Raw genomic sequence first — 57671 nt, 5'->3', positions numbered from 1 at the left:
TCTCATCAGGAATGCCTTCCAGGGCTCCCACTTTTTTATTAAATATGCAGGTTCCCCATTTTCCAGATATCCTAATTTACAGCCACTTTCATCCACTTCAGCATCAGTGCCTGACACCATTTCTAAAATCGTTTCACGCAGGATTTCATATTCCTCCATCTCCAGCTGGGGATGAATCAAAAAAGTAGTTTCCGCTTCACCATTCTTAATGGTTGCCAATGTTTTTCCATTGGCAATAACCGAGCTCCCTTTGAGGTTCTTCGAAGCTAATCTTTCCCTTTCTAAATTCCGTACGATTACTGTCAGCATCCTTACGCTCCTTTTTTCTTTGCCAGAAATTTTTTGCTAATTTGATTTTCTATATACAATAATATGGTCTGGATGTGAAAAGGACAAACATTAAGAGAACGGCCGACACCCGGAAAATGATGGCCGGGTTCGAATAGTATGTAAGTAAAAAGACATGAAGATAAGTAGGCCATTTTATCTATATTACAAATGAATCGGTCTTTGTAGCATAACTGATAGCAAACTGACATTCCTCACAGAAAAAAAGTTTGATAGAATAGAAGGATGAGGTTTATTTTGACGGGAAATGTGGAAATAATTCGATTTAACAAGAATAGCAGTTTGCAGGAAAAGAGATAAATACGATTTGTCGGAGGATGCCATCATGACATTAGAAGAACAATTGATAAAAAAGGCGTACTTTGAGAATTATATGGACGGCGATAAAGATCATCCGGTCCGCGTTCTCGGGGAGCTGTACCTCGAGGAGAATAAAAAGGATATAGCCGATCTGGCAAATATCCGCTTTGCTCAAGGGGAAGTGTATTTCCATCATAAGGATTTTGAAGCCGCTATTTTTAAATGGGAAAATATTAAGGGCGAAATGGAGCCATGGGCAAAAAAGAATATGGCCGATGCATATCTGGAGCTGGAGTTTCTTGATACAGCGGAAGGAATTTACCTTGGAATAGAAAGTGAAAGTGTTACATTGAAAATAGAAACAGGCCTGCAGCTTTTATCGATTTATATCGAACAAGGCAAGCTGGACAGAGCAACGGAAGTGATCAAGGCTGCTGTTGTTCTTGACCCGGATTATCCTGGGGTGACCGAAATTGCGCGTGCTTTCTTTGAAGAGCATCAGGACTGGGATAATAGTGTTAAGCTTGCTTCCGATGAAGGTGTACGGACTGGAGCTGTACAATGGTTTGATATCCTGAAAACCTATATTGATGCCGGATATACAAAAGGGAAACGGCCTGAATACTTCAATCCGGCATTGACGGCTTTGTTCACCATTGACCGCACCCGTTTTGAATCGTTGGCGGTTTCCTTGTGGAAAAGCTATCGGGAAGATCCGGATTACCTTGATTGGATCAAGAACTTCAACAGGATCTTCCTTGATATGGATGCGAGCCGCAGAGAACCATGGCGTCAACTGCCAGGCATCTATCAGGAAACCTATTTTGAACTAATAAATGGAACATTGCTGATCAAAGAGCTTTCGCCTTTGATTCCAGCCCATCTTACAAACTGGCTGAAGATTACCGATGCCTCCACTTCCCTGTTTGCTTCAGCTTCGGTTATGGCATGGAGCGAAATGTTCCCATCCAGCCTGTCTTCCGAAGTGGTCCGCGATGCAGAGGACTTGATCCTGAATGCGAGGAGATATCCTTCGGCGAAAGAAGACAGTATCCGGCTATTTCAATCCGTCATTCACTGGGCAGAAGAAAATGGCATTAACCCTGGCCATCGGATTCATTGGATCATTGACGAACTCGCCGATTTTAGCAAGCAGCACCTTTTATTGGCCGGTGTTTCCGGAAGCGGAAAATCAGAGGTGATTAATGATATTTTAGGAGAAACCCTGATGACAGGGCCGACTTCCTCCATTGTGGCATTTAAATATGGAGATGATCCGGAAATCCTTGAAATTACCGATACAGAGATTGCTGAAATTGCAAACTTCGAGCAGTTTCAGGAGGCAGCCGGTATCCGCCGTCAAAACCATAAACAAGAAACTGTCATTGACTTCAAGATTCCTAATGAATTATTAAGAACAGGGAGTTTGGCATTAATTGATACGCCAAGCATCAATCGGAACAATATTGATCATAATCCGGTTTTCAGTTATGCAAACTTTGCGGACAGCCTGCTGTTTGTTTTAAATGCCGAGGATCCGCTCACCGAACGTGAACAGGAAATCCTGATGCAAATCCACAATCAGGCTCCCGACCTCCCGGTTCATTTTCTGCTGAATAAAGTTCAGTCCCTCTACAGTGAGCAAGAGGCAGCGCAGCTGGTCAATGAAACCCTTGCAAGGATCCATGTTTTCTATCCGAATGCAAAGCTGCTCACTTATGCTCCTAGACAGAATGGGATCCAGCTGAAAGAACTGTCTGATTTTATCGGCGGAATGATGAGCAGTATCCAGCTGGGGCAGGAGCGGATTACTAAGCTTCAGCATTTTGTGCGAAGGTCCATCAACTATCTGCTTGATAAACGAATTCAGATGGAAAACGACCTGGTCGAATCGGTGCGCTGGAATGAAGAAATGGTTGGCAAATTAAGGGGAGCCATTAATCAGGTTCACGACCTTGAGGAAGAAAAAGCAGGCAGCATCAAAAAGTCTTACTTAAAGATTAAAGATGATACCCGGGCCGAGATCCTGGCAAAAGTGCCGGAAATTTTGCGCGGAACATCTGATTTAATCAAAGAGGACAGCGATTTTACAAAGCTTCATCTCGAATTGAACGATGAAATGAATGATCGCGTGCAGGATTACCTGGAAAATACGTTACTTAAGGATTATTACAGCAATCTTCAAGAATGGATCACCTTTTCCAAGGAAGAATTCGAGCAGTCGCAGGCTTATCTTGATGAAATGAGCGAAGGGTTCAACGCAATATACGGGGAAGAGCGGATTCGGCAGGCATGCGATTTCAAGGTACTTGATGACTGGAATCGCGATGCTGACCGGATGACCAATGGCATCAACATTGACCACATTAACTTCCTGAATCGGGCAACACCTTCCCAGTTTTTGCTTAAAAGTGCCGGAAAGCTTTTAGGTGTCCTGCCGCAGAATCATTCCATGCTGTACAACAAATATAAATCCTATCTTGAGAATCAGGATTACCAGGATACAGCTGCAACGATTTCCAAGAGATTCTTCAAGCATTTTGAGATGTTTGAGAAATCAATTGAGCGGGATGTTAAACTCTTCTTCAAAGAGCCTCTGATCGTTTTAAATGACGCAGTGGAGGAAGCAAAAGGAGAGATTGAAACCAGTAAAAACGCCCTCGAAAAAATGAGGGTCAACCCGGAAGTCTATCGGGATCCTCTTAATCTGTTTGAGGTAAAATTGAGGCAGTACGAGTGGATGACGGCAGCCGGGAAGCAGGATGCTTAAAAACAAAATGGACCAGCCCAAATGATGGGCTGGTCTTTTATGTTGCCTTCCGGCAGAGATGGTTTCATAAAGCCATTCGGCATGAACAGGTGTTATTCCGCGCGCAAAGGGTTTTTCAGGAACTAAGGTCGAAACAAGTAATCCATCACCCTAGTGATGGATTATTTGTTTTCTTCCTCTGCAAAGAAAGGCTTATTCGCATAGTAATACATCCATCCCATCATAAGGTTGCCGCCGATCAAGTTCCCGATTGTTACGGGGACAAGATTGTGGAGGACGCCAGATGCCGAGATGGTTTCAGGATGGTTAAGCACCAGGGCAATGGCGAAAGTGCACATATTCGCTATGCTGTGTTCATATCCGGAAATGAAAAAGCAGAACACAAACAGAATCATGGCAAACATTTTTGGTCCATCGCCTTTTAATGCCATCGGGATGAAAAAGGCCATGCATACAAGCCAATTACAGAGTATGCCGCGGAAAAAAAGCTCGCTTGTGGAGGCATGGATCTTTTTCTCTGCAACACTCAGCAGAAAACTATTCACAGAGGCATCGTCAAACAATCCGGTTGTAAAAATTAAAAACGCAAAGACCAGCGCCCCCAGAATATTCCCGATATAACTGAACAGCCACATTTTTAGTACCTCGGACCAAACCATCTTTTTCCTGAGGGCCGCAAACGTATAATAAAAGGTATTTCCGGTAAACAGGTCACCGCCGCCGTAGGCGATCAGGATGATGGCTGCTCCAAAGGTAATGGCAGCCATTGGATAAGTAAAAGGGGAATGCTCCAGATAAAAGAAATTTCCGGTCTTGAAGGCTACGATGACTCCAAAGCCAATAAACATGGATGCTAAAGCGGCCCTGGCCAAATACCTCGTCTTGCTTTGGCGAAATATCTTATGTTTCTTCAGAGCCAGCTGTTCCACTTCGAGCAGTGGTTTTACTTCCATTGTCTCACCAACGTTTCACTGTAATTTTATAAAAGATAGTCTTGGCCAGTTGAGCACGATGTATGTAGGATCAGGAAATGGGAGAACTTTTTAGAGGGTTTTCCCTAAATGTTCCAATGAGAAACCTTTGAATATAAAAAGAGCCGTTCCTAATTCTGGACGGTCCTTCCTAAAGGAAACAGCGCCGCAGCGAGTTCGTCAAAATTTTTCGCATTTGCACCACTGCTGTTTTTAGACAGATAAAAGTTTAAATCGCTATAGGGATGAAGCAGAGCATACATCATCAGCTTCTGCTGAAAATCATTGGTCAACCGGTTCTCCGGCTTGCCATAGGATATTAAAAATGGCCGAACAAGCCTGCCGTCCCCGCAAAACATGAACAGAACAGGACCGAGCAGGTCGTAATCCCCATCTCCAAGGAAGCAGTCAGCAAAATCAATGACTCCAGTCAGCTTCCATTTTCCATCAATTTTATTCATTAAAAGGTTATACGGAGTATATTCCCCCGTTAACAGGACCGGGACCGGAGTAAACTCTATCATATCAGGATCCATATAAGCTAGCACTTTTTCTAAAAGTTCAGATTTCCGACCGGACCGCTGATGATGATCGTAGGCAACTTTAATCCGGCTTAGCATAAAGTCCTTCCAGCCTATATCAATTTCGTAGAGCCCGGCTGTCGGAACAGAATGGATATGAGCAATCACCTTGCCCAGGTCCATGCTTAGTGTAAGCTTTTCTTTGTCATTCAAACCTTCCCAAATATCTGCTAATAGCTCCCCATTGAGCTGGGTCATTATGACATATTTCCAGCCTTCATATTCTCCAAAAGAATGAATCTGCGGGACCTCTATACACTCAATGAAGGAAGACAATACCTCGAGGACGGCCCTTTCCCTTAGAGCCTGTTCCTTGCAGAATGAGGGGTAAAGCTTAATGGCATACTCCTTATTGTAGCTGTACACAATGGTCGAACCGTGGCTGAACCTGGTTAAAGGGGCAGGAGGAAGGTGTTCCTTGCTGAGGATTCCTTTGAGCTTGGCCTGCCAAAACTGGTCCTGGTTTCTATACAAGTCAAATAACTGAACATCTATTTTAGATAAATGCATCTTCAGATCCTCGCTTTATTAATTTTCGGCAAACTCTGGATGGCGGTATAGTGACCCCAAAAGAATAAGTCCGCTGACAAGCAAGAGGAAACTTGTTATGAAGAACACGGAGGAAAAACCGAACCAGCCGGATACAAAACCTCCAAGCACAGGGCCGATGATATTGCCAAGAAAGCGGAGGCTTGTATTGTAGCCCAGCACTTCCCCCTGCATGGCAACCGGAGCTTTATGGCGGATATAGGCTATTCTTACAGGGATGATTCCGCCCAGGGTAATCCCCAGAGCAAAACGAATGACAATGAGCTGCCAGATATTTGAGACAAAGGCTCCTGGTAGATAGAAGATTGCGGATAGAATTAACAGGGCCACAAGAATCCTGACATAGCCGATTTTATCAGCAAACTCTCCCCACTTTCGTGCCATCATCAGGTTGCCAAGGCCGGCGGCTGAAAAAGCGATTCCCGAATAGAAGGCTATATTCTGCATTCCGTTCAGCTCTCCCACATAAAGCGACAAAATTGGCTGGATGCTAAAATTGGCAATCTGTACGAGAACTGAGATCAGAAGGATATTCAGCAGGATTGGATTTTTAACAATATGCCTCCAGACTTCCTTTGAACTGTAGGTCGTTTTTGAATGTTTACTAATATCAACTCGGTATTCTTTCACGGTAAATACAAGAATGGCAGACAGAAAGATAAAAGCGGCAGTGGATTGGAAGGTGGCTGCATATCCATAGGAGTCAGCAAGAATTCCTCCAATCATCGGGCCGATTAAGGAACCGGTAATGCTCCCGGTCTGGAGAGTCCCAAGGACCCGCCCGGCCACTTCCTTGGAGGTCTGGGTGGAGATAAAAGCCTGGGAGACAGGGATGAAGCCGGAAAAGAAGCCCATCATCAGTCTTAGAATGAATAATTCCCCTACTGACTCGGCAGAACCTAGCATGAGCATGGCCAGTCCCATTCCAATAGCCATAAAAATAAGGATTTTTTTACGGCCATGCCGATCACCCATTCTCCCAATGACAGGGGAGAACAGAAAGGCTGTCACAAATGTAATTCCAAAGGTCATTCCTGACCAGTGCTTGACATACTCATCCGAGAATTGGCCAAACGTTTCTATATACAAGGAAAGAAAAGGCATGATCATGGTCATGCTGCCTGCGACAAAGAAATTGGCAAACCACATGATTGCCAAATTGCGCTTTCCAGCCTGCTGTTGGTTCATCGGTGACACTTCTTTCAACTAATTAATCGGGATATCAAAATATTATAACAAATATAAAAGGGAAACAGTATAAAAGCACCTCAGACAAATGAAAAAGGCCCAGAACTCAGGCCTCATCTTCTCTTATATCCATTCTAAAATTTCGATTCGATTCCCAAACGGATCATTGATATAGATCCGGTCTGCTCCCGGAAGGCTGCTGTCCTCAAGGAATGCAGTATTATTCTCCCGTAAATGCTTTCTTAATGACTTGAGGTTTTCAGAGTTGCAAAGGCAGGGTGAGCTTTCCGTGCTGGTACAAAGGGTTCTTCAATTCCAATATGGAGCTGACTGCTGCCAAATTGAAACCAGACTCCCCCGCGTTTCCTCAATTTTTCCGGTTTTTCGATTTCGGTCATTCCAAGAATCCCTGCAAAAAAACTTCTCGCTGCTTCTTCTGATCCTTTTGGAGCTGCCAGCTGAACATGGTCAATTCCTTTTAATGCAAAACCCATAAAAACTCTGCCCCCTTCCTTTGTCAGTATTTATTTTACGCTTATTACTAAGCAGATAAAATTTCATAATCATGATGATAAATGATAAGGTTTGCTTATGGATGAACAGAATAAAGTTCATACTTTTAATACAACAGCTATATATAATTAAGGTATTATTAGTTCTAGAATCATATTTGAATAGGGGTATAGACATGAAAAAGATTTCTTTATTGTTTGCATTTTTAATTGTGGGTGTTTTGGCGGCTTGCAGTAATGATGGCGGACAGTCAGAACAGGATCAAGAAGTTCCTGAATTAATTGAAGTGGATTTGCGATTGCCGGAGGGCCAGCTCGAAGCAGGCGCAGCGGTTGTGCTCGAAGCTGCAGTCACACAAGGCAACGAAGTGGTTGAAGACGCGAATGAAGTTAAATTTGAGATCAGGGAGGAGGGAGGAACCGAATCCGAGATGCTTGAAGCCGAGCACAAAGGGAAGGGTGTATACTCTGCTGAAAAACAATTTGACTCGGAGGGGACATACAAAATAACCGCTCATGTTACTGCCAGGGATATGCATAATATGCCAAGCAAGGAGCTGATTGTCGGTAATCCCGCTGAACAAGAGCATCACGAGCATCATGATGATTCAACATCAGGTTCAGGGGAAGAATCCCATGAACACGGCCACGGTCATGAAAGTACCGTCACTGTGGATTTTCAGTCAGGAACGGAGCTGAAGGTCAATGAGAAAACAAATTTATCAGTCTCCATTCAGGAAGCAGGGAAGCCATTGACACAGGCTGAAATCCGTTTCGAAATTTGGAAAGAAGGCCAGGAAAAGCATGAATTCATTGAGGCTGCTGAGGCTGGTGAAGGGGTTTATGAAGCTGAAAGGACCTTTTCCGAGAGCGGTACATACCAAATCAATGTACATGTGACAAAAGGAAGCCTTCACGAGCATCAAATGTTCACCATTACAGTCAAATAAGCTAAATATTGAAACGATGTCAGAAATGCCTTGAGGTCTCACCTCAGGCATTTTTTTTATCTCGGGAAGGAGCTCAGGATAACGGAGAAATAATCCCCCCTCTTCCTGCATATTTTTATACAGATGCGATTCTGAGAACTAGGAGGAGCAGTCATGGATGTTTTTGTAAGACGTGGAGATTCCCTCTGGCAATACAGCCAGGTTTTTAACATTGGACTGCAGCTCATCATTGATTCCAATCGGGATATAGAGCCAGGGAGTTTAGTCATTGGGCAAAGGGTGCGCATACCAGGATATGTGAGCACTGATTATGTAATCAGGCGCGGTGACACACTGTGGGGCATTGCTCAAAGGAGAAATCTTGCCGTGGATGCTCTATCCCTTGTTAATCAAAATATCAATCCAAACCGTCTGAGGGAAGGCCAGGTGATAAAAGTTCCGCAGAAGATCACCTGGAGGCTTGTGCAAGGGAGGAAGGAATATGATTACAGCACGATGATGAATGATTTGAGCAGGCTTGAACGGGTCTATCCCTTTATCAGGCTTCCTTCTGCCGGAAATTCAGTGCTGGGGAGACGGATTCCGGAGGTTCTGGTCGGGAATGGAGCAAAGCGGGTCCACTATAACGGGTCTTTCCATGCAAACGAATGGATTACGACACCCGTTATCATGACCTTTTTAAACGATTATCTTCTCGCTTTGACGAACCGCAATCCGATTCGCGGGCTGTCGATGCAGCGGTTTTATGGAGAGAATTTGCTGTCAGTAGTGCCAATGGTGAATCCTGATGGCGTAAATCTAGTTCTGAATGGGCCGCCCCCTGATGAACCATATCGGAGCTCTGTCGTGGAACTGAATGGGGGAAGCACCGATTTTACCGGATGGAAAGCGAATATCAGGGGCGTGGACTTAAACGACCAATTTCCAGCAAGGTGGGAGCTGGAAAAAGAGCGGAATCAGGTTGGGCCAGGACCAAGAGATTATGTAGGGGAAAGGCCTTTGAGTGAACCGGAAGCCATTGCCATGGCCGAACTTACGAGGCGCCGGGACTTTGCCAGGGTGCTTGCCTTTCATACCCAGGGCGAGGTCATATACTGGGGATTCGAAAACCAGGAACCACCCGAGTCAGAAAGGATTGTTCAGGAATTCGGTCGGGTGAGCGGCTATCAGCCTGTTAAAACCATTGAAAGCTATGCAGGCTACAAAGACTGGTTCATCCAGGACTGGCGCCGGCCGGGCTTTACCGTGGAACTTGGATTCGGCATCAACCCGCTGCCACTTTCCCAGTTTGACGAGATTTATGAGGAGGCGCTGGGAATCTTTCTGGCAGGGCTTTATATGTAAGGGGTAAGGGGGGATTGTGAGTTTGGCCGGCTGGTTTTTTGGGGTTTTATGGATAATGTAGTGTAAAACGGGATTTTCGTAGAGTAAGGGTGTATTTTCGTAGAGAATAGCATGATTATCGTAGAATAAATGGCGGATTCCGGAGTGTAATCGTGAAAAACGTAGAGTAAAACCTGTCTATGATTGCAGCAGTTAATTTGGCTTAATCCGTTTCAACTTAAATAAATAGTCAAAAGCCCGGCATTCATCATGCCGGGCTTCATACATTCTATTACTTTGTAAAAATAGCATTTGATAATAGTCTGAACAGGTAGTCGGTGTGGTCACGGAAGCCTGCCTCGAGACCGATTAGGGTGACGTCTTTATCCTGTTCTTTTACAATGACGGCCTGGCCGCTAGCTTCCTGTGGGTCAAGGACAGTCGATCTGCCACTATCTGCCCAGTGGCCTGCAAGGAAGAAGTCACCATCCCCGAATGAAGCCAATACTTTATCGTTTTCAGTACCTGTATACGAAACTGGACGATAAACAAAACCTAGGTCATTCTTCCCGTATCCAGCAGTTACTCCGGTACCTTCATAGTTCACCTGAACAATACCATTACTGTTTGAACCACCAGAGTTGATCGTATCATCAGTCAAACCAAGGGTTTTGGTCGCTCTTGACGCCCCGGCACCTACAGCGATGTATTTGCCGCCGCCATTAACGAACGAGCTGACATTTGCTTTGAAAGTATCGTATTGTCCTGCATTCTGGAAGCCGAATTCTTTGTTAGCAGCACTTAGATTAGTAGAAATCAAGCTTTCCGTGCCGCTGTAAACAAATACATCGTATCCGTTCAGCCCATTGTCAGCAACCTCGACAGGAGTTACTTCGGTTACATCAAATCCTAGACGCTTAAGTGCAAGTTTTGTGCCGGAATGAGATTGGACTTTCCCCATGCCGCCGTCTTTCAGAATGGCAACCTTCAGGCTGTCAATGGCCTGTGCGCTTTTAGGCACGGCAGCTGTTCCGATTTGCAGTCCGGATTCTTTCACTGCTGCTGATACCTGGTTGGCTGCTGCAACCGCATAGAAGTTGCCGCTCTCTTCATCACGCTTAACCGTAACTCCTTGCTGAAGAAGGGTGTTTACAAGATTAACGGCTTTGACAGAGCTGTTTGGAATCAGGAAAGGCCCTTTGCCAGCAATAGAACCCTGGCCTGCAACCTGATTGACCTTGGAAGCTGTAATATTCACTGCCTCATGGACAGGATTGGCTTCAAAGCCCCAAAGCTCAGGCAGGCTCCATGCGGAAATGTCATACATGGCAGGAGTGTCGTTGGAGATGTCTTCTCCATCCCAAAGCATGGTGTTCGCAAGACCCGCTTTCGCCTGGTCCATTTTTACAATATAGGTTCCTTTACCATAGGATTTGCCGCCTGCTGTAAAGGCCTTTGAAGCTTGTACCACTTCAATGTCATTGTTGATCAGATGGTTAACAGCTTTTTGGGTTACCGTAGGATCCTTTTCGTCCACTGGCAGGATGTAGGCGTTCGGGAAATGGCCGTCTTGATGGGTTGGGTGATCAAAGTTGATGCCCCGCTTAAAAATTTCAATCTGGTCAGTGATCATTGCTTCTTTATTTTCAGTAGCATATTTCAATGAACCCATGATGGCATTGTACATCCAGCGCACGCCGTCTTCATCATTTGTAGGCGCTTCAAGTGTATGCCCGTATGCACCGTGGTACATCGCGTACATTGGAGTGAAGATTGGCGGGTAATCATCCCAGCCAGCCGCATCGTCGCGCTGAGGGATATAAGAGCCATTCATGGTTTGGTACAGGTTTCCTTCAAAGCTAGCCTTATCTTCCATGATTTCAGCTTCCATAGCCTCAGCCTGCGCGTAAGCCCACTTATTATAAAGATCATATTCATAGTTAGGGTTATGAGGAGGCGTACATGGCTCAATCAATCCTTGCAGATTCGGTCCGTAATTTTTCACGTACCCGTGCGTATCCAGGAAGACCATCGGGTTCCATTCTTTAAGCAACTCAACTGTTTCCCTTGTTTCAGGCTGTGACTGCGTGATGAAGTCACGATTCAGGTCGATTCCCTCTCCATTGAAGCGGGTGGCGTCCACACGGCCGTCAGGGTTTTGGACGACGTTAAAAATAAGGATATTATTTGCAAGGATCTTCTTTGTTTCTGCATCATTCTGTGTAGCAAAGCGTTCAATCAGCTGCATGACCGCATCGGTTCCGACAAACTCTGTCCCATGAATGGAACCATTGATCATGATCGGCACTTTGAAGTCAGGGTTTGCCTTTATCCAATCCTGGGCCTTCCCAGGGTTCTTGAACATTCGCTTCCTTAAAGCCTGGATTTTGCCGAACTTTCCTTGTGTGGTCGGATCAGCGATGGTAACCACATAGAGGGGATGTCCATCTGATGAGGTTCCCTTTACCTCAACCTTTACACGGTTGGATTGCTGGTCGATTTCCGCCAGCTTTCCCCCGATCTTTGAAAACTTCATAAAGTCATAGTTTTCCGAGTTAAACAGGCTTCCGTCCTTTTCTTCATTGACGTTTACGTTTTGCCACTTTGGACTTTCCGCAAGCACTGCCCACGGTGTGGATGTCAGCAGGCTGACAGCAAGAAGTCCGGAAATAACCTTTCCCTTTTTCAACGAAATCCCTCCATGTATTGTTAAGATGCTTTATGTATAATTATACGGTAATTGTATTTTAATTAGAGAGGCGAATTAATACAATGGTACCTTTATACTGATTTTAAAATGTTCAGAAACTAATATATATGCAAAAAGAACTAGTTGATTTACGCTGATAGGGTCCGTATCGTATTGCTCCTTAATGCGTACCGATTAAATAGTCCAATTATTCAAAAAGAGTTACAATAAAAACGAGGGGAGACGTGAATATAAATGAATCCAATTATTCTGGATATTCCTGAGGAGTTTACAACAAAAAGACTGCTCATACGAATGGCGCGGTCTGGTGATGGTGAAGCTGTGTTTAACGCGTTGGAGGCTTCAAAGAACGAATTAAAACCATGGATGCCATTTGCCCAGAAAGATCAGTCCAGGGAAGACGTTGAAGGAAATATCCGCCAGGCAATTGCCAATTATATAAAAAGAGAAGACTTGCGGCTGCTGGTGTTCCTTCGTGAAACGGGTGAGTTCATAGCTTCATCAGGATTGCATCGCATCAACTGGTCAGTGCCCAAATTTGAAATAGGATACTGGATCGATTCAAGGTTCAGCGGCTGCGGATATATGACAGAAGCAGTCGAAGGAATTGCCGATTTTGCAAGGGAGGAATTGAAGGCCCGCAGAATTGAAATCCGCTGTGATTCCAAGAATATCAAAAGCCGGGCTATTCCCGAGCGACTGGGTTTTAAGCTGGAAGGCATTTTGAAGAATGATGATGTATCCGCTGATGGAACAGAGCTGAGGGATACCTGCGTATATGCGAAATATTTTTAATGAAAAAAACCGAAAGCGTCATGCTCCCGGCTATCTTTTCATTTGAAATTAGGCACGGTTTTGGTGGGCCATTTTCCATAGTCGTCCTTTTCTCCTGCGTTCTAAAGCAGCAACCGGCTTGGTTTTGGCAAGCTGCTTGAACATTACCGGAGTTTGTTTGACAGCGAAAACAGCCGAATTGACCGCTTTCTTTTTATCTTCAATATCAGCCATGATTTCCTGCTGGTTATCTTTAAGCTTATCGGTTTCTGTCTTGATCGTATCCGCTTTTACCTGCATCCGCTGGGCAGTTTCGTTCAGGCTATCCATTGCAGGTTTCGATGCTTTGATTGTCTTGAAGACAGCAAAACCCAGATAAGCAAGCGAGCCGATAACAACCGCAAGACTTAAGTAGACAATGATCATTTGAGTTGGACCTCCTTTTTCGTAGTATAAAAATATTTACCCCAAATGATTCAAAACGTAACGGGGAATTGCTGGCAGTACATATATTTTAGGATTAATCTTTAAAATCGAGGGAGTGGGCCATTTGAAAAAATGGAGCAGCGAGACTGAAATTGAGGCGCCGATTGAACAAGTATGGAAGCTGTTCAATTCATCGCTTGAAGAAATGCAAAAGATCATGCCGCAGGTGATTGGACATGAGCCTGTAAAAGTAACCCCTGAAGGAACAGGGAGTATCTTCCGGCAAAAATACAAGGAAGGAAAAAGAGTGGTGGAGTATGATGTAGAAACACTGGAATATCTTAATACTCCTGATGCAAAGAAGCTGAAGGTCGGGTTTGTGTTGGCGAATATGTTCGAAATTACCGCGCTTTATGAGTTGGCCAAAGTAAATGAAAATAAAATTTCTTTTAGTTATACGGCAACAAATATGGCCTTAAAATGGTATGCGAAGATTTTTCTTCTATTTGCAAATAAAAAGACAGTGGTATCCTTCGTTGAAAAGGTAAAACAAACTGCCGAGGCAGCAGAACATAAGAGATAGGGGGAGTTCATTCTGGAGTGGCTGTCTGATCAACTAAGTATAAGTACCCTGATTTGGCTGTTCCCGATAACCTTTCTGCTGCATGATTTTGAAGAGATCATCTTCGTGGAACAGTGGTTTAAAAAAAATTATAACGCAGTAATAAATAAGATTCCTGGCAGAATGAAGCCCACTGTGCAAAGCCTCTCCCAGACCACTGCAGCAAGATTCTCCATCCCAGTCTTTATTCAATTCGTGGTATATGTAATCGCCGCCTATCTTGCCGCCGAGAAACAATACTACGGAATGCTCCTTGGATTTAATTTACTATTGTTTCTGCATGTATTCACTCACCTGGGACAAACAATATTGTTTAAAATTTACGCTTTAGGAACAGGAACTGCTCTTGTCATTACATTGCCGTATTCTCTCTATTTATTTTATCGGCTGTTACAAGAGAGAGTAATTGATTACCCGGATCTCCTTTTGAACCTGCCATTCGGCATTATAACGATTCTCATTGTATGGGGAGGACACAGGATTGCACCAAAAATTCTGCCCACATAATATCCCGTGACAGGAGACCCGGCCTGCCGGATAAAAGATTTAAATCGGAACAGAACTGAAAAATCCCATGATAGGAATCCAGACATTTTAAAGTATCCAGAAAAGGGATGCTTTTTTTATTGGCTTGTTTTCTAAGCAGCAGCTTAACCGAAGGAAGGTCACGTAGAAGGACGCTACGATCCCAAAACCCCAATGGAAATTCCCGAGACCCAGCATTATGCTTTGGGTCTTTAAATTTGACATATTTGTGAAATGGGGCGTAAGTTACCAGTTTTGTTACAAATGCCACAAATATAATCACATTTTAGGCTTTACAATGTAAACATGAACACCACATAAATACCTTAACCAAGCTGTAAATAGGAGCGGTATAGGAGGTAATGTTAACAATGGAAAAGAAAAATTTAGTGATGATAGGTAACGGCATGGCCGGTGTAAGGACTATAGAAGAAATATTGAAATTCAGCCCGGAGGCTTTCAAGATTACCATTTTTGGGGATGAGCCTCATCCAAACTATAATCGGATTCAGCTGTCAACAGTTCTGCAAGGGGATACTGTTGTGGAAGATATCATTTTAAACAGCTGGGAATGGTACAAAGAAAATCAAATCGAACTATTTACAGGTGAAGCGGTCACCCAAATCGATCCTGACAAAAAACAGGTAATTTCTGAAAAGGGACGCACGGTCCCTTATGATGAACTGATTATCGCTACGGGGTCCAGTTCGTTTATTCTGCCAGTGCCTGGTGCTGATAAGTCGGGAGTTACGGGATTCCGTGACATAAAAGATTGCGAAATTATGATTAAGACGGCGAAGGATTATAAAAAAGCTGCGGTCATTGGTGGCGGCTTGCTCGGGCTTGAAGCAGCGCGGGGCTTGCTGAACCTTGGCATGGAGGTGGATGTTATCCATTTAATGCCTCATCTGATGGAGAGGCAGCTGGATGCAGCAGCTTCAAAAATGCTGAAGCAGGAGCTTGAAAGCCAGGGAATGAACTTCCTGATGGAAAAGCAGACAGCCGAAATTCTTGGTGAAGACCGGGTAACGGGACTTCGATTTACAGATGGCTCGGAAATTGAGGCCGACCTGATTGTTATGGCCGTTGGAATCAAACCTAACGTCCAGCTGGCCAAAGACAGCGGAATTTATGTGAACCGCGGAATCGTCGTGGATGATTACATGCGCACGAATATTCAGAATGTGTACGCAGTCGGTGAATGTGCCGAGCACAGAGAGATTGTTTATGGATTGGTTGCCCCTTTATATGAACAGGGAAAGGTGCTTGCATCCAGCGTATGCGGAATGGAAACAAAGCCATATGAAGGTTCCCTTGTAGGGACTGGACTGAAGGTTTCTGGTGTGGACCTGTTTTCCGCCGGTGAAATTGAAGACGATCCAAAGACAAAAGCGATCAAGGTTCACAACGAATTCGACGGCGTTTATAAAAAAATTCTCATCCGTGACAATACGATTGCCGGAATCGTCCTTTACGGAGAGACAAAGGACAGCTCGAGGCTTTTCCGCATGATGGTCAAAAAGGAAGATGTGAGCGGCATGACGAGCGTCTCCATCCTTGAATCCGGCTGCTGCGGCGGAGGCGGAGATTCCAGCGACGTAGCGACCATGGCGAATGAAGAGATTGTCTGCGGCTGCAACGGGGTTTCAAAAGGAACGATTGTGGATGCGATTAAGACGAAGGAGCTTACAACCGTAGATGAAGTTGGAAGCTGTACGAACGCAGGCCGTTCTTGCGGCCGCTGTAAATCACTGATTTCCGATATCCTGGCTCATACACTTGGGGACAAGTACGATACCGCTGCCAAGAAAACGGCACTTTGCGGCTGCACGGACCTTAGCCGAGATGAAGTGGTAGCCGAAATTAAGGAAAAAGGCCTTACGAGTATTAAGGAAGTCATGAATGTACTGGGCTGGAAGCAGGAGGAAGGCTGCTCTAAATGCCGTCCTGCACTGAACTATTACCTTGGGATGATTCTTCAGGAACAATATTTGGATGAGAGGGATTCTCGCCTGGTCAATGAAAAGATGCATGCCAACATCCAGAAGGATGGCACTTACTCTGTGGTTCCAAGGATGTATGGCGGGGTTACTACCGCAGCCGATCTCAAGAAGATTGCAGAAGTGGCCGAGAAATACGATGTGCCGCTGGTAAAACTGACGGGGGGACAGCGAATCGGACTGTTCGGGGTCAATAAAGAAGATCTTCCTGCCATGTGGGAAGACCTGGGGATGCCATCAGGCTACGCCTACGGAAAAACACTGAGGACAGTGAAAACCTGTGTCGGTGCGAAATTCTGCCGCTTTGGAACCCAGGACAGCATGGGGCTTGGAATTGAGCTTGAGAAGAAATTTGAACGCCTGGATACTCCGCATAAAGTCAAAATGGGCGTATCAGCCTGCCCGCGAAACTGTGCAGAAGCAGGCATCAAAGATTTTGGTGTTGTCGGCATTGACGGCGGCTGGGAAATCTATGTTGCCGGAAATGGCGGTACCGATCTTCGTGCAGGTGATTTGCTGGAAACCGTAAAAACGAAGGAAGAAGTGATGGAGCTCATCGGGGCCTTCATGCAGTATTACCGCGAGACAGCCAATTATCTGGAACGTACATCAAAATGGGTTGAGCGCGTCGGCCTGGATCATGTCAAGGGGATCCTTGCAGATGAAAACACAAGGAAAGAATTGAATGAGCGGCTCGACAAAACGCTGGAAAAATACAATGAGCCTTGGAACGAAGCTATTGAAAATAAAGAAATTCAGGAAAAGTACTATCAAAAACGTGAAATTCCTGGGAAGCCAATTCTTGTTTAAACTTTTAGCAGAGGTGAAAGTAATGCAAAAAATACATGTTGCTGATTATGCCGCTCTTCCGGAAAGAGCGGGGCAGGTGGTTGACCTGGGCGGGGAACAAATCGTGCTTTTCCGGCTGTCAAACGGAGAGGTCAAGGCGGTAGAAAACCGGAGCCCCCATCCAAAAGGCGGGACACTTGGAGAAGGTCTTGTGAGCGGTGAATACTTGTATTGTCCCGTTTATGACTGGAAAATCTCATTAAATGACGGAAAAGTCCAGGCCCCGGATCAGGGACAGGTGAAAATCTACCAAGTAGATAGAGACGGGGAGCAGGTTTTTGTCGTAAAATAAGATAAATGTATTTAGGAGAGAACAGTTAACATGTTCTCTCTTATTTTTAAATTGCAGCAGAGGGGTGAAGGCACATGGGGATAGGGAAAGTGTTTTTAGTTGGAGCTGGGCCCGGAGAAGTCGGGCTGATTACGGTAAAAGGATTGGAAGCCATAAAGCAGGCAGATGTCATTTTATATGACCGTCTTGCCAATCCGAAGCTGCTACAGTTTGCCCCGCCAGGCTGTGAGCTGATTTATGGTGGAAAGCTGCCTGACCGCCATATCCTGAGGCAGGATGCCATCAATCGCTTACTGGTTGAAAAAGCGCTTGAAGGAAAAGTGGTTGTTCGTTTAAAAGGAGGAGACCCCGGGGTTTTCGGAAGAGTAGGTGAGGAGGCAGAAGCACTGGCTGACCAGGGAATTTCCTATGATATTGTCCCTGGGGTTACGTCGGGGATGGCGGCACCGCTTTATGCAGGAATTCCTGTCACACACCGTGAATTTGGGGAAAGCTTTGCTGTCGTCACTGCCCACGACAAATCCAAGAATGGGCAGCCTAATTTAGATTGGAAGAGCTTTGCTTCCGGGATTGATACGATTGCATTTTATATGGGAATTTCCAATCTCCCGTATATTTGCGATAACCTGATTGCCCATGGCAAACGGCCAGACACGCCGGTCATTTTAATTCAGTGGGGAACTTTTGGACGACAGAAAACGCTTGAAGGGACTCTTGAGACAATCGCAGAGAAGGTCGCCGCCGAGAAGTTTTCCAATCCTGCCATTACTTTGGTCGGTGATATTGTATCGGTCCGCAATAAATTAAGCTGGTTCGAAAAGAAGCCATTGTTCGGCCGCCAGATCCTTCTTGCCCGTACGGGAACGAATGAGAGCAGCCTTGCGAGAGAGCTTGATTATCATGGGGCGGATGTAATTGAATTTCCAAGGTGGAAAAAAGTTAAGGCACCAGCGGACAAGGGATTGTTGGCTAGAATTGGTTCCTACGGCCGAATTCTTTTTACCTCTCCTGAAAGTGTCACTGATTTCTTTGAGGTTCTTTTTAAACAGGGGATTGATATCCGGAAAATAACAGCGGACCTTTATGGTGGTTCAACGAAATCAGTGAGGGCTTTGAACGAAAAGGGACTAAAAGCGAACCTGGTGGGCGAAATGCAGGAAACAGGTGAACTGCTCATCGTGGGGGACTCCTCCCTCCAAAATCAGTTCAAAGAAAATGACTTTTATATTACGAGTACAAAGGAAATTGATGCAGAATTCCTCCCGATCTTTAACCGAATGTTTGAGGAAGCCACTGTCAATACAGTCATTTTTCCATCAGGAGCTTCAGTAAAGCAGTTTATGAAGGAAGGAATTGAAAGTGGCCTGATTCCGGAGGAGACTTTAAGGAACTCCGATCTTGTCTGCCTTGGACAAAACTCTGAAGAAGCACTGAAGGAGTTTCACTACCAGGCAGATTTGATACCGGATAAACCAGATAAAGCCAGCCTGATTGAATGTTTGGCACAAGCGAAGAACAGCGGCATTCTCGGGTAATGAAGGTGATAGGATGACATATCCCGTATTTCTCGAATTAAAAGGCAGGCAGGCAGCGGTAGTGGGCGGAGGAAAGGTAGCCCAGCGCAAGGTTGAGGGATTGCTGGAAGCTGGGGCCCAAGTAATTGTGATCAGCCCCGATTTGACTGAAAGGCTGCAGGATTTTGCAGCGGAAAATAAGGTGGGCTGGAAGAATAAGTTCTTTTCACCGGATGATATAAAAGACGCATTCATCATTATTGCTGCAACCGATGACAAAGAAGTCAACCTGCTGGTAAAAAGGTCGGCTGGGAAACATCAGATTGTGAATCTGGCTGATAACCAGGAGGAGTCAGACTTTCAGGTTCCTTCCGTAGTTAATCGGGGAAAATTAAAGCTTGCTGTTTCCACATCGGGAGCAAGTCCGATTCTCGCCAGGAAAATTCGGGAGCAGCTTGAAAAGCTTTATGGCGGGGAGTACGAGGGCTACCTCGAGTTTCTTCACGAAAGCCGGAAAAAAATTTTGGACCAGGTAAAAGACCCGGCTGTAAAGAGGCAGCTTTTGACTGCAATAACAGACAAAGAATTCTATGGGGATTGTGATCGGGAAGCACGGCTGCAGGAGCTTTTAAGAACTGTCAGGGAACAAGAGTAATCATGGGGAGAAACAGTTCTGGTTTCTCCTCTTTTTTTATATCTTTCGATTAGCGAACGATGTTATGATATAGAGTAAAACGCTGATCTGAAAGAAGGGCAAGTCTTGAACAATATCAAAATTTACTTAATCCTGACAGGCATTATGTTTAGCTGGGGGATGAATGTGACAGCAATCAAAACGCTGGTCCGGTACTTTCCTGTCATCACGATACAATCACTGCGAGTTTTCTTTGCAGGAGTCGTGGTGTTTCTGATCCTGGCGCTGCTGAAGAAGATCAGGAAACCCTCAGGGTCTGAGTATGTATATATCGTTGCAGGCGGCCTGCTGAATGTAACCAGCCATCATTTATTTCTTGGAATGGGCCTCTCGGAAACCTCAGCTGTAAACGGGGGACTGATCCTTGGCCTCGGGCCGCTTCTGACCGCGTTAATGGCCATTCTCTTTCTCGGGAACAGACTCACCTACATTCGGTCAATGGGATTCCTGTTCGGTACTGTCGGGATCTTGCTTACGGTGCTGGGAGGGGGGAAAGGCCTGAGCGGTATCTCGATTGGGGATTTTTATATTTTTATCTCCATCTTCACGCAGGCTGCAAGCTTTATCCTGATTTCTAAAGCGGCACGCACAATGGATCCGCGGCTTTTAACAGGCTATATGCTCGTTTTCGGTTCCATTGTCTTATTTTTTATCGGCCTGTGGCTGGAGCCAGAAGGACTCCACAGCATCCGAATTGGATCGATCCTTTTATGGAGCCTCTTTCTCGGTTCGGCAATCGTTGCAACCGCCATTGGCCACATGCTGTACAATTATGCTGTAGGAAAGGTGGGGCCTGCGGAAACATCCATCTTCCTGAATTTAAATACTTTCTTCTCTTTGGTCGGTGCGGTCGTTTTTCTCGGTGAAGAGATGACAGTGTACCATTTGTTCGGGCTGGTGTTTATCGTGGCAGGTGTCTTATTCGGATCCGGGGCGCTCGAGGAATTGACGCTGAAAAGGAAATCAGTGAGGAGAGCCGCCTAGTTTTTAATTGGTGTAAAAATGAAGTAGCGGAGAGGGCTGGCTCTCTTCGCTCTTTTCATGTGGATGTATTGTAAAGTAACTTATTCTCGGAATTTATGAAAATTAATTTCTAGAATCCATTATAATAAAGTAAAGTTTTTTGGCTTAATATGTAAACGTTTACAAACAATGATGGCGCAGCGTCAATCATGCTAGCAAAAGGATGAGTAAGGAGATTTTAGAAATCATACGGAAATTTCCTGGAAAGGAGGCATATCCATAGTATGAAAACGGCGAAGAAGAGGGGAGGGTTCCTGGAGCATTCCAGGAGAAATTGGGTCAGCAGGGCTATTTGCCCCTATCTACAGGCTGACTGGGGATTTTCAGGTGTGTGCCCGAGCAAAGCAGTCTTATGGAAGAATACCAGATTCCGAGAATACTGGAATATCTGGTTGGCAGCATCTATACAGTATGATTCCTTGAAAATGTTGAAATGAATGGATTATAAAATCAGTCAGCCCAAGCGGGTGAAAGGAAGATGAACATGCGTGAAGCCGTCATAGTAGAGGGAGTAAGGACTCCGGTCGGCCGGAGAAATGGAGTTCTAAAGGGCATTCGGCCGGACATCCTTGCGGCAGAGGTTTTAAAGGAGCTTGTAAATCGGGCGGGAATCAATGCATCGCTTGTCGAAGATGTCATTTTGGGATGTGTCACTCAGGCTGGAGAGCAGGCTGGAGATATAGCAAGGGTAGCGGCACTGACTGCAGGCTTTCCTATTGAAGTGCCGGGAACTACGATTGACCGGCAATGTGGGTCAAGTCAGCAGGCTGTACATTTTGCAGCTCAAGCTATTATATCGGGGGACATGGATGTTGTCATTGCTGGCGGGGTTGAGAGTATGTCGCGAGTCCCGATGGGATCCAATTATGGAGAGGCGAAACCATTCAGTACCCAGCTGGAGGGGAAATATGAAATGATCCATCAGGGGTTGTCAGCAGAAAGAATTGCTGAAGTGTATGGATTTACCCGGCAGCAGCTGGATGAATTTTCTGTCGAGAGCCATAGACGGGCCCTGAAGGCGCAGGAAGAAGGATATTTTGACAGGGAAATCATGCCGATCAAGGTCATTCAGGAAAACGGCGAAACGGTGATGGTCAACGAGGATTCGGGTCCCCGGAAAGGGACGACTGCCGAGATCCTGTCAGGGTTAAAAACAGTCTTTAAGCAGGATGGAGTCATACATGCAGGCAATTCGAGCCAAATCAGTGATGGTGCAGCAGCATTGCTCCTGATGTCTCGTGATAAAGCGGAGGAGCTGGGACTGAAGCCACGATTCCTTGTGCATACCAGAGCAGTAGTTGGTTCGGATCCGACGATGATGCTGACAGGGCCAATCCCTGCAACGGAGAAGGTGCTGGAAAAAGCCGGGCTTACCATCGAGGATATTGATGTTTTTGAGGTGAATGAAGCCTTTGCTCCTGTACCAATGGCCTGGTTGAAAGCGACGGGTGCTCCCAAGAAAAAGCTGAACCCAAACGGAGGAGCCATAGCTCTTGGGCATCCGCTCGGCGCAAGCGGTGCCCGGCTGATGGTATCCATGATGCATGAACTGGAACGGACTGGGGGCAGGTATGGGCTGCAGACCATGTGCGAAGGCCATGGAATGGCTAATGCCACCATTATTCAGCGCCTGGAAAATTAACACCAATGTAATTTAATTAAGTAATAATGTGGTGAGGTGAATGCAGATCATGCTTGAGCAGCTTCAGGAAACGAGAAAGAAGTTAATGGAAAGCTTTGCAGGTTTATCTGACCTGCAGTTGAACCAGGCACCTGGCTCAGGAAGCTGGAGCATTGCCCAGGTGCTGCACCATGTACAGCAGAATCGAGTCTTATTTTATTTCCCTTGTAAACAAGGCATTGAGTGAACCGGGACAAAGGGCCGAGGAAAGGGATCTGTCCCAGGTGACGGACCGGACGAAAAAAAGAAAGTCCCCGATTGAGCCATCTTCCGAGTTTAAAAGCAGGGAAGAGCTCGTTTCGAGACTGAATGACTCAAGAGGAAAGGTCATAGCTGTGCTCAATAAAACAGACCCCGGGACACTTCTTGACAAATCGATTTTCCATCCTGCTTTTGGAATGCTCAGCTTAAAGCAGACACTGGAATTCATCGGCAGCCTTGAACTGCGTCATATTGGACAAATCGAAGAGATTAAACAATACTTAAGAGGATAAAGTAAAGAGGGCGCCTTCAAGGTGCCTTTTGGATTGATTTTTAAGGGAAAGGAATGAATAGCATGAAGACACTGAACGACTGGTATAAACAAGGTCTGACAAGCAGTGAGTATATACAGGGGATGAGCGTCAATAAGGAAAAAATGCTCAGCATTTATAATCGCTCCAGTCTGAAAGAGGAGCAGAAGGAATATCTGCATTCGCTTCAGGAACAAGGATTGCGGGCGCTGGTTCTCACGGCGGACTGGTGCGGAGATGCCATGGTAAATATTCCTCTCTTCATGAGGATTGCCAATGAAGCACTCATCGATATCAGGTACTTTATCCGTGATGAAAATCTCGAATTAATGGATCAGTATCTTACGAACGGCAAGTCACGCTCTATTCCAATCATTGTGATAATCGACAAAAATGGCAGCGAAGTGGCAAGATGGGGTCCAAGGGCACCAGAAGGACAAGAGCTGGCTGATGAATTATTTGGCTCCCTGCCTGCTAAAGGGACACCGGAATTTGACGAAGCGTTTAAAAAGGCCATTCCAGAATTCCAAAGAAAACTGACTGAGGACAAGCAGCTCTGGGAAGCCATTACAGATCATATCATCTTTACATTAAAAAGCAATGTGCCTGTCTAAGGCGGATTGCTTTTTTTCAATGGAGAAGCATCGATAATAAAGAGTGGATAGAAAGCTGGAGGGTGGGGCAGAGGTTCATAGGAAAGCTGCAACGTATTCTATTAATGTTCATACGACCCAAGAAAGGGAAACCCGGGAAGAAGGGGATCATGAAATGTTTCATAACGCCCGTAAACCAGCAGTGGTCTTAAAAAAGGAAATCATGGGGCGTTTGCAATGCCCAAATCGATGCCCAATGGTTCCTTTCGGATGCAAAATCTCTAAAAGGGAACCGCTCACAGCAACAGCCAAGTGTCCTTGATTGACGTAAGGAGAACAATCGGCAAATATAATAAAAGGAAGGTTCAGAATGATGTAGTATAATTAAACCCCCTTGAGATTTTCCTTTTTTATGAAAATTGTAAAAAATCAAATGGATTAATAGTATAATACGAGTATTAAATTCATTTCGCCAGACGAAATACTGGGAATACATATCTGGAGGCTGTCCTAAATGAAGGTCTTTTCTTTCTTGAAATCTTACCGAATGGCGATGGGGGTTGCGCTTGCCCTTATGCTGGTGGAGCTTGCAGTTGAACTCGGCCAGCCGCTCCTGATGGCCAAAATCATTGATGAAGGCATCGCGCAAAATGATTTTCAAACAGTGGTCCATTTGGGCGTCATCATGCTGGGGATATCGCTGCTTGCTTTTATCTCGGGAATAACGAATTCTTTTTTTGCTGCGTATGCGAGCCAGAACTTTGGCTTCGATATCCGAAAGAGCTTATTTACGAAAGTTCAGGCTTTTTCTTTTGCAAACTTCAATAAATTCCCCGCTTCCTCGCTTATTACCAGAATGACAAATGATGTGAATCAGCTGCAAATGACCCTTTTCATGAGTCTGAGGATCGCCTTGAGGGCACCTCTCCTTGTCATTGGCGGAATAACTTTAGCCATTATGGTTAATGTCAAGCTGGCCCTGGCCTTTTTAATCGTCATACCCTTTTTGATCTTCTTTTTAATTTGGATCATGAAACGGTCATCAAAGCTGTTCTTCATGGTTCAGCAGAGGCTTGACAGAGTAAATGGTGTCATGCGTGAGAACCTTGCAGGGATTCGGCTGATTCGGGCCTTTTCCAGAGGCACGTACGAAGCAGGAAGGTTTAAAGATGCCAATCAGGAGCTGATGGACCGGACCGCCCACGCACTAAGGGTAACGGAGACAGCGATTCCTGTCCTGTTGTTTTTTATGAATCTTGCTGTACTGGCTGTTCTCTGGTTTGGAAACATGGATATTCACTCGGGGAAGGTAACGGTGGGTGAAGTGGTGGCCATTGTTAATTACTCAGCGAGGATTACAGCCGCTTTTTCGATGTTTTCCTGGATTATCATGGTACTTTCCCGTGCGATTGCTTCCTCTAAGCGGATTGAGGAAATACTTGATGCAGATGCCGATATTGCAGAAGGTAGACATAAATTGGCAGAAAGCAAAAAGGCAGGAGCAAAAGTTGAATTCAAGAACGTGTCTTTTCATTATCCAGATACAAATACAGAGGTGCTGAAAGGAATCAATTTCAATGCTGCGCCCGGGGAAACGGTCGCACTGCTTGGAGCGACCGGCTCGGGGAAATCTTCATTGTTTCAGCTGATTCCCAGGCTTTACGACCCTTCTGAGGGAACAGTTGAAATTGATGGCGTGGACATACGGTCGCTCGAGTTTGATCATCTGCGGAGGCAAATTGGGTACGTGCCGCAGGAAGCTCTGCTTTTTACAGGGAGCATTATGGAAAATCTCGCCTGGGGCAAAGAGGATGCTACTCTGGATGAAATGAAATCGGCAGCTCACGATGCCCAAATTCATGACACAATTGAAAGACTGCCGGCAAGATATGAAGCGATGCTTGGCCAAAAAGGCATAAATTTGTCCGGGGGCCAAAAACAGAGGCTGTCGATTGCGAGGGCTCTTGTAAAAAAACCAAGGATTTTACTGCTGGATGACAGTACTAGTGCACTCGATCTAAAAACAGAAGCCAGGCTTCTTGAAGCGTTGAAAACCTACAACTGTACAACGCTGATTATTACACAAAAAATCAGTACCGCCAAAGAAGCGGATAAAATCCTGCTGCTGGAGGACGGAAGCATCATTGCTTCAGGAGACCATGAACACCTCATGGCAACTTCAGGGCTTTACCGGGACATCCTTCAATCGCAGCTTGGAATAGAGCAATCAGGTTAGTTTCACCAGCTTTAGCTTTGGAAAACAGTAAGATCGCTAAGTCCACAATGGGCTGGAATGGGAAACAGAGAGGTGAATATAAGTTGAAACATGAGAACAAGGTTGATCGAGGCAGTTTTACCCGAACGGTTAAAAGAATCTGGAAGTACCTCTCCGTTCACAAAGGCCTTTTAAGCGGAGTTTTGCTGATGGTTGTTATGAGCTCGGCGCTCGGATTGCTTGGGCCCTACATTATCGGCCATACAATTGATACCCATTTAGCGGTTAAAAGCACCGATGGACTGGGATGGATCCTGACAGGGCTCGGGGCGGTTTACCTTCTTCACTCCGTTTCCCTTTGGCTCCAGAATTATTGGATGATTGGAATTGCACAGGAGACCGTCTATACAATGAGGACACAGCTGTTTGCCAAGCTTCACTGGCTGCCCATTCGTTTCTTCGACAAACGGCAGTACGGGGAATTAATGAGCCGTGTCACCAATGATATAGAAAACGTCTCTTCCACATTGAACAGTTCGGTGATCCAGATCTTTTCCAGTATCCTTACCCTGATTGGAACCCTCTCTGTCATGCTGTGGCTAAGCCCGCTGCTTACGGTCATCACCATGATAATCGTTCCCCTGATGTTTGTAGGGATGAAGTGGATTACCAGCCGCACTGGCAGACTCTATAAAGAGCAGCAAAAGAATCTTGGAGATCTGAACGGGTTTATTGAAGAAACGATTTCCGGACAAAAAATCATTAAAACCTTTTCCCAGGAACAAAAGGTTATTTCTGAATTTCTTGTGAAAAGTGAAAATCTAAAACAAGCTGGCTATTGGGCACAGGTGTATACAGGCTTCATTCCCAAGCTGATGAATATGCTAAATAATTTAAGCTTTACAATTGTAGCTGCTGCCGGCGGGATATTTGCATTAAATGGAATGGTCTCGATCGGGACGATTGTCATTTTTACTGAATATGCCCGGCAGTTTACAAGACCGCTGAATGATTTGTCCAATCAATTCAATACATTGCTTTCCGCTGTTGCCGGAGCAGACCGTGTATTTGATATCCTTGATGAGCAGGAAGAAGCATCTGATGAAAAACAGGCAATAGAGCTGAGCATGGTAAAGGGCGAGGTGGAATTTGATGAAGTATCCTTCTCCTATGATGGAGATGAGGATACTGTTCAGCATATAAGCTTCCGTGCCTCGCCGGGAGAAAGTGTTGCACTGGTAGGGCCTACAGGTGCAGGCAAATCAACCATTATCAACTTGATTACTAGGTTTTATGAGCCTGACAAAGGCAGAATCCTGATTGATGGGCATGAAAGCCGGAGCATAAAGCGCGAAAGCCTGAGAAGCCACATGGCTTTTGTCCTGCAGGATTCCTTCCTTTTTGAGGGAACGGTCAGGGAAAATATCCGCTATGGGCGGCTGGATGCCAGTGACGAGGAAGTCGAACAGGCGGCCATCGCGGCTAATGCCTACAATTTTATCAAGCGGATGCCGGATGGATTCGATACATTGTTAAGACAGGATGGTTCGGGGATTTCCCAGGGGCAGAGACAGCTGTTATCCATCTCGCGGGCCATTCTGGCTGACCCGTCCATCCTGATTCTGGATGAAGCCACAAGCTCCATTGATACCATCACGGAATTGAAAATTCAGGAAGGGCTGAAAAGGCTAATGAAAGGAAGAACTTCTTTCATCATAGCCCACAGGCTTAACACCATCCAGCAGTCGGATCAAATCCTGGTAATTGAGAGCGGGCGGATCATTGAGAAAGGCTCCCATGATGAATTGCTTCGAAAGAAAGGCTTCTATCACGGTTTGTATCAGAATCAATTTAAGCGTCATGCTGCAAGAGCGCTATAAGTCCTGAGTTATGAAACTCTTCGTAAAAAGTAAAGTATTTAAAATTGTTTGACACAAAGCGTAAATTATATTAAAATCAGTTTTAACTTACTGAACATACGGAATAAAAACATGTATATATAACTCTTATCGAGAGCGGCGGAGGGACATGGCCCGATGAAGCCCGGCAACCTTCAAGGAAAAATCCTTGAAAAGGTGCTAATTCCTGCAGGCAGAGTGCCTGAAAGATAAGGGGAGGAGCGAGGCCCTCTTCTTATGGAGAGGGCCTCGCTCTTTTTTATTCAAAGGAGCTCCCCTCTCGAGATGAATCAGAAAGGATCGTGGACCAGGATGTCTTCTATAAAAATAGCTATATTGGGGTTTGGAACAGTGGGTCAGGGAGTTTATAAAACGATTGAAACTCATCAGAAAGAATTGGAATCAGTGCTCGGGAAAAAGGTTGAAGTAGCTGCAGTCCTGATTAAAAATAAAGAAAAAGACAGGGGAATCCATCCAGGGGTCCTTGTAACGGATAAGTTCGAAGAGATTATTGACTTAAACCAGCTTGATGTTGTGGTGGAAGCCATTGTCGGGAACGAGCCGGCTTATACATATTTACAGCGGGCCATCCAAAGGGGATGTCATGTGATCACTGCAAATAAAGAAATGTTTGCCAGTTATGGAACGGATCTAAAAGAGCTTGCTGCCCAGCATGATGTTTCCATTGGCTTTGAAGCCACTGTAGCAGGTGGTGTGCCCGTCATCCAGACGATTCAGCAATTATTGAACATTAATCGCATTAAAAAAATTGAAGGGATTCTAAACGGAACCTCCAATTATATTCTCAGTGAGATGCGTGCAAAAGGGGAGTCCTTTTCAGCAGCACTGACAGCTGCACAGGAAAAGGGATATGCGGAAGCGGATCCCACCAATGATGTCGAAGGCTTCGATGCCTTCTACAAACTCATGATTTTAAGTGAGATTGCTTTTGGCGGGAAGCCTGACTGGGAAAGAGTTCCGCGTGAGGGGATTACGGCGATTACCAGGGAACAGATTGAAAAAGCGGAAAAGCTGGGCCTTCGTTTTAAGCTGATTGCATCCATTCAATTGATAAATGGAGAAATTGTCGGTTCAGTCCGGCCGACTCTGGTTTCAAAGTCGCACCCGCTCTATCATATTGAGGGAGTTGAAAATTCCGTTTCCATTGAAGCGGACATTGTAGGGAGAATTACGCTGCAGGGACCTGGGGCAGGGATGCTGCCTACAGCGAGTGCGGTCATTGAGGATTTGATTCATGCCGTCCTTAAAACTGGTGTTCCCGGGAACAGCTTTAGAATGCAGCAACAAACACCTGAGGATTCACAGGTAAAAGAAAAGCAGAATTGGCTCATCTTGAATCCAGATGATTTGGACCATTTCCCGCTTTCTTTATCATCAAGTGCAGAACTGGAAGGTTCCTGCCTTATCCAGGCTGATGAAAACACGGTTCACAGCCTCAGACAGGAAAACAGGAATGCCAGCTTTTTTGAAGTGCTTGGAGAGTTTATGCTAGAAGAACGACAATTGGTTAAATTATAAAAAGGAACAGCTGCCATAAATCAACATGGCAGTTTTTTTTATTGTAGAGAAGGATATTGAAGAAATATACTTACCTAAGTAATGATTATGTGTTATATTAAGAACTATTGAAAATAATAATTACCTGGGTAATTATTTTGGGGTGAGAACATGAGGGAAAACAGTCATATTCTTTTTCATTCAATTCATCAGCTTTCGAGACAGCTGACAAGATATTTAAATGAGGCGTTGGAGCCGTTTGGGCTCTATAACGCCCAGTGGTCGGTTCTTTTTGTTTTAAAAGAAAAAGGTACGCTCACACAGAAAGAGCTCTGTGAATACCTGGCTGTAGAAGCACCCCCAATGACCCGGACCATTCAAAGGCTTGTGAAGCAAGGGTATGTGGAGCAGCAAGCAGGCGTGGACAAGCGAAAAAAACATATCCAGCTCACTGCCAAGGCTGTGGGAGAGTTTCCAGCATGGGAAGCTGCGGTCCTGGAAGCGAATGAGAAGGTGTTAAAATTGCTGCCGGAAAATTCTCAGGAAGCATTGCAGCAGATTATTTCTGAATGGACACTAGGTCTTAAGGGAGGAGCGGTGGATAAACGAGATTAATCAATAGGGGGAAAGATCAACACATGAATGACAATCAACAACCACGATTATGGACAAAGAACTTTATTAGCATTTCAATCAGTAATTTCTTTTTGTTTATGACTTTTTATTTCCTGCTCGTAACATTGCCGATTTACGTCATTCAGGAATTGAACGGAAAAGAATCGGCAGCGGGCCTGGTCACGACTGTTTTCCTGCTATCAGCCATTATTATCAGACCGTTTGCAGGACGGTGGATTGAGAAAATCGGAAGCAGGAAGATTCTGTTAACCTCTTTATTCGTCTTTGCAGGAGCGTCCTTTTTTTACTTTGCAGCAAATACGATCTGGAGCTTGATGGCCATACGTTTCCTGCATGGCATTGGTTTTGGGATGGCAACGACAGCAACAGGCGGAATTGTTGCGAGCATCATTCCTGATTCACGGAGAGGTGAAGGGATGGGCTATTTTGTGCTTTCTTCCAACCTTGCGATGGTAATGGGGCCTTTCCTGGGATTGACAGCGATGCAAGAATGGGGAGTAACCGTAATGTTTTGGATGAGTATCGTTTCAGCCTTGATTGGCCTCGGAGCGGGACTATTTACATCCTTGCCGAAGGTGGATAGAGAAAACAACCTTAAAGGATCCTTCCAGTTCAGGGAGTTATTTGAAGGGTCGGCGATACCAATTGCTGTTGTTGGTGCTTTCTTTGCCATTGTATATTCTTCCATCCTGTCCTTCGTCTCCATTTATGCAGATGAAATTGGCTTAGGTAGTGTTTCCAGCTATTTCTTTGTTGTCTATGCCGTTGTCCTATTGCTTTCAAGGCCATATACAGGTAAATGGTTTGATTTATATGGCGCGAACTGGATTGTATATCCGGCTATTATCTTGTTTGGGATTGGCATGGTTATTCTTGGTACAGCAAGTTCAGCCATCATGTTCCTCGCTGCAGCGGCCTTTGCAGGATTGGGCTGGGGAACGCTGTTTCCAAGCTATCAGACCATTGCCGTGACAGCAGCGCCTCCTAAGCGGCGTGCAATGGCTACAGCCACCTTTTTGTCCATTTATGATACGGGAATTGGGCTTGGTTCATTTATCGTAGGATTGGCTGCAGCTAAAGTGAGCCTGGGCACCCTTTATTTATCAAGCTCTGTCTATATTATCCTGGGACTTGGAATTTATTATCTCCTGCAAGGCCGCAAACTTCAGCGTAGAGAGAAGAGCAAGCGGGAACAAACCATATAATAGAAAAAGCGAACCGGAAATCCGGTTCGCTTTTGTTTTGTATAGTAACTTGCGTCTTCACAAGATGTATATATAAATAATTCTGTTAAACTGCCGCGGTAGTTATTCCACTTGATGATTTTTAAACCTAAACGACGTAAGCCCTACCTCTCTTACATCCTTACGGCTCCGAAGCCGATCCAGTGTGAATAAGTTGAATCTAAAAAATTTTAAGTGAACGCCATAAGTTTATTAACGTCATTCAAGTTACTATATTTATTGGTCTAGCTAATTTATTATAAAGGAATGTAAAACAATTGTCAAATGCCCGCTGAAAGAAAAATTCCAAAAAGTAAAGCACAATTACTTTTATTCAGGTAGTTATCAACAAGACAACTCCCAAAATTGGAGTATTCCACAGGTATATCCACATTATCCACAAAAATGAGAGCGTTTTATTCATATCTTTTTATCCACAAGCACAATCTGTAAAAAGACTTTAGAATTAAAGTAAATGGGTGTGTTTATCCACATTATCCACATCTCTGTGGATAATGTGTAGACAAAAGCATGATCACTGCATGATCTGCTTTTGTCTAAGATAGATTACTTATTTGCAGTTAACGTTTTCGGCTTTTTGCACGTGCATCTGCAGCTTTTGAACGGGCCATTGCCTCAAGGTCCTCATGGTCGGCAAGGTCACGATCAAACTCAACATCCAGGCCATCGGATTTCATGTTTTTTGGAACCTGTGGCAGCTTGGCTGTGTTTTTATCCCTGTTGTTATGTCCGCGTGAACGTCCCATTGTCAAACCCCCCTATAATTGAAACAAAGCATAAAAGTACGGATACCAGCGGCTCCGTACTCTTATGCTTTGCGAATTCAGCTGAGTTATAAGTGGTAATTTTGAGGCATTGGCCACGTGGAAGTTCCAGGATATACTATCTGTTGGTGCTTTTCCTTGTGGCGAAGCCTCCAGCCCTGTCGGCCATTTTAAATTCATGGTTATAGGCTACTTCCTGCATGCTTGTTAACGTATGTTTCATCTTTTCTTTCCTTTTTTTCTCCATTGCCATTGGTATCACCCTTCCTGTGTTGTCATCTTCATTATTTCCATCGCTGGCAATATTAAACAGGCGCTAATCCTGAAAAAGATCAGTCATGGCATCCTTGAGATTGGGATAGGAAAAGATAAATCCATGATCAAGCAATTTTTCAGGCAATACCCGCTGTCCTTTTAGGACAAGCATGCTCATTTCCCCTAAAAGGAGCTGGAGACCGAAGGATGGGACTCTAAGCCAATGAGGGCGGTTTAAGGAATGGGCAAGCTGCCTGCCAAACTGTTCCATCCTCACCGGCTCGGGAGCTGTAAAATTGACCGGCCCGGATAATGAGTCCTCTTCGATTGCAAACAGAATCCCTCTTGCAACATCATCAATATGGACCCAGGAGAGCCACTGCTTCCCGGATCCAATGGTTCCACCGGCATAGAGCCTGTACGGCAGCAGCATTTTTGATAAGGCACCCTGGTTTTTATCTAAAATGACTCCAAATCGGCAGAGGACGGTCCGCACTCCTGCTTGTTCGATTTGCAGTACTTCCTCCTCCCATTTTTTTACGGTCTCAGCTAAAAAATCGTTTCCCACTGAATGAGAAGTCTCGGTAAAAGTTTTAGTCTCTGAAGTGCCGTAAAAGCCGACTGCACTGGCATTGACAACAACACGTGGTTTTTTGGGAAGGTTCTGGATAATTCTTCTTATTTCATTTACGGCTGAAATCCTGCTGGAGACAATTTCAGCTTTGCTTTTTGGGTTCCATCGGCTGTTAATGGTTGTCCCTGCAAGATTGACGAATGCCTGTACTCCCTCTAAATGAAGTTCTGGCTGATCTCCATCATTAAGCCAACGGACAGTACGCGGATTTGCTGAAGGTTTAATGCTTTCATCCCTTCGGCTTAAAATGATTACCTCGTATCCATTATCAATCAGAAGACTTGTTAGGGCTTTGCCTATAAATCCCGTTCCGCCTGCAATCGCAATTTTCATTGGCCGCACCCCTTATAATTCTTTTCTTTCCTTTTTAATTAAACGCTTCTTGCTCTTATTCCTTTCTGAGGTATGGTAAATTATTATTGAGGTGATGACAATGCCGGTCATTTCAAGAATTTCAGTACAAAAACACAATAAAGAGCGATACAGTGTGTTTATTGATTCTGCGAAAGGCGAGGAATACGCATTTAGTGTCGACGAGGATGTACTGATTAAATATCAGTTAAAAAAAGGGATGGAACTGGACGATCTGTCGGTAACAGAAATGCTTTACCAGGACGATATCCGGAAAGCTTATAATCTCGCAATTAACTATCTTGCCCGCCGCATGCGGTCTGAGGAAGAAATAAGGGAGCACCTCCGCCAAAAAGAGGTGGATGAAACAGTTATACAGGAGGCCGTCCACAGGTTATATGAGTACAAATTCTTAAACGACCATGAGTTTGCCAGTGCCTTTGTCCGGACACAAATGAACAGTGCGGACAAAGGTCCTGAGCTTATTAAAGCGGAGCTTAAGAAAAAGGGCATCAAACAACAAATCATAATCGAAGCAATCGCTGAATACCCTCTTGAAGCCCAAATAGAAAAGGCTGTCTATCTGGGGAGCAAATTTGCTGCAAAGAATAGCAGGGACTCTTCCAAAATTTTGAAACAAAAGCTGGAACAGCACCTTCTGCGTAAAGGATATCCTTTTCAGGTCATCAACATAGCAATGGAAGAAATCATTGTCGAAAAACAGGAAGACCTGGAAATGGATGCTTTAAAGTATCAGGGTGATAAGCTTTTGAAAAAGCATGCAAATTTAACAGGATCGGAATTTCGCCGCAAGATAAAGCAGGGTTTATTTAATAAAGGTTTTTCATTTGATTTAATTGACAAGTATTTAAACAGTCTGGAACTCGAATAATAGTATTCAAGTTTTTGGGGACTCTATTATGATTGTATCTTTGTGAAGCTCTGACATGACGATTCCCGCAACCTCCCTAGCTGACCGGAATTTTGATGGGTCAGCTATATGTGAACTTCCGTTCCAAAATGGGGTATCCATCCCTCCCATATAGGCTGCAATGATTTTAACTCCCGTTTGATCGTATTCTGCTTGAAGGGATTCCGTAAAACCTCTGACCGCAAACTTGCTGGCGCAATAAATTGCTTCATTCTTTTTTCCACGGAGCCCGGCTGTAGAGATAATATTCATCACTAACCCTTCATTCGTTTTTAGCAGATAGGGAAGGATGGCCTTAGTCATGTGGAGTGTCCCCAGCACATTCGTGGAGAATGTATCCTCCAATTCCTGGTCGGAGCTTTCCAGGAATGGTCCGAAAAACCCAACTCCTGCATTGTTAATCAAACCGTATAAATCAAAATCTTTATTTAAAATGAGCAGCTTTTCTTTTACATCTTCAGGATTCCGGATATCCAATTCTAGAGAAGAAGCCTTGCCATCATTTTGTTCAATTTCCGTTTTTGTTTTGGTAAGGGACTTTTCTGTCCTGCCTGCAAGGATTAAATGATAGCCTTTCTGGGCAAAGGATATAGACAGTTCTTTCCCAAGCCCAGAACCGGCGCCTGTGACAATAATTGATTTCATGCTGGCGTGCCCCCTTATGGATGGTTTTCTTTATTAATTACTCCAAATCAGCTAAGATTAAACTGACAAGAAACTGGGAGTGAAAAAAATGCAGCGGGAAAAACGATATAGTGAATTGAATGAATATGAATTAAAGCAGGAAATCGCTGCTCTTACTGAAAAGGCCAGAAAAGCCGAACAGCACGGAATGGTGAATGAGCTTGCCGTTCTTGAACGGAAGGCTGCGATGGCAAAAGCGTATCTTCTGAATCCGGAGGACTTTAAATCCGGTGAGATTTATGAAGTGGATGGAGATCCAGGGAGCTATTTTAAAATAAATTATCTAAATGGTGTTTTTGCCTGGGGATACCGCTTAAGCGGAAATGGGAAGGAAGAAGCTTTGCCGATAAGTTTATTGAAAAGACTCGAGCAAAACTAGGTTCAGCCAGTTTTGCCCGAGGAATCATCTAAAAATCAGCTGTATTGCTTTTCCTGTTGCCGGAAGCGCGCATTCTTTCCTGAGGATGGGTATTGATGGACCCATCGGCTCTTCTGGAATTGTATGCTACTTTCGCGCGGGGTTCACCTTCAAAGCGGCTTGTGTTCATATTTGGAAAATGATTAGCTTTATTTCGCATAATGTCCTCCTTGAAAAGGTGATTGTATGCGTCAGCCAAAACTCACGCTCTTATAGTATGACTTTGGAGCACTGACATTAGTACGGCATATTTTGTAATGAGGTGAGAAATGATGAACGACTACCATGAAAGACTTGCCAGCCTGCTTCTTGAGAAGAACAATCAGATCTCTTACCAACAAGCTTTAACATGGGTTGAGTTATTGTGGGATGACTTTGAAACAACTTCAGCCAAGGCGGGGAGAGAGTACAAAGGCAGTGAAATGACGGAAAAGGTTGTCCGCCAGTGGATTGAGCAGCACGGGAAGACTCTTCATGAATTTGTTGCAAAGAACCCCAATTATAAACATTACCTTGAGCAGGATGGAAAAAAGCTGCATTAAAAAAGCGATGCCGGTATGGGCATCGCTTCAGACTGTGGACAAACTCTCGATGAAAATCGAGGTTGTCACAGTCTTTTTTTATTTTGTCTGGTTGTATAAATGGGCTGTTGACTTCCGTTCCAGGCGTTTTGCTTTCCGCGGAGCGGGCGGTAAGCCTCCTCGTCGCTGCTGCTCCTGCGGGGTTTCACCTGTCCCGCTGATCCCGAAGGAGTCTTCACGCCTTCCACTCCAATCAACAGGGTTCTATTAGTCAATGTGGCAGTAACACCAAGCTTATTTTAAAATGGAAATATAAAACGTTTAGGTGATGAAGATGCTTTCAAAAAAAGAAGGCGCCCACCTGATGCATAAACAAGAAGTAAAAAACATTTTTCGAAACGGAAGGAAACCACCGAGCGGATATTCGCAGATGCAAAAGAAAAGCATGGCATACATTGGACAACTCTAAGGTGATTTAAAAAATATTGTCGATGCAGGCGATGCTTACTTTCGCTGCCTTGAACCTGAAAAAGATGGCCAATTGGACATGGAGAGGTCGAATTATGGCCTAGGAGCCTGAAATGAGGGTCATTATACAAGAGGTAAAAACACAATAAAATCAAAAAAGGGGTTCGGAATGAGACTATTCCAAACCTCTTTTGTCGACAAACTGAAGCGATGCCGGTACAGGCATCGCTTTTTTTATGGCTGATGGAGTTACCCTGGAATGAACTCCAGCTTTTTGCGAAGCTTCTCTTCACTGTAAATCCACCCGGTATAAGAGCTGAGAATATTCAGATCCAAGTCCAGTTTCACCACTGCCACAAATGGATAATGTCCATTGCTCCTGTATCGCAGGTCAATGAATCTTACTTCATAGTGGTCATCGAATTCATCCATTTCCCAGCGATAGACTGGAGAAAAGGAGAGGAAGGCGGAAAGATTTGAATCTTTTTTGGCAGCCTTTAAAACCGGGGTATCAGGGACTGGAACCCTGCTATACTGATCAAGGATTCTGACATGAACCCTGTGTGCCCTTCCAACAAAGAACTGCTTTTCCGTCATGACAGCAATTCGCCATTCATGGTTTTTCATTGTCGGTGCAATAATGATGTCCGTTGCATCTGGAATCATTTCCTTCACAATTTTTGTAAGCTTGCCCTTATAATAAAAGCGGTGAAGGTAATAGATGATGATCAGCGCATAAACGGCAAGGAACGTATAGCCTGGATGTGATCCGAATACCCAAAGGAAAAGGCCCGCCACGTGGATGGCGAAAATAAATGGGTCAAATGTATTGATGACGCCAAGGGCTACCCATTTGCAGGTGAATGGCCGCAATGCCTGTGTTCCATAAGAATTAAAGATATCGACAAACACATGGAGAAAGACTGCCAGAAACGTCCATAGCCATAGATGGAGCAAATCGGCTTCAGGGTTGAACGGATAAATAACTCCCGTAATCAGCACTGGCCAAAGAAGCACGGCTGGTATCGAGTGGGTAATCCCTCTGTGATTCCTTATATATACAGCATTATTCCTTAGTTTTAATACTGTATCAATATCCGGTATTTGCGACCCGATGATGGTAGCGGCTAAAACACTGCTCGCTGTCGCCGTACTTCCAGCCACAACGGGATCGAGTGTTGCCAGCCCTCCCAAAGCGAGCCCCATTACAATGTGTGTTCCTGTATCCAAGGAAAATACCTCCTAAATCAGGAAAATGGTTACCTAATATACTATTCCCTTGTACCAAAAGAAATAATGGTTTACCTTAGTAAGGTTGAAAAAGAAATTTTAAACGGGAACGTTTTTATTATATTCCCAAAAATACTGTTTGTTTAACACGTGGAGGATGAGCGTCACCATGAAAAATCTAGAAGAAATGGATATACCATCCTTTCGCGAAGATCTTATAGGATGGTTCGAGAAAGAGCAGAGAGATTTACCTTGGAGAAAAGATCGGGATCCTTATAAAATCTGGGTATCCGAAGTTATGCTTCAACAAACGAGAGTGGATACTGTCATTCCCTATTTTAATCGGTTTTTAGAGCAATTTCCATCCTTAGATGCACTCGCAGAGGCGGATGAAGAAAAAGTGCTGAAAGCCTGGGAAGGGCTGGGCTATTATTCACGAGTGAGGAACCTCCAAAGTGCTGTAAAAGAGGTTCAGGAAAAATATAATGGAATCGTCCCAGACTCACCGAAAGAGATTTCGGCCTTAAAAGGGGTAGGGCCATATACAGCAGGTGCCATCTTAAGCATCGCTTATGCAAAGCCAGAACCTGCTGTTGATGGCAATGTCATGCGTGTATTATCCAGAATCCTCTTGATTTGGGATGACATTGCGAAACCCGCATCACGCAGGATATTTGAAGAAGCGGTACGGGAGCTGATTTCCCATGAAAATCCATCTTATTTTAACCAGGCTATGATGGAGCTCGGTGCCCTGATTTGTACGCCAACCTCACCCTCCTGCCTGCTTTGCCCGGTCAGGGACCATTGTCAGGCGTTTAATGAAGGAGTACAAGACGAATTGCCTGTGAAAACCAAAAAGAAAAAACAGCGGCCTGTTGAACTGACGGCTGCAGTCCTGAGAAATCATGAAGGGAAGCTGCTTATTCGAAAGCGGCCTGATACCGGGCTGCTGGCCAATCTCTGGGAGTTTCCAACTACAGAAGTAAATCTTGAGTTTAGGAGCGAAAAAGAACAATTTGCTGATTATTTTAAAGACCAGTATGAAACTGGGATAACTTTAGGCGAAATGCTGGGCAGAATTGAACATGTTTTTTCACACCTCATTTGGAATCTTCATGTATTTACCGGAACCATTCAGGGACAAATAAAGGAAGCATCAGACTTAAGATTAGTATCTTTGGATGAAATAGATGAGTTCGCTTTTCCGGTTTCCCACCAGAGAATTTTGAGGCTATATCGGGAAACAGGTGAAATAAAGTGAGGCTGTGAATAACAGCCTCATTTTTTTGACCTTTTTAATCGTAGCTGACTTTAGTTCCGTGGGTATAATCAGCCTCATTGCGGTTCAGGCCGCCCCGCCTTTCAATTTCCTCAATGATTTTCCGATGAAGAGACTGACCCTCCGAGTTCAAATAAGGCACAACCTGCTGCATGGAGTGGTGGAAAAAGGCAAGTTCGCTGTCCTTCCATTCTGTTTTGGGCATCATCGTCAACTCGGTCATATCCCTGCCAACATACATTTCGATCCCATCCTTCCTTATCATCTGTGTAGTTTAGTGTTCGTTCCTACATTGTCATATATACCTGCAAGCGATAAAATGAAACAAAATGGATAGAAAGGAACAGAAAAATGACAAATAAAGTTGCACTAGTTACAGGAAGCAGCCGGGGGATTGGCAAAGCAATTGCTCTCCGTCTGGCCAAAGAAGGATATGACCTTGTCATCAATTATGCCCGCAGCAAAAAGGCTGCACTTGAAACAGCCGAAGAAATAGAGGCACTTGGAAGAAAAGCCCTCGTGGTTAAAGCAAATGTAGGAGATGTCGGTAAAATCAAAGCCATGTTTGAACAGATTGAGGCTGAATTTGGCCGTCTCGATATTTTTGTGAATAATGCAGCCTCCGGTGTGCAAAGGCCGGCAATGGAGCTGGAAGAAAACCACTGGGACTGGACGATGAACATCAACAGTAAGGCACTGTTATTTTGTGCCCAGGAAGCTGCGAAACTTATGGAGAAATCAGGCAAAGGCAAAATTGTCAGCATCAGTTCGCTTGGCTCCATCCGGTATCTGGAAAATTACACGGCCGTCGGTGTTTCAAAAGCGGCGCTAGAAGCTCTGACCCGCTATCTGGCTGTTGAACTTGCCGCTAAAAATATTGTTGTCAATGCAGTTTCAGGCGGCGCGGTGGACACGGAAGCTCTCGCCCATTTTCCAAACAGAGAAGAAATGCTTGCCGAGGCTAGGGAAAAAACACCCGCAGGTAAAATGGTCGAGATTGAAGACATCGTCCATGCAGTCATGTTCCTATTAAATGACGGTTCGGATATGATTCGAGGGCAGACCATTATTGTGGATGGAGGAATCTCCCTACTCGTTTAAATTTATTTCCAGTTTTCTCACTAAATCGATACCAAATTAACCCAATCATCGGGAATTTATACTGGTTTTATTTGGTCAAAAAAATTAGGATATCACTTCCCGGGTCTGGTTATATTAAGATTCGTGGAGGTGATAACAATGGCAAACAGACAAAACCCAACACAGTCTGGTACCAACATTCAGCAAGTAAGGCAGCAAAACGCTCAATCTGCACAAGGTGGAGCTGGTCAATTCGGCACTGAATTCGCTAGTGAAACAAACGCGGCTGAAGTAAGACGCCAAAATGCTCAATCTGCACAAGGTGGTTCTTTTGGTGGTTCTTCTTCTCAAGCTGGTTTATCAGCGCAATCTGGACAAGGCCAATTCGCTACAGAATTTGGACTTGAAAGCCAGACAAACGCTCAGCAGGTAAGACGCCAAAATGCTCAATCTGCACAAGGTGGAGCTGGTTTATCAGCGCAATCTGGACAAGGCCAATTCGGCACTGAATTCGGACTTGAAAGCCAAACAAGCGCTCAACAAGTAAGACAGCAAAACCAGCAAGCTGAAGCTAGAAAGAATCAAAACTCCGGACAATTCGGCCAGAGCTAATTTTAGTAACATAACATAGAAGGGCACTCTTCCTTGTGAAGAGTGTTCTTCTTTTTGTTGTTCGACAAAGGTTTTCATGGCTCAACAGAACTTGTCAAAGGAGGAAATCCAATCTTCCGCGAATACATAATTTAGTAAAATCTATTTCAGGCGGTGGCAGATGATGGATCAGTTTAATGAATTGGTATCGACCCAAATGAAGACAATGGATAAGCTTTTATATTTGCAATCCGAACTGGAACGCTGCCAGCAAATTGAAAAGCAGCTGATTACGCTTAGGCAAAATGCTGAGCTTGATGAAGTCCGTGAAGAAATTGACCGGATGAAGGATGAACTTAAGGACATCCACCGGGTTTTTGAGGAACAGACAGAAGAAGTGATCCGAACGTATCAGGAAATGAATATTTTAATAAAATAAATCCCCTAAATGTATAAAAAGGATACTTATTTAAGCCGCCTGAATGAAAAAGGGTGGCTCTTTTGTTTTAAATTCTTTCATGAACCGTTATAATAATAAAAAAAAGGAATCGTTTTGTTACCTTTTGTCGGTTATTTTTTTAGATTCATATACAAGGATAGGTTGCAAAGCTCCAGGAAAGGAAAGTAGGGGAGAAACAATGGGCGTACCCAACGAGGGAGAGTCGGTCCAAATACATAGCTATAAACATAATGGGCACATCCATAGAGTCTGGGAGGAAACGACCATCTTAAAGGGTACCCAGAATCTTGTGATTGGCGGGAATGACCGGACTGTCGTTACAGAGTCCGACGGAAGAACCTGGATAACAAGGGAACCCGCAATCTGTTATTTCCATTCCCAGCATTGGTTCAATGTCATCGGGATGATCCGGGAAGATGGGGTATATTATTACTGCAATCTCAGTTCGCCATTTATTTTTGATGGAGAAGCATTGAAGTATATTGACTATGACCTCGATATTAAGGTGTTTCCAGACATGACATTCAACCTCCTGGACGAGGATGAATACGAGCGGCACCGTAAAGAAATGCAATATCCTGAAGTAATTGACCAGATCTTGAAATTCAATGTCGAGAAGCTGATTAAATGGATCAGGCAAAGGAAAGGTCCCTTCTCGCCTGATTTCATTGACATTTGGTACGAGCGTTATTTGACATACAGACGTTGAGTCTTATATAGATTCACCCTTGTGAGAGGCCAGGGACTGCAGTCCATTGGCCTTTAAGCGCCAGCCAGATCGAGAATGTTGCCTGTCGATTATACAAGCTCCTGCGGCTGGCCCCTCCAATTTAACGCACTCCCCTTTGGAAGACAATCGTTCCGCTGGGCTTACCAGGCGCTTCTGCTTTAAAATCACCTGTTGAGTGTTTCAACAGGTTTTTATTTGGTTATCGTAAAGAAAACAAGTATTTGATAGGGGGAAGAAATGAGTAGTATAAACAGATATTTACAATTCGTCAAACCTTATCGATGGCAAATTATTGGGACCGTTATCATTGGGATCCTGAAATTTGCCATCCCCCTGTTAATTCCATTGCTGATTAAATTTGTCGTAGATGATGTCGTCCAAAATGATTCATTGTCGAATGCAGATAAATCAAGCAAGCTTTTGACAGTAATGGGCATCATGATCGTCATTTTTGTCGTCCTGCGTCCGCCGATTGAATATTACCGCCAGTATTTTGCCCAGTGGACAGCCAGCAGGATCCTGTATGATATCAGGGACAGGTTATTTACGCATCTTCAGAAATTAAGCTTTAAATATTACGCTAATACACGGGCAGGAGAAGTTATTTCCAGGGTCATCAATGATGTGGAACAGACCAAAACTTTTGTCATTACGGGTCTGATGAATTTATGGCTTGATGTTGCCACTATCGTCATTGCTGTTTGCATTATGTTTACTATGGATGTATCGCTAACCCTTGTTTCGCTGATCCTGTTTCCGCTATACGCGTTCTCTGTGCGGTATTTCTTTGGCAACCTGAGAAATTTAACCAGGGTCCGGTCACAGGCACTCGCGGAAGTGCAAAGCTATCTGCATGAACGGGTCGCTGGAATATCTCTTGTGAAAAGCTTTGCACTTGAAGACTACGAGCAGAAGCAATTTGATCAGCAGAACAGAAATTTTCTGGAAAAGGCTTTGGACCATACCAGCTGGAATGCAAAAGCATTTGCTGTTGTCAATACGATTACAGATGTTGCTCCGCTTATCGTAATCGGCTACGCAGGTTACCAGGCGGTCAATGGGGAACTTTCCATTGGGACAATGATGGCATTTATTGCCTATATTGATAAGCTCTATAATCCGCTTCGCAGATTGGTGAATTCCTCCAATACACTGACACAGTCGATTGCTTCGATGGACAGGGTGTTTGAGTTCATGGATGAAAAATATGACATTGTGGATGAACCCAATTCCACGGACCTTCAAAAGGTCAACGGAGATATCACCTTCAAAAATGTAAGTTTTTCTTATGATAAAGATGAGGAAACAGTTCTGAAAAATATTAACCTGGAGGTTAAGAAAGGCGAAACCATTGCTCTCGTCGGCATGAGCGGAGGGGGAAAATCATCATTCGTCAGTCTGATTCCCCGGTTTTATGATGTGACGGAGGGGGAGATTCTGCTTGATGGCAAGGATATCCGTACTCTTAAAGTACAATCCCTCCGCGACAAAATCGGAATGGTCCTTCAGGATAATATCCTGTTTAGCGAGTCGGTCAAGACAAATATTCTTCTCGGCAATCCGGAAGCAAGTGATGAAGCCGTAATGGAGGCGGCCCGCGCAGCGAATGCCCATGATTTTATCACTGCCCTTCCTGAGGGTTATGATACAAAGGTGGGAGAACGAGGAGTAAAGCTTTCAGGAGGCCAAAGGCAGAGAGTGGCCATTGCCCGCGTCTTTTTAAAGAATCCTCCAATATTAATCCTGGATGAAGCAACATCGGCGCTTGATCTGGAAAGCGAGCATCTCATCCAGGAAGCTCTCGAAACACTGGCCAAAGACAGGACAACCTTCATTGTAGCACATCGTCTCTCGACTATTACTCATGCAGACCGTATTGTTCTGATTGACCATGGGGAGATAAAAGAAGTGGGGACTCATGAGGAGTTGATGGCGCTCGGGGGCGGCTATCATAAGTTGTTCCAGGTCCAGCAGCTTGAAAATTAAACAAAAAACAGCAGCCAATATGGATTGGCTGCTGTTTTTCTATTCATCAGCATTCGGTTCTACAGTCACATGGTTATCTTCGGTATGGTAGGACTGAAAACTGGTGATCAAAGTATCAAGGTGCTCGACCTGTTCACCATATTCCATAATGTTTGAGACAAGCTGCATCATATGGTAGAGACTTGGTCCCCCGGTGCCGGCAAGCTGTTTTTGCTGCGCAAGAAATAACTCCAGAAGCTGCTTTTTATTAAGGCAAACCTGCCCTTCCATATAAGAAGTCTCAGGCTTTATTTTCCCGATAAATTTTAACATCACCTGTTCATGATGGTTAATCAGGCAGTCAAGCTGATGCTGAATGACTTCCTGGAATTTTTCAGGCATCTGGTGAATTTCATTTTCATAACGGTGCAGTCTTTTGAGCGTATCCAGGGATCTTTTCGTAGCGGTAATCATTTGTCTGTAGACAACCAGCTTCCGGGACTTGACGAGGCTGTTCCTCTTAAAATAATCCCGTTCTTCTTTATACATCATATAAAGGTTTTCCAGCCTGATAATGCCTTCGCGCAATTTTTCGATATCCGCTTTAAGCAGCTGATGCTCGGAAGCATGCCTGGTGCTAATCCTGATCCACCTGGTAATTTCCTCTGTCAGGCTGGCATTTTTATTATAAAGTTTATTTTCATACCTTGGAGGAAGGAAAACCAGGTTAACGATAAAGGCCGCTGCTACTCCCAGCATAATCGTGGAGAAACGGATCATCGCAAACCCGATAAATTCCTCCCCAGGCGTCTCCATAATCGCTATTAAAGTGACGAGTGATAATGAAATCGTATTTTCAAGCCTTAATTTAAGATTTAAGGTAATGACAAGGATGGCTGCAAGACCTACAATAAAAAAGTTATTCCCGAGCGTCAGTACAAATACCACGGCGATGACGGCACCGATGAGATTTCCCTGTATCTGTTCGATAACCGTCAGATAGGACCTGTAAATGGTAGGCTGAACGGCGAAAATAGCAGCAATGCCTGCAAATACAGGAGAAGGCAGTTCTAAAAATTGTGCAAGAAACAACGCTAAAATAATGGCAATTCCCGTTTTTAATATGCGGGCTCCAAGTTTCATGTATGAATTTCCTTTCTTCTTTCCGTAAAAAGGGAGTGTTAGAAACATCCTACTCTTATACTTTTAACGGTTTGTTCCAAAGCTAAACAATATTGTACTATACATGGGTTAAGAAGGAAGTTCAAGGAAAATATTTATGAAATTTATGGATGGGTGGAATAAATAGTGCAGGGAAGTGAGCGGAAGCTTAATTGGGTACAAAGAAAAGCGGCCAATGACCGCTTTTCTTTGTATTGAATCATTCAGTTGAAACAGAAGGATCTGCTTGTTCTTTTACAGGTACTACCTGAAGGAAGTGGTCTTCCGGATTGGCAAGGAGGTCTCCAAGCATAGCGGCTTCAATATCCTGGCCATTACGTCTCATTAACTCAAGATATTGTCCAAGCATTTCTTCAATATCGCTCTTTCCTTTGGAGGAAAGTGGCTCTACTGAAACCTTCGCCCCTTTAGCAATACGTCTGTGGATTGCTTCTTTTGTAAGCCCCATGTCAGGCTGATGGCGAAGATAGACGACTCCTCCGGTCATACCTGCACAGATCCATGGACCGGGATCCCCGAGCACCAAGCCTCTTCCATTTGTCATATACTCAAACGCAAAACCTTTGATATTCGCACTGGATCCAATATTCCCACGTTCTATTTCCGGAATTGGCTTCTCGATGAGCCCTCCAATGATCATATCTGCCCCTGAGAGACGGATTCCGGCACGAGCGTCAGCATTTCCCTGAGCAAGCAGGAGTCCTTTTTGTGCTCCGTAACCAAATCCCTTGCCTACAGATCCATTATAGTATCGGCCGTCTTTCCCTCTGGATTTTAAAATCAAGATATTTCCGCCAAATGAAGTCTTGCCAACACCATCCTGGCCGCCGCCATCGACTTCAATTGAAATTCCATCTGTGTTGTAGGCTCCAAGTCCGTTTCCTAATATTGACTCTTTGTATCGAAGGGAGACAGGGGGCATCTGCCGGTATGAACCATCAAGACGGCCGCTGACCCGATGTCCGCTGACCCGGCTTGCCAATACACGCTGTGTTGAGTTGATACTGCTGAATTCCCGTGATTGATGAAGCTCTTCATCGATTGCATCAAGATATTCCGCACCTGCTGCAACCTGGAGCTGCATGCCTTCAAGAGCAACAGCGGCCTCCTGGTAATAAAGATGTGATACCTCAAGCGGTTTGAGCAAATACGTAAGGTCAAGCAGGTCGCTGCCTCTTGCCTGTTCCAGGAGGTCAGAACGGCCGACTGCATCCTGGAGGTCTTTGATGCCGACTGAGGCAGCCAGAGCCTTCAGTTCGCTTCCAAACGCTCCGAACAGATTCATGATTCCTTGGACAGCAAGATCAAATTGCCTTGGAACAAAGCGTCGGAGACCATGTTCCTTCGCCTGTGCTTCAGAATCAATTTGGGTTGCAATGCCAACGTGGCAAGTATCAAGGTGGCATCCGCGGCAGGTCGTACAGCCAATTGAAAGCATGGCGAGGGTTCCAAATCCAATTCGGTTGGCCCCAAGGAGCATCACTTTCAACGCATCAAGAGCACTCTTGATCCCGCCATCTGCCCAAAGCTCGACTGAATCCCGAAGGCCGGCCTCGAGAAGGGCATTATGCGCTGCCTTGACGCCGATTTCCACCGGTAGTCCTACATGTTGAAGAGCGTGGATTCTTGCGGCTCCCGTCCCGCCGTCAAATCCGCTGAGAGTGATGATATCAGCACCGGCTTTGGCTATGCCGACAGCAATTGTTCCGATGTTTGGAACAACAGGGACCTTGACGGCCACCTTAGCCTTATCATTGGCCGTTTTAAGTTCATGAATCATTTGAGCAAGATCTTCGATTGAATAAATATCATGATTATTGGAAGGCGAGATTAAATCTGAACCGATGGTCGCATTACGGGCCTCGGCGATTTTCGCGGTTACCTTGGAACCTGGCAAGTGTCCGCCCTCGCCGGGTTTCGCTCCCTGCCCGATCTTGATTTCAAGGAGGTTGGATGAGTTTAGCAACTCAGCGTTTACGCCAAAACGTCCGGATGCCACCTGCTGGCCGCGAGTGCGCGGGTATTTTCCAAGCATATCTTTAATTTCACCGCCCTCGCCATTCATGGAAACCATATTCAGACGGTCGGCCCCTTCGGCATAAGCACGGAATGCTACTTCATTTTGAGAACCAAAGGACATTGAAGCAATGATAAACGGAAGGCTGTGATCTCCGACACTGATATCAACCTCCTCTGCAGCAAGAGCGGAGGAAGATGCCTTTTTCAGGGCGGTTAAGTGGCGGATCGTTGTCGGGTTGGTTTCTTCCTGTTCAGTAATTTTTTCCCGGTAAGCCGTATAGTCTCCGGTTGAGGCAACCTCGCCGATGGCCTTCCAGATTCGCGGGAACAAATGGAAGGTCTTCCCGATGCGTTCCTTTTCATTTTGGTAAACGGCAGCCCTTGCCAGTGCATCCTCTTTCAAATGTTCGAATCCAAAGCTTAGTTGATCCGAGCCAAAGAAGTTCACAATGTTAAGATAATCAGAAACCTCCGTATTAAGTCCAATCGCCGAGAACAAGCGGCCATATCCGCGAAGTTCATGGATTCCAATTGTCGAGATGACCTTTTCAAGCCCCTTTATCAGAGCATTGTAAAGATTGACAAGCGGCTTGACCGTATCTCCCGCAACTGTGGTGAACATAAAGTAAGGACTGACAAGATCGGCTCCCAAGCCTAGTACGGTAATGATATCATGCAGGGACCGAATGGCTGCGGACCGGAGGAGGAGGGAGCAGTCCCTTCTCAGCCCGGCCTCAGCCAATGACTTATCAATCGCAGAGGTGACAAGGTGAGGGTCGAGCCACAAACCATCCTGATGGGATTTTGCATCATCCAGAACAATTAGGGACTTTCCACTTTTGACGGCAGAAATTGCTTCAGAGGCCAATCTCTCAAGTGCCTGCGGAATGCTTTCTTCCTTTGTGAATACTATTTCTAGATAAGCGGCAAGTTTGTTTTTCTGAAAGTGATGGACAAGCTGGTCGACGCTTGGCTGGCCAGTTTCCAGCGAACAGTCGAAACCTGCAGTCCCTTCAATTAAGAGCGGGGCCGAAAGCTCCACAACGCAATCAGTTTGTTCCTTGCCAAAAAGGGAAGGCCGCTTACCGATAATGGTTCTGGTTGAGAAGTGCTCCGTTTCACGGTCCCGGTCAATCGCGGGGTTTGTAACGACTGCAACGCTTTCTTTAAGAAAGTCCGCAACGTTTCGGCGCTCAGGATTAAGGGCAGCAAGCGGCGCATCGTGACCGAGCGAACGGATCGGCTCGATCCCCTTTTCGGCCATCTGCTCCACTAACTGGACATGGTCGCGTTCCCAGCCAAAGGCTTTGTATTGTCCATTATGGATTTTATCTGGATAGCTGATTGCCACTGTTTTATCCATGTTCGGTGCAGTGAGACGGGTACGGGAATTGATAAATTCAATTCGGTCTGAGAAGCGCGCGAATACTTCTGTCTGGAACTCATGATGCTCAAATACCTTGATGGCATCACCTTCCCATTTCAAGCCAACCTTTTCACCAGGTGACAGCGGCTTAGGCTCACCGGCATAGTCGCTGGACGGAACAATGCCAGGCTCTGACGAGAATAAATAGGAATCCTGAATTTCAACCATCCATAATGGTCGAAGTCCGAGGGCATCTACGCTAAAAACTGCTTCGTCTCCAAATCGGGAGATAATTCCCGCCGGCCCCTGGGCAAAATGTCCCCATGCTTCCCTGATATAAGTATATAAGTCCTGAAGATGTTCAGGGTACGCTTTAATCTCGTTTACAATCGGAGGGAACATCAGGTCCATTGCTTCAAATAACGAATAGCCATCCCGGCAGATGAACGTTTCCAATGCTCTGCTAAGGTCCTGGGAGTCGCTTCCATCCCTGACAAGCGGAACATTTACCATCCTAGCTTCTTCACGAAGCCTGGCGATTGTATTGATTTCCCCATTATGGCCGAGGACACTGAAGGGCTGGACACGGAAAAAGCTCGAAAGTGTATTTGTTGAGTAACGATTATGTCCAAGAGTCATCGTGGAAGCCACCAGCGGGTTTCCCAGGTCATGATAGTATTTAGGCAGTATGTCTCCTGCACCCATTACTTTGTAGACAGCATGGTGCTGACTTAAGGAAGCTACATGTACATGAGCATCCTCTTCAAAATCTATGATTATATTGAATACTGTTTTTGATAGTTCAGCACCAGTTTGGGCCGCAAGGCAAGCAAACTGCCAGAAAAACGGGTTTTCCTGAATGGCAATCGGGCCGAGGGCAGATGAGTCTGTTACGTTGTCTGATTCAAAAAGAAGTTCCATCCCGGCTTGGTGAAGCTTTTCAGTAAGCCCAGCTTTGACTGCCGCTATATTGACATCACGGGCAATGAAAACATGGCCGACGACAAAATCAGGCTTATCTGCTGCAGAAGGATCCGCTCCGGCAGCTTCAAGTTTTTCTTTCCAAAGCGCACGTGGGATATCTATATGGATACCAACTCCATCACCTTCTCCATTGATAAAGCCAGCACGATGGTTCATGGTAACCAGGCCGTCGATACAGTGGAAAATATTTTCCCGTGTAGGAACTTTCTTTTTTTCTATGCTCGCGATGATCCCGCAGGCATCGTGCTCGTGGTGCTGAAAGTCTTTGAATAAGGATGGACTCCATTGTAGGTTCATAGATTACGGCTATAAAAGGGAACTCCTTTAAGCCGGTTCACCTCCTGAAATAATCTCGAATAGGCAAGGCGAATACTAGGGCAAAATTCTAATCGGGGGCTGCGTTGAATAATAAGAAAGGTGGTAAATTATGGCGAATGAAGAATGATTGATAGATAGAAAAAAACAACAGAAAAGTAAACTTATTTTAACATATGAATTTTCAGAAATCAATTAATTATGCAATAAGTTGGATAATTGCGACACCTATTACCCCTGCATCCCTGCGCGTTTTGTAAACGTTTTCAAGTTGTTTATCAAAAAAACAGGAGCCGGAGAAAGCTCCTGTCTTGCATAAAAAGACGTATGTTTATTCATTCATCAGTTGGTAAAATGCATTGTCAACAGCATGCAATGTCGCTTCAATATCCTCTTCGGTATGTGCGATTGTCAGGAACCAGGCCTCGTATTTTGAAGGAGCAAGGTTGATGCCCTGGTTCAGCATAAGCTTGAAGAAGCGGGCAAATAATTCCCCATCGGAGTTTTCTGCCTGCTCGTAGTTCTCAATTTTTTCGGTTGAGAAGTAAACGGTCATTGCACCTTTCAGGCGGTTAATGGTTATCGGCACATCGTATTTTTTCGCCGACTCTGCCACTCCTCTTTCCAGCATCTCGCCAAGATGATCAAGGTACTCGTAAACACCATCCTGTTTCAGCACTTCAAGGCAGGCAATCCCCGAGAGGATCGAAGCCGGATTTCCCGCCATTGTCCCGGCCTGGTAGGCAGGCCCCAGCGGTGCCACCTTTTCCATAATATCTGCCCGGCCGCCGTAGGCTCCGATTGGAAGGCCTCCGCCGATAATTTTCCCTAAAGCCGTAAGGTCAGGCTTCACTCCCAGTAAATCCTGTGCTCCTCCGTACATAAAACGGAAAGCAGTGATGACTTCATCATAGATCACAAGGGCGCCTGCCTGATGTGTCAATTCATTGACCTGTTCAAGAAAACCAGGCTTTGGCTCCACAATGCCAAAGTTGCCGACAATTGGCTCAACCAGGACGGCTGCAACCTCACTGCCCCATTTTTCAAGGGCTTCCTTAAGCGGTTCAATATCATTGAAAGGGACGGTAATGACTTCCTGGGCAATAGATTTTGGAACGCCCGCAGAGTCTGGGGTGCCCAGAGTGGAGGGGCCTGAACCAGCGGCGACAAGGACAAGGTCTGAATGGCCGTGGTAGCAGCCCGCAAACTTGATGATCTTGTCCCGTCCCGTATAGGCACGGGCTACCCGGATGGTTGTCATGACCGCTTCAGTGCCCGAGTTGACAAACCGGACCTTATCAAGGGCAGGCATGGCCTCTTTCAACATTTTTGCAAATTTTACTTCGTGAGGTGTTGGTGTTCCGTACAGTACGCCGGTTTCCGCCGCTTTTTTGATTGCCTGTGTAATATGCGGATGCGCATGGCCAGTGATGATGGGGCCATAAGCTGCAAGATAATCAATGTACTGATTTCCATCTACGTCCCAGAAATAAGCTCCCTGAGCCCGTTCCATAGCCACGGGGGCACCGCCTCCGACTGCTTTATAGGAGCGGGAAGGGCTGTTGACACCTCCGACAATATGTTCCAGTGCTTCTTTATGTAGTCTTTCTGAATTTGGTCTTTCCATGGTAAACCTCCTCAACATCAATCCGTTCTATCATACCATATCTTATAAGTTCTGAAGGTTGTCATCATCGAAGAGATTGGCTAAACTAGCTTTTTAGGATGTGGAAGGACAGGAGGAATTTTTAGATGGACGCCATCCAGGTACAGGACCTCAGGAAAGAATTTAAGGCTTATTCAAGCCGATCAGGGCTAAAGGGAGCGTTCCGGGATCTCTTTACACGGAATTATAAAATCGTCCCTGCAGTAAATGATATTAGCTTTCAAGTAAAGCAGGGAGAAATGGTAGGTTATATTGGTGAAAACGGAGCAGGCAAGTCCACGACAATCAAAATGCTGACAGGCATCCTGACACCAACTTCAGGAAAAATTATTGTAAATGGCATGAATCCTCATAAGGAAAGAGAACGGTTTGTGCAGACGATTGGAGTAGTATTTGGCCAGAGGTCACAGCTTTGGTGGGATATTGCCGTACAGGAATCCTTCAGGCTGTTAAAAAAGGTTTATAAGGTTTCGGATGCCGATTATAACGATCATATGGACCATGTCATCAAGACCCTTGATATTGAGCCTCTTTTGGACAAACCCGTCAGGAAGCTCTCATTGGGACAGAGGATGCGCTGTGAGCTTGCAGCAGCCTTAATTCATAACCCGCCGCTTTTGTTCCTCGATGAGCCAACGATTGGCCTGGATGTACTGGTAAAGCTTAAAATCCGCGATTTCCTTAAGGAGATTAATGAAAAATATAATACCACCATCCTGCTGACAACCCATGATCTGACTGATATTGAAGCGTTGTGTGAACGGGTGATCATGCTAGATGAAGGAAACATCATTTACGATGGTGCTTTAAAGAGCTTAAAAGAACACTGGGCAGAAGGAAAGGAAATCCAATTCGAGTTCCTGGAAAGGGCTGAACTATCCCGTTTGGAAGAACTGACTTCAGGCCTCCAGGTAAAATGGGATCTGGATGAGAAGAATCAAGTATTCACTGCTCTGACCGGTGATGATGAAGAATCGGTTTCACAAGTCATAGCAAGAACCGTAGCAGGTTACAAGGTGAAGGACGTCAAAATCAATGAACCGTCCACGGAAGAAATTATCCGCAATATTTATGAAAGAGGAATGGCGTGATGGACAAGTATCTTGAAATGATCCGCATCCGTTTTTTAATGATGCTTGCCTACCGAACCAATTATTATACGGGAATCTTGATCTACAGCATCAATATCGGTGCTTATTATTTTCTCTGGAATGCTATTTATGGCGGTAAAAGTGATATTGAAGGCCTAACCGCCGTACAGATGACAACCTATGTGGCTGTGGCTTGGATGGCCCGTGCCTTTTACTTCAACAATATTGACAGGGAAATGGCAATGGAAATCAAGGAAGGGAAAGTAGCGGTAGAATTGATCCGCCCATACAGCTATCTGGGCATGAAGACGATGCAGGGACTTGGGGAAGGGATTTTTCGGCTGTTTTTCTTTTCGATGCCGGGAATGATCATAGTGGCTTTCATTTTCCCCATGGAATTTTCTGCAGACGGCCTTACATGGCTCCTTTTTGCCGTTTCGATTTTTCTTAGCTTTCTTATTAATACTCAATTGAACCTGCTTACAGGAATCACAACTTTTTTCTTATATAATAATGCTGGCCTGATTCGGGCTAAGAGAGTCATCATAGACCTATTCTCCGGGCTGCTCCTTCCGATCAGCTTTTTTCCGGGCTGGGCGCAGGGGGTCATGCAATATCTTCCCTTTCAGGGGATCAGCTATATTCCCAGCATGATTTTTACTGGGAGCTTTAGCATGGAGGAGGCTTATTCCGGACTGCTGATGCAGTTTGTCTGGGTAATCGTGCTCTGTCTTCCAATCCAGGTGCTTTGGGTGATCGCCAAAAAACAGCTGATTATACAAGGAGGGTGACTAAAATGGAAGTACTTTTGAAACTGGTTGCTGGAGGAGGGGCGACATGTTTTATGTTACCATCTTTTTTCAATATGTAGCCCAATATATGAAGACCAGGCTGGAATATCGCGCTGATTTACTGGTGGAAATTTTTTCGGACCTTTTATTTCAGGTGGTGAATCTGATTTTCATTCTTGTCGTTTTTGGCCATACCGAGTTTTTAAATGGCTGGAGCAGAGAAGAAATCATTTTTATATATGGATTCTTTCTAGTGCCATATGCTCTTTTTTCTTCCTTTTTTAATATTTGGGATTTTAATGAACGGTATATTGTCAAAGGTGAGCTTGACCGAATACTGACCAGGCCGATTCACAGTTTGTTCCAGATTATTCTCGAGAGAATGGAGCTGGAATCATTATTTGGGGTGGTAACCGGAATTGCCATCATGTTTTACGCGGGAGGGGAGCTCGGGCTTGGCATCCGCTGGTTTGACCCCTTCTTGTTCATTGTTCTTGTGCTCGGCGGCGTGTTTGTCTATGCGGGCATATTTATCATGATTGCCTGTATCTCCTTTTGGGCTGATGCCCGGACCTCCATTATGCCGATGATGTACAATATTGGGAACTATGGCCGGTATCCTGTCGATATCTATAACCAGGCAATACGGTTTGTCCTGACCTGGATTCTGCCTTTCGCTTTTGTCGGTGTTTATCCGGCGGCTTATTTCCTTGGACGTGAGGAATGGTTCGGCTATTCGTTCCTTACGCCTGTCATTGGTGCAGTGTTTTTTGGACTGTCTGTCTTCCTCTGGAATGAAGGAGTGAAACGTTACCGGGGAGCAGGAAATTAAGAGGAATTCCAGGGGGCTTGCCTGCATAGAAATCAATCCTGATGCGTATAGATGGAAAGAGACGCTCGGAAAAGAGGCAGGAATATGGGAGTTTACTTTTCAATCTTGGTCATTGTGTTTTGCATCGTTTTGAGCCTCAGGGAGTTGTTCATTCCGGATAAAATCAAGGGAAAAAAAGTATCGGCTGAAAACTTTTTTGTCCTGGCCATTATATACGCAACTGTCATGATTGGATTTGGGCTGATTTATTTCCTGATAGACTCGGAAGGTCATCCTGTGCTGGTTGAGGAAGAGTATATTGCCGAGAATGATGTCTTGTCGAAAGTCGAGACCTGCCTTTATTTTAGTGCGATCACTCTGTTTTCGGTAGGTTATGGGGATATCTCCCCAATCGGCATCGGCCGTGTCATTGCTGTTGTGGAAGCGCTGGTTGGCTACACGATTCCTTCAGCATTTGTTGCAAGAACGGTATTTGATCAGAAAGTCTAAGTTTCAGGCTTTGCATTTGTATTTACCTTTCAGTTTGGATAGGCTTGTTTTATCGAAACAGATTGGAGGGTTAAATTTGAGTTTAAAAGTAAATGAAGCAGCACCGGGTTTTGAGCTGGCTGGGAGCAACGGTGAAACTGTAAATCTGACTGATTTTCGCGGGAAGAATGTTGTCCTGTACTTTTATCCGAAAGATATGACGCCCGGGTGTACGACAGAGGCCTGCGATTTCCGTGACCAGCATGAAAATTTCACTGATCTTGATGCAGTTATTCTTGGTGTAAGCCCGGATCCTGTAGGGAGACATGAAAAATTCATTGAAAAGCATGGATTGCCTTTTCTGCTATTAGCAGACGAGGAGAATAAGGCGGCGGAGGCCTATGGAGTCTGGCAGCTTAAAAAGAATTTTGGCAAGGAATATATGGGGATTGTGCGCTCAACCTTTATCATCGATAAAGAAGGAAGGCTGGTTAAGGAGTTCCGCAATGTCAAAGTGAAAGGGCACGTTGAGGAAGCGCTGAATTATATCAGGGAGAATTTATAAAAAAATCAGGCCTAGCTGTGTGCCTTCTGCTTCCATCAGTGTAATTGGCAGGGTGAACGTTCTTCCGAATTCCGGAGCATCATTAGATGAGGAGCGGGGAGAACCTGGAGATATAAATTCGGAGAAAATAAAATTCTGAGCCTATTTTAGCATTTAAAGGCATTTGTCCATTCATTTAAGGAGGTATTGAATATCTTTATATTAGGGCATACCTCCTCAAACGAATTGACGGACCATTCTTGGTCCGTCCTTTTTTTATCGAGAATGTTACAGCCTGCTGTTTAAAAATGATCTGCACAGGCAATCTATACGAACTAGGCGGGCTGGCAGAAATGTATCCCTGAAGCCTCTGAGTAATGTATTGAATGGTCGAGGCTTCTTGTTGGAAGTTTGCACTGTTGGATAATGTCTGATTAAGATTAATGAATTCCTAAATGGGAATGATATAAGCATATAAAATAAAAAGCTGGAAATGTTAGCAAGCCTCTTATATTGACAAAGGCATGAAAAACTTAGTACACTATTTATAAACATTATAAAGTAATAATTTATAAAGAGAAGAGGTGCATGGCGATGGCTGAAGGTCAATTAAAAGAAGCGTTAGATGCCCTGAAGAATACTGGGGTTCGCATAACACCACAGCGTCATGCGATACTCGAATATTTAATAGACTCTATGTCACACCCAACTGCAGATGATATATATAAAGCGCTTGAAGGCAAGTTTCCAAATATGAGTGTGGCTACAGTTTACAATAACTTGAGAGTATTTCGTGAAGTTGGCCTAGTAAAAGAACTGACGTATGGTGATTCCTCGAGTCGCTTTGATTTTGTAACTACCCATCATTATCATGTCATTTGCCAGGAATGCGGGAAAATTGTCGACTTTCATTATCCGGGACTGGACGAAGTGGAACAGCTTGCTTCGCATGTGACAGGATTTAAAGTAGGGAACCACAGAATGGAGATTTATGGTGTCTGTCCAGAGTGTTCTGGAAAGGAAACACATTAAACGACTGGCAGCCATGACTGTCAGTTTTTCTTTTTGTTGAATACGGCATCAAAAAAACTCGGTCCATTTACCGAGTTTCTTTTTGTTTCTTGTTATATCTTTCGTCAAACTCTTTTCCTTCAAGTGCCGGATCAAGGGTTAAAGGCTCATTGCAATACATGCATATATCCACTCGGCCAAGGATCTTTGTATGCTTCCCGCATCCCGGGCAGACGACTTGTACAGTTTTAGTTGACAGCATGCCAATCCAGAAGTAAACAACAGTGCTTGCAATGATAAATAGAAGTCCAAGGATCATGAAAATCGTCATGACGATTGGCGAATTGCGAAAGAAAATGCCTCCATACATGACAACAAACCCTATAAAAACCAAACTAAGGGCAAATGTACGGATTTTATTTATTTTACTTGAATATTTGACCATCCTTTTCCCTCCCTAGAGAATAATATTATCATAACATTTTCGTAAATCATTTTATAGGAAAAACGTTGGCCTCATCATGAAGGATTTTTAGATAAATTGTCGAACATATATTTTTAACATAAAATTGGAGGAATAATTATGGAGGATATCCTTCGCCCAATCTATCAGGAAAGGGCCAGTCATCCAAACACGATCGGTGTCCTGATCGTTGAAAAAAGTCAAAAGCTTTTTCCGACTACTGATACATTTGACACTGTCTTGCTTATTATTGTAAAAAACGCTGAACAACCCGTATTTATAAAACATTACATATTCCATGGGAAAAAGGCAGCAATGCACATAGTGACTGAAGATCAGCTCAAAGAATGGATGCTTTTAGGCAGCAATAAAAAGATTTTTGACTGGCTGTATGGAGGGAAAATTGTTTTTGACCGCAATGACTATATTGCGAATCTTAAGCAGGAGTTAAGGGAATTCCCGTTCTATGGAAGGAAAATTAAAATGGGAGTAGAATTTGCCCGTTTAATCCGCAGATATACAGACGGGAAAGCTTTCTTCGATGACCTTCATTATTTAGACGCATATAACCATATTGTTCATTCACTCCACCACCTGGCAAGGCTTGCCGTCATAGAAAATGGATTTCATCCGGAAGTCACCGTTTGGCATCAGGTAAAACATATTGATCCCGAAATATATAAACTGTATGAGGAATTAGTCTGCAGTGAGGAGACATTGGAAAAAAGACTGGAGCTGCTTTTTCTGGCGAGTGAGTTTCTGATTCATTCGAGAACTCAGATTGGCTCGGCACATTTGCTGTCAGTGATGGAAGAACGGGATTCATGGGCAATTAATGATATGGTTGAACATCCTGAACTTGAAGTATATTCTGTAGACCTGGTCATTCTCGTGGAGTATCTGATTGATAAAAAACTCATCGAAGTTGAACAAATAGAGACGAAGGGTTCAGGAATTTATCACCGACATTACAGGGTTGTTGAAAAACTATCGTAAAAAAACAAAATAAGGTGTTGACCTTTTTTAAAATACTTGATATATTAATAACCGTCGCTGCAGGACATAGCATTAAACGAATTTGCAGCTGACGGTTTTTCTTAAAAAAAGATGTTGACAACAAAAACATCGCATGTTATATTAATAAAGTCGCTTCGGGCGGCGAGGTAAATAAAATTGTTCTTTGAAAACTAAACAAACAAGCGTCAACAAACAATAAAACTTAGTGATTTCAAATCACTAGCCAACGTTTTTTCTTTTTTATGAGTTTAACTCATACTCTTTATTGGAGAGTTTGATCCTGGCTCAGGACGAACGCTGGCGGCGTGCCTAATACATGCAAGTCGAGCGAATCGGAGGGAGC

The 57671-nt window shown here is 44.6% G+C and carries 54 protein-coding genes, 1 rRNA gene, 2 pseudogenes and 1 riboswitch (1 of these 58 running past the window's edge); of the genes and pseudogenes, 38 read left to right on the top strand and 19 right to left on the bottom strand.

Going from position 1 to position 57671, the window contains the following annotated elements; translation table 11 throughout:
• Positions 1-309, bottom strand: the 5' portion of a protein-coding gene (locus EV146_RS25070; RefSeq protein ID WP_132011400.1) for a hypothetical protein. Its footprint begins 201 nt before the window's first position; 309 of the gene's 510 nt are visible here — the first part of the coding sequence; its start codon is at positions 307-309; its stop codon lies off the left edge, out of view.
• A gap of 364 nt (positions 310-673) precedes the next feature.
• Between EV146_RS25070 and EV146_RS25065 the strand changes: the two genes are divergently transcribed.
• Positions 674-3418, top strand: a complete 2745-nt coding sequence (locus tag EV146_RS25065) for a dynamin family protein (protein WP_132011399.1) — start codon at positions 674-676, stop codon at positions 3416-3418.
• Positions 3419-3579: 161 nt separating this feature from the next.
• Here EV146_RS25065 and EV146_RS25060 read toward each other — a convergent pair whose 3' ends face one another.
• The 4 genes and pseudogenes from EV146_RS25060 to EV146_RS25045 all read right to left on the bottom strand — a co-directional run bounded on the left by EV146_RS25060 (position 3580) and on the right by EV146_RS25045 (position 7201).
• Positions 3580-4371 (bottom strand): formate/nitrite transporter family protein, encoded by a 792-nt coding sequence (locus EV146_RS25060; protein WP_121609886.1) that lies wholly within the window; start codon positions 4369-4371, stop codon positions 3580-3582.
• A 149-nt stretch (positions 4372-4520) separates the two neighbouring features.
• Positions 4521-5480, bottom strand: coding sequence for a phosphotransferase family protein (locus EV146_RS25055; RefSeq protein WP_132011398.1), 960 nt, complete (start codon positions 5478-5480; stop codon positions 4521-4523).
• A gap of 18 nt (positions 5481-5498) precedes the next feature.
• Complete coding sequence (locus EV146_RS25050) at positions 5499-6707, bottom strand: MFS transporter (protein WP_132011397.1); 1209 nt, start codon at positions 6705-6707, stop codon at positions 5499-5501.
• 123 nt (positions 6708-6830) lie between these two features.
• Positions 6831-7201: pseudogene (locus tag EV146_RS25045) on the bottom strand (VOC family protein).
• Positions 7202-7395: 194 nt separating this feature from the next.
• Here EV146_RS25045 and EV146_RS25040 point away from each other — a divergent pair.
• Entirely contained in the window at positions 7396-8169 is a 774-nt protein-coding gene (locus tag EV146_RS25040; protein WP_158287219.1) for a FixH family protein, read from the top strand.
• A 153-nt stretch (positions 8170-8322) separates the two neighbouring features.
• Positions 8323-9513, top strand: a complete 1191-nt coding sequence (locus EV146_RS25035; protein WP_132011395.1) for a M14 family metallopeptidase — start codon at positions 8323-8325, stop codon at positions 9511-9513.
• 271 nt (positions 9514-9784) lie between these two features.
• Here the strand turns inward: EV146_RS25035 and EV146_RS25030 are convergent, their stop codons facing one another.
• Complete coding sequence (locus tag EV146_RS25030; protein WP_132011394.1) at positions 9785-12181, bottom strand: M14 family zinc carboxypeptidase; 2397 nt, start codon at positions 12179-12181, stop codon at positions 9785-9787.
• Positions 12182-12436: 255 nt separating this feature from the next.
• Here EV146_RS25030 and EV146_RS25025 point away from each other — a divergent pair, with 255 nt between their 5' ends.
• Positions 12437-12997: a GNAT family N-acetyltransferase gene (locus tag EV146_RS25025; protein ID WP_132011393.1), complete on the top strand. Its 561-nt coding sequence runs from the start codon at positions 12437-12439 to the stop codon at positions 12995-12997.
• 48 nt (positions 12998-13045) lie between these two features.
• On the opposite strand, the gene EV146_RS25020 is transcribed toward EV146_RS25025, so the two are convergent.
• Positions 13046-13402: a DUF948 domain-containing protein gene (locus EV146_RS25020; protein ID WP_132011392.1), complete on the bottom strand. Its 357-nt coding sequence runs from the start codon at positions 13400-13402 to the stop codon at positions 13046-13048.
• 124 nt (positions 13403-13526) lie between these two features.
• On the opposite strand from EV146_RS25020, the gene EV146_RS25015 reads away from it, so the two are divergent.
• The 16 genes from EV146_RS25015 (at position 13527) to EV146_RS24940 (ending at position 31179) form a co-directional block, all read left to right on the top strand.
• On the top strand, positions 13527-13985 hold the full coding sequence (locus EV146_RS25015; RefSeq protein WP_132011391.1) for an SRPBCC family protein: 459 nt from the start codon (positions 13527-13529) through the stop codon (positions 13983-13985).
• Positions 13986-13994: 9 nt separating this feature from the next.
• Complete coding sequence (locus EV146_RS25010) at positions 13995-14531, top strand: HXXEE domain-containing protein (RefSeq protein ID WP_132011390.1); 537 nt, start codon at positions 13995-13997, stop codon at positions 14529-14531.
• A 389-nt stretch (positions 14532-14920) separates the two neighbouring features.
• Complete coding sequence (nirB, locus tag EV146_RS25005) at positions 14921-17359, top strand: nitrite reductase large subunit NirB (protein WP_132011389.1); 2439 nt, start codon at positions 14921-14923, stop codon at positions 17357-17359.
• A 22-nt stretch (positions 17360-17381) separates the two neighbouring features.
• A complete protein-coding gene (gene nirD, locus EV146_RS25000; protein ID WP_132011388.1) occupies positions 17382-17690 on the top strand; it encodes a nitrite reductase small subunit NirD in 309 nt (102 codons plus the stop codon).
• A 74-nt stretch (positions 17691-17764) separates the two neighbouring features.
• The gene (cobA, locus tag EV146_RS24995; protein WP_132011387.1) at positions 17765-19225 is read left to right on the top strand and encodes a uroporphyrinogen-III C-methyltransferase; all 1461 of its coding nucleotides are present in this window, start codon (positions 17765-17767) and stop codon (positions 19223-19225) included.
• Between the two features lie 13 nt (positions 19226-19238).
• The gene (locus EV146_RS24990) at positions 19239-19859 is read left to right on the top strand and encodes a precorrin-2 dehydrogenase/sirohydrochlorin ferrochelatase family protein (protein ID WP_132011386.1); all 621 of its coding nucleotides are present in this window, start codon (positions 19239-19241) and stop codon (positions 19857-19859) included.
• A 105-nt stretch (positions 19860-19964) separates the two neighbouring features.
• Positions 19965-20882, top strand: coding sequence for a DMT family transporter (locus EV146_RS24985; protein ID WP_132011385.1), 918 nt, complete (start codon positions 19965-19967; stop codon positions 20880-20882).
• Between the two features lie 523 nt (positions 20883-21405).
• Complete coding sequence (locus tag EV146_RS24980) at positions 21406-22563, top strand: thiolase family protein (protein ID WP_132011405.1); 1158 nt, start codon at positions 21406-21408, stop codon at positions 22561-22563.
• Between the two features lie 40 nt (positions 22564-22603).
• On the top strand, positions 22604-22789 hold the full coding sequence (locus EV146_RS28290) for a DinB family protein (protein WP_132011384.1): 186 nt from the start codon (positions 22604-22606) through the stop codon (positions 22787-22789).
• Positions 22734-23096, top strand: coding sequence for a DinB family protein (locus EV146_RS24970; protein ID WP_132011383.1), 363 nt, complete (start codon positions 22734-22736; stop codon positions 23094-23096). Before EV146_RS28290 ends, EV146_RS24970 begins: the two co-directional genes overlap by 56 nt.
• A 62-nt stretch (positions 23097-23158) precedes the next feature.
• Positions 23159-23728: a thioredoxin family protein gene (locus tag EV146_RS24965; RefSeq protein WP_132011382.1), complete on the top strand. Its 570-nt coding sequence runs from the start codon at positions 23159-23161 to the stop codon at positions 23726-23728.
• 493 nt (positions 23729-24221) lie between these two features.
• Positions 24222-25943, top strand: coding sequence for an ABC transporter ATP-binding protein (locus tag EV146_RS24960; RefSeq protein ID WP_132011381.1), 1722 nt, complete (start codon positions 24222-24224; stop codon positions 25941-25943).
• A gap of 47 nt (positions 25944-25990) precedes the next feature.
• Positions 25991-27802, top strand: coding sequence for an ABC transporter ATP-binding protein (locus EV146_RS24955; protein WP_132011404.1), 1812 nt, complete (start codon positions 25991-25993; stop codon positions 27800-27802).
• A 123-nt stretch (positions 27803-27925) separates the two neighbouring features.
• Positions 27926-28036: riboswitch (SAM riboswitch) on the top strand.
• A gap of 69 nt (positions 28037-28105) precedes the next feature.
• Complete coding sequence (locus EV146_RS24950) at positions 28106-29359, top strand: homoserine dehydrogenase (RefSeq protein ID WP_241994052.1); 1254 nt, start codon at positions 28106-28108, stop codon at positions 29357-29359.
• 150 nt (positions 29360-29509) lie between these two features.
• A complete protein-coding gene (locus EV146_RS24945; protein WP_121609864.1) occupies positions 29510-29953 on the top strand; it encodes a MarR family winged helix-turn-helix transcriptional regulator in 444 nt (147 codons plus the stop codon).
• 23 nt (positions 29954-29976) lie between these two features.
• Positions 29977-31179 (top strand): MFS transporter, encoded by a 1203-nt coding sequence (locus EV146_RS24940; protein WP_132011380.1) that lies wholly within the window; start codon positions 29977-29979, stop codon positions 31177-31179.
• 599 nt (positions 31180-31778) lie between these two features.
• Here EV146_RS24940 and EV146_RS24935 read toward each other — a convergent pair.
• From EV146_RS24935 to EV146_RS24925, 3 genes are all read right to left on the bottom strand, one after another.
• A complete protein-coding gene (locus EV146_RS24935) occupies positions 31779-31964 on the bottom strand; it encodes a YfhD family protein (RefSeq protein ID WP_121609862.1) in 186 nt (61 codons plus the stop codon).
• A 136-nt stretch (positions 31965-32100) separates the two neighbouring features.
• Positions 32101-32229: a YfhE family protein gene (locus tag EV146_RS24930; RefSeq protein ID WP_121613773.1), complete on the bottom strand. Its 129-nt coding sequence runs from the start codon at positions 32227-32229 to the stop codon at positions 32101-32103.
• Positions 32230-32298: 69 nt separating this feature from the next.
• Positions 32299-33204, bottom strand: a complete 906-nt coding sequence (locus EV146_RS24925; protein WP_132011379.1) for a TIGR01777 family oxidoreductase — start codon at positions 33202-33204, stop codon at positions 32299-32301.
• A 94-nt stretch (positions 33205-33298) separates the two neighbouring features.
• On the opposite strand from EV146_RS24925, the gene recX reads away from it, so the two are divergent.
• Positions 33299-34114, top strand: coding sequence for a recombination regulator RecX (gene recX, locus EV146_RS24920; protein ID WP_338419230.1), 816 nt, complete (start codon positions 33299-33301; stop codon positions 34112-34114).
• Between the two features lie 6 nt (positions 34115-34120).
• Here recX and EV146_RS24915 read toward each other — a convergent pair whose 3' ends face one another.
• Positions 34121-34798 carry an SDR family NAD(P)-dependent oxidoreductase gene (locus tag EV146_RS24915; protein ID WP_132011377.1) on the bottom strand — a complete coding sequence of 226 codons (678 nt, stop codon included), beginning with the start codon at positions 34796-34798 and terminating at the stop codon, positions 34121-34123.
• An 88-nt stretch (positions 34799-34886) separates the two neighbouring features.
• On the opposite strand from EV146_RS24915, the gene EV146_RS24910 reads away from it, so the two are divergent.
• Positions 34887-35216 (top strand): YfhH family protein, encoded by a 330-nt coding sequence (locus tag EV146_RS24910; protein ID WP_132011376.1) that lies wholly within the window; start codon positions 34887-34889, stop codon positions 35214-35216.
• A 28-nt stretch (positions 35217-35244) separates the two neighbouring features.
• Here EV146_RS24910 and EV146_RS24905 read toward each other — a convergent pair whose 3' ends face one another.
• Positions 35245-35415 (bottom strand): small, acid-soluble spore protein K, encoded by a 171-nt coding sequence (locus EV146_RS24905; RefSeq protein WP_121609857.1) that lies wholly within the window; start codon positions 35413-35415, stop codon positions 35245-35247.
• 112 nt (positions 35416-35527) lie between these two features.
• Between EV146_RS24905 and EV146_RS24900 the strand changes: the two genes are divergently transcribed.
• Complete coding sequence (locus EV146_RS24900) at positions 35528-35797, top strand: YfhJ family protein (RefSeq protein ID WP_132011402.1); 270 nt, start codon at positions 35528-35530, stop codon at positions 35795-35797.
• A 65-nt stretch (positions 35798-35862) separates the two neighbouring features.
• On the opposite strand, the gene EV146_RS24895 is transcribed toward EV146_RS24900, so the two are convergent.
• Positions 35863-36051 (bottom strand): hypothetical protein, encoded by a 189-nt coding sequence (locus EV146_RS24895; protein ID WP_132011375.1) that lies wholly within the window; start codon positions 36049-36051, stop codon positions 35863-35865.
• 115 nt (positions 36052-36166) lie between these two features.
• On the opposite strand from EV146_RS24895, the pseudogene EV146_RS24890 reads away from it, so the two are divergent.
• Positions 36167-36348: pseudogene (locus EV146_RS24890) on the top strand (transposase); the annotation flags it as partial.
• A gap of 145 nt (positions 36349-36493) precedes the next feature.
• Here the strand turns inward: EV146_RS24890 and EV146_RS24885 are convergent.
• The gene (locus EV146_RS24885) at positions 36494-37474 is read right to left on the bottom strand and encodes a metal-dependent hydrolase (RefSeq protein WP_121609856.1); all 981 of its coding nucleotides are present in this window, start codon (positions 37472-37474) and stop codon (positions 36494-36496) included.
• Between the two features lie 169 nt (positions 37475-37643).
• Here EV146_RS24885 and mutY point away from each other — a divergent pair, with 169 nt between their 5' ends.
• Positions 37644-38735, top strand: coding sequence for an A/G-specific adenine glycosylase (mutY, locus tag EV146_RS24880; RefSeq protein ID WP_241994050.1), 1092 nt, complete (start codon positions 37644-37646; stop codon positions 38733-38735).
• Positions 38736-38769: 34 nt separating this feature from the next.
• Here the strand turns inward: mutY and EV146_RS24875 are convergent, their stop codons facing one another.
• Positions 38770-38994 (bottom strand): hypothetical protein, encoded by a 225-nt coding sequence (locus tag EV146_RS24875; RefSeq protein ID WP_121609854.1) that lies wholly within the window; start codon positions 38992-38994, stop codon positions 38770-38772.
• 110 nt (positions 38995-39104) lie between these two features.
• Here EV146_RS24875 and fabL point away from each other — a divergent pair, with 110 nt between their 5' ends.
• The 5 genes from fabL (at position 39105) to EV146_RS24850 (ending at position 43600) form a co-directional block, all read left to right on the top strand.
• Entirely contained in the window at positions 39105-39854 is a 750-nt protein-coding gene (fabL, locus tag EV146_RS24870; RefSeq protein ID WP_121609853.1) for an enoyl-[acyl-carrier-protein] reductase FabL, read from the top strand.
• 138 nt (positions 39855-39992) lie between these two features.
• On the top strand, positions 39993-40445 hold the full coding sequence (locus EV146_RS24865; RefSeq protein WP_132011374.1) for a gamma-type small acid-soluble spore protein: 453 nt from the start codon (positions 39993-39995) through the stop codon (positions 40443-40445).
• Positions 40446-40608: 163 nt separating this feature from the next.
• Positions 40609-40863 carry a YgaB family protein gene (locus tag EV146_RS24860; RefSeq protein ID WP_132011401.1) on the top strand — a complete coding sequence of 85 codons (255 nt, stop codon included), beginning with the start codon at positions 40609-40611 and terminating at the stop codon, positions 40861-40863.
• Between the two features lie 199 nt (positions 40864-41062).
• Positions 41063-41593 (top strand): nucleoside tri-diphosphate phosphatase, encoded by a 531-nt coding sequence (gene ntdP / locus EV146_RS24855; RefSeq protein ID WP_121609851.1) that lies wholly within the window; start codon positions 41063-41065, stop codon positions 41591-41593.
• A gap of 258 nt (positions 41594-41851) precedes the next feature.
• Entirely contained in the window at positions 41852-43600 is a 1749-nt protein-coding gene (locus EV146_RS24850; RefSeq protein ID WP_132011373.1) for an ABC transporter ATP-binding protein, read from the top strand.
• 39 nt (positions 43601-43639) lie between these two features.
• Here EV146_RS24850 and EV146_RS24845 read toward each other — a convergent pair whose 3' ends face one another.
• From EV146_RS24845 to EV146_RS24835, 3 genes are all read right to left on the bottom strand, one after another.
• Positions 43640-44722, bottom strand: coding sequence for an FUSC family protein (locus EV146_RS24845; protein WP_121609849.1), 1083 nt, complete (start codon positions 44720-44722; stop codon positions 43640-43642).
• Positions 44723-44960: 238 nt separating this feature from the next.
• Positions 44961-49427, bottom strand: a complete 4467-nt coding sequence (locus EV146_RS24840; protein WP_132011372.1) for a glutamate synthase-related protein — start codon at positions 49425-49427, stop codon at positions 44961-44963.
• Between the two features lie 349 nt (positions 49428-49776).
• Complete coding sequence (locus EV146_RS24835) at positions 49777-51072, bottom strand: glutamate-1-semialdehyde 2,1-aminomutase (protein WP_132011371.1); 1296 nt, start codon at positions 51070-51072, stop codon at positions 49777-49779.
• Between the two features lie 125 nt (positions 51073-51197).
• Here EV146_RS24835 and EV146_RS24830 point away from each other — a divergent pair, with 125 nt between their 5' ends.
• The 6 genes from EV146_RS24830 to perR all read left to right on the top strand — a co-directional run bounded on the left by EV146_RS24830 (position 51198) and on the right by perR (position 55869).
• On the top strand, positions 51198-52202 hold the full coding sequence (locus EV146_RS24830) for an ABC transporter ATP-binding protein (RefSeq protein ID WP_121609846.1): 1005 nt from the start codon (positions 51198-51200) through the stop codon (positions 52200-52202).
• Positions 52202-52993, top strand: a complete 792-nt coding sequence (locus EV146_RS24825) for an ABC transporter permease (RefSeq protein WP_121609845.1) — start codon at positions 52202-52204, stop codon at positions 52991-52993. The genes EV146_RS24830 and EV146_RS24825 overlap by 1 nt, the downstream gene beginning before the upstream one ends.
• A gap of 46 nt (positions 52994-53039) precedes the next feature.
• Positions 53040-53825 carry an ABC transporter permease gene (locus EV146_RS24820; RefSeq protein ID WP_121609844.1) on the top strand — a complete coding sequence of 262 codons (786 nt, stop codon included), beginning with the start codon at positions 53040-53042 and terminating at the stop codon, positions 53823-53825.
• Between the two features lie 84 nt (positions 53826-53909).
• Complete coding sequence (locus EV146_RS24815; protein ID WP_132011370.1) at positions 53910-54314, top strand: potassium channel family protein; 405 nt, start codon at positions 53910-53912, stop codon at positions 54312-54314.
• A 76-nt stretch (positions 54315-54390) separates the two neighbouring features.
• The gene (gene bcp, locus EV146_RS24810; RefSeq protein ID WP_132011369.1) at positions 54391-54858 is read left to right on the top strand and encodes a thioredoxin-dependent thiol peroxidase; all 468 of its coding nucleotides are present in this window, start codon (positions 54391-54393) and stop codon (positions 54856-54858) included.
• A gap of 573 nt (positions 54859-55431) precedes the next feature.
• A complete protein-coding gene (gene perR / locus EV146_RS24805) occupies positions 55432-55869 on the top strand; it encodes a peroxide-responsive transcriptional repressor PerR (RefSeq protein ID WP_162990125.1) in 438 nt (145 codons plus the stop codon).
• Between the two features lie 67 nt (positions 55870-55936).
• Here perR and EV146_RS24800 read toward each other — a convergent pair whose 3' ends face one another.
• Positions 55937-56293, bottom strand: coding sequence for a YgzB family protein (locus tag EV146_RS24800; RefSeq protein WP_121609840.1), 357 nt, complete (start codon positions 56291-56293; stop codon positions 55937-55939).
• A 138-nt stretch (positions 56294-56431) separates the two neighbouring features.
• Here EV146_RS24800 and EV146_RS24795 point away from each other — a divergent pair, with 138 nt between their 5' ends.
• Both EV146_RS24795 and EV146_RS24790 read left to right on the top strand, forming a co-directional pair.
• Entirely contained in the window at positions 56432-57307 is an 876-nt protein-coding gene (locus EV146_RS24795) for a nucleotidyltransferase-like protein (protein ID WP_121609839.1), read from the top strand.
• A gap of 283 nt (positions 57308-57590) precedes the next feature.
• Positions 57591-57671 (top strand): 16S ribosomal RNA (locus EV146_RS24790); the annotation flags it as partial.

The sequence above is a fragment of the Mesobacillus foraminis genome, from assembly GCF_004340465.1.
GTDB lineage: Bacteria > Bacillota > Bacilli > Bacillales > Cytobacillaceae > Mesobacillus_B > Mesobacillus_B foraminis.
This window is presented reverse-complemented; position numbering and strand designations above follow the sequence as displayed.

What these genes read in the sequence shown, in the direction of transcription:
- EV146_RS24835 (WP_132011371.1), bottom strand. Translation starts at nt 51,072, where the DNA reads ATGGAAAGACCAAATTCAGAAAGACTACATAAAGAAGCACTGGAACAT.
- EV146_RS24990 (WP_132011386.1), top strand. Translation starts at nt 19,239, where the DNA reads ATGACATATCCCGTATTTCTCGAATTAAAAGGCAGGCAGGCAGCGGTA.
- EV146_RS24905 (WP_121609857.1), bottom strand. Translation starts at nt 35,415, where the DNA reads ATGCGAAATAAAGCTAATCATTTTCCAAATATGAACACAAGCCGCTTT.
- EV146_RS24950 (WP_241994052.1), top strand. Translation starts at nt 28,106, where the DNA reads ATGAATCAGAAAGGATCGTGGACCAGGATGTCTTCTATAAAAATAGCT.
- EV146_RS25025 (WP_132011393.1), top strand. Translation starts at nt 12,437, where the DNA reads ATGAATCCAATTATTCTGGATATTCCTGAGGAGTTTACAACAAAAAGA.
- recX (WP_338419230.1), top strand. Translation starts at nt 33,299, where the DNA reads ATGACAATGCCGGTCATTTCAAGAATTTCAGTACAAAAACACAATAAA.
- EV146_RS25040 (WP_158287219.1), top strand. Translation starts at nt 7,396, where the DNA reads ATGAAAAAGATTTCTTTATTGTTTGCATTTTTAATTGTGGGTGTTTTG.
- nirD (WP_132011388.1), top strand. Translation starts at nt 17,382, where the DNA reads ATGCAAAAAATACATGTTGCTGATTATGCCGCTCTTCCGGAAAGAGCG.
- perR (WP_162990125.1), top strand. Translation starts at nt 55,432, where the DNA reads ATGGCTGAAGGTCAATTAAAAGAAGCGTTAGATGCCCTGAAGAATACT.
- EV146_RS24955 (WP_132011404.1), top strand. Translation starts at nt 25,991, where the DNA reads ATGGGCTGGAATGGGAAACAGAGAGGTGAATATAAGTTGAAACATGAG.
- EV146_RS24865 (WP_132011374.1), top strand. Translation starts at nt 39,993, where the DNA reads ATGGCAAACAGACAAAACCCAACACAGTCTGGTACCAACATTCAGCAA.
- EV146_RS24930 (WP_121613773.1), bottom strand. Translation starts at nt 32,229, where the DNA reads ATGGAGAAAAAAAGGAAAGAAAAGATGAAACATACGTTAACAAGCATG.
- EV146_RS24965 (WP_132011382.1), top strand. Translation starts at nt 23,159, where the DNA reads ATGAAGACACTGAACGACTGGTATAAACAAGGTCTGACAAGCAGTGAG.
- fabL (WP_121609853.1), top strand. Translation starts at nt 39,105, where the DNA reads ATGACAAATAAAGTTGCACTAGTTACAGGAAGCAGCCGGGGGATTGGC.
- EV146_RS24795 (WP_121609839.1), top strand. Translation starts at nt 56,432, where the DNA reads ATGGAGGATATCCTTCGCCCAATCTATCAGGAAAGGGCCAGTCATCCA.
- EV146_RS25065 (WP_132011399.1), top strand. Translation starts at nt 674, where the DNA reads ATGACATTAGAAGAACAATTGATAAAAAAGGCGTACTTTGAGAATTAT.
- EV146_RS24915 (WP_132011377.1), bottom strand. Translation starts at nt 34,798, where the DNA reads ATGAAATCAATTATTGTCACAGGCGCCGGTTCTGGGCTTGGGAAAGAA.
- EV146_RS24875 (WP_121609854.1), bottom strand. Translation starts at nt 38,994, where the DNA reads ATGTATGTTGGCAGGGATATGACCGAGTTGACGATGATGCCCAAAACA.
- nirB (WP_132011389.1), top strand. Translation starts at nt 14,921, where the DNA reads ATGGAAAAGAAAAATTTAGTGATGATAGGTAACGGCATGGCCGGTGTA.
- EV146_RS25055 (WP_132011398.1), bottom strand. Translation starts at nt 5,480, where the DNA reads ATGCATTTATCTAAAATAGATGTTCAGTTATTTGACTTGTATAGAAAC.
- EV146_RS28290 (WP_132011384.1), top strand. Translation starts at nt 22,604, where the DNA reads ATGCAGATCATGCTTGAGCAGCTTCAGGAAACGAGAAAGAAGTTAATG.
- EV146_RS24860 (WP_132011401.1), top strand. Translation starts at nt 40,609, where the DNA reads ATGGATCAGTTTAATGAATTGGTATCGACCCAAATGAAGACAATGGAT.
- EV146_RS25035 (WP_132011395.1), top strand. Translation starts at nt 8,323, where the DNA reads ATGGATGTTTTTGTAAGACGTGGAGATTCCCTCTGGCAATACAGCCAG.
- EV146_RS24940 (WP_132011380.1), top strand. Translation starts at nt 29,977, where the DNA reads ATGAATGACAATCAACAACCACGATTATGGACAAAGAACTTTATTAGC.
- EV146_RS24935 (WP_121609862.1), bottom strand. Translation starts at nt 31,964, where the DNA reads ATGGGACGTTCACGCGGACATAACAACAGGGATAAAAACACAGCCAAG.
- EV146_RS24825 (WP_121609845.1), top strand. Translation starts at nt 52,202, where the DNA reads ATGGACAAGTATCTTGAAATGATCCGCATCCGTTTTTTAATGATGCTT.
- EV146_RS25020 (WP_132011392.1), bottom strand. Translation starts at nt 13,402, where the DNA reads ATGATCATTGTCTACTTAAGTCTTGCGGTTGTTATCGGCTCGCTTGCT.
- EV146_RS24845 (WP_121609849.1), bottom strand. Translation starts at nt 44,722, where the DNA reads ATGAAACTTGGAGCCCGCATATTAAAAACGGGAATTGCCATTATTTTA.
- EV146_RS24925 (WP_132011379.1), bottom strand. Translation starts at nt 33,204, where the DNA reads ATGAAAATTGCGATTGCAGGCGGAACGGGATTTATAGGCAAAGCCCTA.
- EV146_RS25050 (WP_132011397.1), bottom strand. Translation starts at nt 6,707, where the DNA reads ATGAACCAACAGCAGGCTGGAAAGCGCAATTTGGCAATCATGTGGTTT.
- mutY (WP_241994050.1), top strand. Translation starts at nt 37,644, where the DNA reads ATGAAAAATCTAGAAGAAATGGATATACCATCCTTTCGCGAAGATCTT.
- EV146_RS24970 (WP_132011383.1), top strand. Translation starts at nt 22,734, where the DNA reads ATGTACAGCAGAATCGAGTCTTATTTTATTTCCCTTGTAAACAAGGCA.
- EV146_RS24980 (WP_132011405.1), top strand. Translation starts at nt 21,406, where the DNA reads ATGCGTGAAGCCGTCATAGTAGAGGGAGTAAGGACTCCGGTCGGCCGG.
- EV146_RS24850 (WP_132011373.1), top strand. Translation starts at nt 41,852, where the DNA reads ATGAGTAGTATAAACAGATATTTACAATTCGTCAAACCTTATCGATGG.
- EV146_RS24900 (WP_132011402.1), top strand. Translation starts at nt 35,528, where the DNA reads ATGAACGACTACCATGAAAGACTTGCCAGCCTGCTTCTTGAGAAGAAC.
- EV146_RS24840 (WP_132011372.1), bottom strand. Translation starts at nt 49,427, where the DNA reads ATGAACCTACAATGGAGTCCATCCTTATTCAAAGACTTTCAGCACCAC.
- EV146_RS24945 (WP_121609864.1), top strand. Translation starts at nt 29,510, where the DNA reads ATGAGGGAAAACAGTCATATTCTTTTTCATTCAATTCATCAGCTTTCG.
- EV146_RS25060 (WP_121609886.1), bottom strand. Translation starts at nt 4,371, where the DNA reads ATGGAAGTAAAACCACTGCTCGAAGTGGAACAGCTGGCTCTGAAGAAA.
- EV146_RS24910 (WP_132011376.1), top strand. Translation starts at nt 34,887, where the DNA reads ATGCAGCGGGAAAAACGATATAGTGAATTGAATGAATATGAATTAAAG.
- cobA (WP_132011387.1), top strand. Translation starts at nt 17,765, where the DNA reads ATGGGGATAGGGAAAGTGTTTTTAGTTGGAGCTGGGCCCGGAGAAGTC.
- ntdP (WP_121609851.1), top strand. Translation starts at nt 41,063, where the DNA reads ATGGGCGTACCCAACGAGGGAGAGTCGGTCCAAATACATAGCTATAAA.
- EV146_RS24960 (WP_132011381.1), top strand. Translation starts at nt 24,222, where the DNA reads ATGAAGGTCTTTTCTTTCTTGAAATCTTACCGAATGGCGATGGGGGTT.
- EV146_RS24815 (WP_132011370.1), top strand. Translation starts at nt 53,910, where the DNA reads ATGGGAGTTTACTTTTCAATCTTGGTCATTGTGTTTTGCATCGTTTTG.
- EV146_RS24800 (WP_121609840.1), bottom strand. Translation starts at nt 56,293, where the DNA reads ATGGTCAAATATTCAAGTAAAATAAATAAAATCCGTACATTTGCCCTT.
- EV146_RS24830 (WP_121609846.1), top strand. Translation starts at nt 51,198, where the DNA reads ATGGACGCCATCCAGGTACAGGACCTCAGGAAAGAATTTAAGGCTTAT.
- EV146_RS24820 (WP_121609844.1), top strand. Translation starts at nt 53,040, where the DNA reads ATGTTTTATGTTACCATCTTTTTTCAATATGTAGCCCAATATATGAAG.